Raw genomic sequence first — 56,390 nt, 5'->3', positions numbered from 1 at the left:
CAGTTCGGGCAGCACCAGGCCGACGGCCTTGGCGGCGCCGGTCGAGGTCGGGATCATGGAGAGGGCGGCGGCGCGGGCGCGGTACAGGTCCTTGTGCACCTGGTCCAGCGAGGGCTGGTCGTTGGTGTAGGAATGGATCGTGGTCATGAAGCCCTTGTCGATGCCGATGGCATCGTTCAGGACCTTGGCCACCGGCGCCAGGCAATTGGTGGTGCACGACGCGTTGGAGACGACGACGTGCTCGTCCTTCAACTGGTCATGGTTGACGCCGTAAACCACGGTCAGGTCGGCACCGTCGGCCGGGGCCGAGACCAGGACGCGCTTGGCGCCGGCGGTCAGGTGGGCCGAGGCCTTGTCCTTGGCCGTGAAGATGCCGGTGCATTCCATGGCGATCTCGACGCCGAGATCCTTGTGGGGCAGTTCGGCCGGATTGCGGATCGCAGTGACCTTGATCTTGCTGCCGTTGACGATGATGAAATCGCCCTCGACCGCGACCTGACCGGGGAAACGACCATGGATCGAATCGAAGCGCAGCAGGTGGGCATTGGTCTCGACCGGAGCGAGGTCGTTGATCGCCACCACTTCGATGTCCTTGCGGCCCGACTCTGCGATCGCGCGCAACACATTGCGCCCGATGCGGCCGAAACCGTTGATCGCTACACGAACTGCCATTTGATCCTCCTGATCCGTCCTCAATTACCGATCGCGGCTTTGGCCGCGGCGGCTACCCCCTCGGCCGTGATGCCGAAATGCCTGTAGAGATCCGGCGCCGGCGCGGACGCGCCAAAGCCTGTCATGCCCACGAAGGAAGTCGGTACCCCCAGGATGGGTTCCCAGCCCTGGGCAATGCCTGCCTCAACCCCGACGCGCGGCGCGGTACCCAGTACCGAGGCCCGATAAGCCGCGGATTGCCTGGCGAACAGCTCGAAACAGGGCAGTGAAACCACTCGCGCGCGGATGCCGTCCTGCGCCAACATGTCGCGCGCCGCAACCGCCAGCATCAGTTCCGAGCCGGTGCCGAACAGGGTCACGTCGGCGGGGCCCCCTTGCGCAGGCAGAAGCTCGTAGCCGCCCTTGGCGACCAGGTTCTCGTCGGTGTGGCTGGTGCGCAGGGTCGGCAGGTTCTGGCGCGACAGGGCCAGCAGCGAGGGCTGGGCCTTGGCGTCGAGGGCTGCGGCCCAGGCCTCGGCGGTCTCGACCGTGTCGGCCGGCCGGAACACCAGCAGGTTGGGAATGGCGCGCAGCGAGGCGATGTGCTCGACCGGCTGGTGGGTCGGGCCGTCTTCGCCCAGACCGATCGAGTCATGGGTCATGACGAAGATCGAGCGCACGCCCATCAGGGCGGCCAGGCGGATCGAGGGCCGGCAATAGTCGGCAAAGGCCAGGAAGGTGCCGCTGTAGGGGATGACGCCGCCGTGCAGCGCCATGCCGTTCATGGCCGCGGCCATGCCGTGCTCGCGAATGCCCCAGTAGACATAGCGGCCGTCGTAGGACCCCGGCCTGAAGGCGCCCAGGCCCTTGGTCAGGGTGTTGTTCGAGCCGGTCAGGTCGGCCGAGCCGCCGATGGTGGTCGGCACCACCTTGTTGACGACCTCGAGCGCCACTTCCGACGACTTGCGGGTGGCGACCGAGGGGGCCTCGGCGCTGGTCTTGGCCTTCAGGGCATTGATCTCGGCGGCCAGGGCGGCGGGCACGTCGCCGGCGAAGGCGGCCTCGAAGGCGCTGCGGACATCCGCCGGGGCGGCGGCCAGGCGCCCGGCCCAGTCGGCGGCGCCGGCGGCGCGGACCTTGGCCGCGTCGCGCCAGGCGGCCAGGATGTCGGCGGGGATCTCGAACGGGCCGTAGGGCCAGTTCAGGGCGGCGCGGGCACCCTTGATCTCTTCAGCACCCAGGGGCGCGCCGTGGCTGCCATGGGTGCCGGCCTTGGTCGGCGCGCCGAAGCCGATGGTGGTGCGGCAGGCGATCAGGGTCGGCCGGTCGGCGGTCTTCTTGGCCCGGGCGAGGGCGGCCGAGACGGCGGCGTCGTCGTGGCCGTCGACCGCATCGACGGCCCAGCCGGCGGCCACGAAGCGGCCCGCCATGTCTTCCGAGGTCGAGAGCGAGGTGGCGCCGTCGATGGTGATCTTGTTGTCGTCCCACAGCACGATCAGCCTGTTCAGCTTCAGGTGCCCGGCCAGCGAGATCGCCTCCTGGGAGATGCCTTCCATCAGGCAGCCGTCGCCGGCGATGACATAGGTGTGGTGGTCGGTCAACTCGGCACCGAAGCGGGCGCGCAGGTGGGCCTCCGCCATGGCCATGCCGACGGCATTGGCAATGCCCTGGCCCAGCGGCCCGGTGGTGGTCTCGATGCCGGCGGCGTGGCCGTATTCCGGGTGGCCGGCGGTGCGGCTGCCCAGCTGCCGGAAGCGCTTGATCTGCTCGATATCGATATCGGGATAGCCGGTCAGGTACAGCAGCGCGTAGATCAGCATCGAACCGTGGCCGGCCGACAGCACGAAGCGGTCGCGGTCGGGCCAGGACGGGTTCTGGGGGTCGTAGCGCAGATGCTCGGTGAACAGGGCCGTTGCCGCGTCGGCCATGCCCATGGGCATGCCGGGATGGCCCGATTTCGCCTGCTCGACCGCATCCATGGCAAGCGCCCGGATGGCGTTCGCGAGATCGCGCGGGCCTAAGTTGCGGGCGGTGGCGGTCGGGGTCACGGTCATCGGATACGCCTGCGGCTTGAATGAGCGGCTTTCGCGCCGGGGAGGGGCCGGCGCGGGCGTTGCATTGCAGACGCGTGACCCACTGTCAACCGTGTTGGGCGCAGGGCCGTGTTGCCTCCCGCTTAGGAGCATCGGGCTAGCGTCACGATAAAGTGGCTTGTCGCTGACTCTCACGGGTCATCGTCTGATGGGAATGTTGCTGCGAAGATAGTTGCGAGAAGCTCTTGGAATGAATGAGTGCTGTTCATATGGACCGCCAAGTCCGTTAGGCGGACTTCTTACCAAAACGGCTTTCCGCCTTCTATCTTCCAAGCCAGAAAAGGACCTGGGGTACTAAAGGCTAGGCCTCGCATGAGCTGCTCAACGTCGTCGCGATCAAGGCAGGGAAGGCGCGGCCAAGTGAGAGGGGGAGGGGATAAGGGCCAGATACATGCGGAGTTATAAAGCCCCTCAACATAAAGCAGGGTTTTCTCTATAAACCACGGGTGGTCTAGGACTACGTTAACGTGCAGCAGCACTTTCCCGAGAAGCCAGGTCGCTTGCTGCATATTTGGTGCAGGGTTGCCCTGCATGGCGGGGGTGACTAAGTCGTCGGCGGATACATCCTCTATCCTTGGGTATGGGCCATATTTTTTAAAACGCTCTAAATGAAAAAAATGAGAATGCCGGGCAAATTTCACTTGTTCTGGATGAATATGGTTGGCCAAGTATATCTGATAGTATTTCGGTATTTCACCACTTTCCATTAGAGCAATGCGATCTCCTAGTGGAGTTATTGGGTCAGATCCAGCATCATGCTCAGACACAATGGTTTTTAGTGTGGCCCAGCGCGCGATAATCGCCATCTGCTCTTTATTAATAATGATCGATTCGCCCAGTATCAATTTTGAAAGAAATGGAATGGCATCATCCTCAAATTTCTTCATCCAACCGCCATTGCATTTGCCGCATACAATTCGAAATCGTTTTCTATAAAGATGGCCTTGCTTGCGCGTTGTCTCGTCACTGACTACTGTATGGTCGGGATTTATAACCGCTTTCCTTGAGTAATTATAAGGATTCTCATTCTTCTCAAATAACTTTGACATCCAGTCTGAGTAAAAATGCTCTTTTGTTCCAGCATTGTTTACGTTGCAGAAGATGCATTTTTTTGGCGATTTCGTCGCGAGCTTTTTCATTATACCATTTCCCGCAATATTAGTTTTTGCCATTTACAGCTCCTAAAGCTGTTTTTTCAAAGTTTAAGAGAAATATGATTCTCTCTTCCATGCCCTTTTGAAGCCGTCAAAGGATGAAGGGGGCGGTGGCAGTATCTTTAGCGGTCGCGGTGATGGCCCCGACCATCAGGGAGATGGCCGTGTCCTGCTCAAGCCCGCTTTCCTGCACCAGCGTGCGCCACGTGAAGAAGCTCAGCGCCAGCGGCAGCAGCGCCTTCTGTGCCTCGTTCAGCCCTTCGCCAAACACCACGTGATAGGCGGCGATCGACGGTCCCATGCGCAAGTCGTTCACCTCGCGCACCAGGGCGTGATGCTCGGCATCACGCAGCACGCAGGCGGCAAGGCCGGCATTGCGCGCATACCAGCCGTAGACCGCGCCAAGCCCGGTACGCAGCCGCTCCCCCTGGTCACCGACGGCCCGCCACGGTTCGGCGTCAGGCAGCGGGTCGCGTGCCATGGCCAAGCCCGAACAGGCCATCAGCAGGCTCCGCTCGTCGGGGAAGTGGGCGTAGAATGTATGCCGCTGCACGCCCGCGCGCTCCGCCACCATGCTGACAGTTGTTCGCGCGGGGCCGATGGTACCGTGGAGGTCGACGGCGGCTTCGATGATGCGCCGCCGGGTTTGGGCCTGCTGCTCGGCCCGGCGTTTCAGCGTGTAGCTGCGTGTCATGCTTCTTTCGATACACAGTGGTGTGCGACCAATATTGACATTGATCCGCTTTTTCGATACACGCTACTGTATCATGAAATATGGCCGGCTGTCGACCGTGCCCGCATGGAGGCCAGCATGGAAACCAGGACCAACGAGATCGCCGACGGCATCTACCGGCTCTCGACCTTCGTGGACGGCATCTCGCCGATCGGCTTCACCTTCAACCAGTTCCTGGTGCTGGGGGACGAGCCGCTGCTGTTCCACACCGGGCTGCGCCGGATGTTTCCGTCGGTGCGGGCGGCGGTCGGTCGCCTGATGGCGCCGGAACGGCTGCGCTGGATCACCTTCGGCCATTACGAGGCCGACGAGTGCGGTGCCATGAACGAATGGCTTGCCGCCGCCCCGCAGGCCGAGGTGGCCCACGGCCAGACCGCCTGCATGGTCTCGCTGAACGACACGGCCGACCGCGCGCCCCGGGCTTTGAGCGACGGCGAGGTCATCGACCTGGGCGGCAAGCGCATCCGCTACCTCGACACGCCGCACATCCCGCACGGCTGGGAGGCGGGCCTCCTTTATGAGGAGACGACGGGTACCCTGCTGTGCGGCGACCTCTTTGCGCAATTCGGCGACGCACCCGCCCTCATCGAAGGCGACATCGTCGGCCCGGCGATCTCGGCTGAGGATGCGGGCGGGCCTTCCAGCCTGCATCCCAGCATGGGCCCGACGATCCGCCGGCTGGCGGCCCTTGCCCCGCGCACCCTGGCCCTGATGCACGGCCCCTCCTTCGCCGGCGACGGCGCGGCCGCCCTGCGCGATCTGGCCGACAGCTACGACGGGCGGGTGCGCGCGGCGTTCGCCGCGGCGGGGATCCACGGCTGTGACAAGCGGGGACCGCTCCAGTGCGCCCCCGCGGTGGATCCCCGCCTTCGCGGGGATGACGCATCGATGTTTCCGCTTGTCGCAGAACTGATCTACTCGCAGCAGCTCGCCTTCGCTGCCTCGTCATAGCGGTCGTGGTGTTTCACCCAGTCGGAGAGGTTGAAGGCCGGGCCGGTCTCGTTGCGGCCCTTGGGTGTCATGTCGAGTAACATGTAGGTGCCCAGGATCGTCTCGTCGCCCCGGCCATAGGCCGAATAGGTGTGGAAGATCTCGCCCGCCGCATTGCGGGCGAAGACGCTGGTGCCGGGCATTTCCTCGCTGTCCACCGGGCGCTGCTCGTAATTGTAGAGGGCGGTGCCGCCGGCGAGCTGATCCTGGGTGAAGGAGACGTGGTAGTCGTAGTTGAAGTCGCTCAAATAGGACGAGACCCACTTGAAGCGCCAGCCCATGCGCTGCTGGAAGGCCTCGATCTCGGCCAGGGGCGCGTGGGAGACCGCGACGAAGCTGACGTCGTGATGCTCCAGATGCACCAGGGTGCCGTCGATATGGTCGGCCCGAAGGAGCAGCCGACACAACCCTCCTTCCAGCCCGGCCCGAACATGAAGTGCAGGACGATCAACTGGCTGCGCCCGGCGAACAGCTCGGCCAGGGTTTCCCGGCCGCCAGGGCCGTCGAACGTATAGATCTTGTCGACCTTGACCCAGGGCAGGTCCCGCCGCTCCCGGGCCAGTGCGTCGCGCGCCCGGGTCAGGGCCTTTTCATTGGCCAGGTGCACCTTGCGTGCGGCCAGCCATGCCTCGCGGGAGACCACCTTGTGCGCTTCCATGTCCGCCTCCTCTTGAAGGTTCGGGCGGCGGCGCTGCCCGCTCGTCTCGGCCCGCGCGCCGCAATGCTAATGACCATTATACGGCGTATGGTCACCCGCCAGCGATAGCCTAGGGGAGCGAAGGCATGCATCTGTCACTCTTGAGCCGTTATGCCGTGTTTGCGGCCTGCATGCTGTTCACCTTGGGCTCGCTGCCCTTCGTGGGCGCGGCCGCCTGGCTGTGGCCCCTGACCCTGGCGGCCGGCCTGCTGACCCTGCTGGGCCTCTACAACCTGACCCAGACGCGCCACGCGGTGCTGCGCAACTATCCCGTCATCGGCAATATCCGCTACCTGGTCGAGGGGATCCGCCCCGAGATCCGCCAGTACCTGCTGGAAAGCGACCGCGAGCGGGTGCCCTTCTCGCGCGACCAGCGGGCGCTGGTCTATCGCCGGGCCAAGAACGTGGGCGGGGACAAGCCCTTCGGCACGCTGGTCGAAGTCTATGAGAGCGGCTACGAATTCATCGGCCATTCCACCCGGCCGGTGCCCGTGCCCGACCCCAAGACCTTTCGCGTGCGCATCGGCGGGCCGCAGTGCACGCAGCCCTATTCCGCCTCGATCATGAACATCTCGGCCATGAGCTTTGGTTCGCTCAGCGCCAATGCCATCCGGGCACTGAACAAGGGGCGAAGCTCGGCAATTTCTATCACGACACGGGCGAGGGCAGCGTCAGCCCCCATCACCGCGAGATGGGCGGCGACCTGGTCTGGGAGCTGGGCAGCGGCTATTTCGGCTGCCGGACGCAGGATGGCCGTTTCGATCCGGGCAAGTTCGCCGCGGTCGCGGCCGAGCCGCAGATCAAGATGATCGAGATCAAGATGAGCCAGGGCGCCAAGCCCGGCCACGGCGGCATTCTGCCGGCCCGCAAGATCACGCCCGAGATCGCGGCGACCCGTGGCGTGCCCATGGGAAAAGACTGCATTTCGCCCTCCGGCCACGGCGCCTTTTCGACCCCGGTCGAGATGATGCAGTTCATCGCCCGCCTGCGCGAATTGTCGGGCGGCAAGCCGGTGGGGTTCAAGCTGTGCCTGGGGCACCCCTGGGAGTTCATGGGGATCGTCAAGGCGATGCTGGAAACCGGTAACCTGCCGGATTTCATCGTCGTCGACGGCAAGGAAGGCGGCACCGGCGCGGCACCGGTGGAGTTCACCGATCACATGGGCGTGCCCCTGCGCGAAGGCCTGCTGTTCGTCCACAACACGCTGACCGGCGCCGGCCTGCGCGACAAGATCCGCCTGGGCGCCAGCGGCAAGGTGATCAGCGCCTTCGACATCGCCCGCATCCTGGCGCTGGGGGCCGACTGGGTGAACGCCGCCCGTGGCTTCATGTTCGCCCTGGGCTGCATCCAGTCGCAAAGCTGTCACACCAACAAATGCCCGACCGGTGTCGCGACCCAGGACAACCTGCGCCAGCGTGCCCTGGTGGTGCCCGACAAGGCGGAGCGGGTCTACAATTACCAGCGCAATACCCTGCACGCTTTGGCCGAGATGCTGGCGGCGGCGGGTGTCGACCATCCCTCGCGCTTGGGCCCGCATCACTTGGTCCGGCGCATCAGCGCGACCGAGACCCGGCTGTTTTCCAAGCTGCACTATTTCATGAAGCCGGGCGCCCTGGTCGGCGGCGGCGAGGTGGCCGAGTTCTATGCTGAGAACTGGCGCATGGCCCGGGCGGACTCGTTCGACGCCCTGCCGCTGTAGGTGAAAAGCCCTCTCCGCCGCTTGCGGGGAGAGGGAGGGGACCCGGCGCGTGAGCGACGGGGAGGGTGAGGTGGTCGCGGGGCGAGAACGCGCCTTACGTCGACCACCCTCCTCACCCAACCCTCTCCTCCTCGGAGGAGAGGGCTTTTGAGCGGTGCTTACTTCAGCAGTTCGGCGACGCCGTCGCGCTCGCCGATCAGCTCGTCCAGGGTGATCTTCAGGCGCTCCTTCGAGAAGTCGTCCATCTCGATGCCCTTGACCCGGGTGTACTTGCCACCGGCACAGGTCACCGGCACGCCGAAGATGATGCCTTCCGGCACGCCATGGTCGCCGTCCGAGGGCACGCCCATCGAGACCCAGCCGCCGTCGGTGCCCAGCACCCAGTCACGGACATGGTCGATCGCCGCATTGGCGGCGGAAGCCGCCGAGGAGAGGCCGCGGGCCTCGATGATCGCCGCACCGCGCTTGCCGACCGTGGGCAGGAAGGTCTCGCGGTTCCAGGTCTCGTCGTTGATCTTGGCCTTGACCGAGGCGCCGTCGGTGGTGGTGGCGCGGTAGTCCGGGTACATAGTGGGGGAGTGGTTGCCCCACACGGCCAGCTTCTCGAGCGAGGCAACCGGCACGCCGGCCTTGGCGGCGAGCTGGGACAGGGCGCGGTTGTGGTCCAGGCGCAGCATGGCGGTGAAGTTCTCGGCCGGCAGGTCGGGCGCCGACTTCATGGCGATATAGGCATTGGTATTGGCCGGGTTGCCGACCACCAGGACCTTGACGTCGCGGCTGGCCACCTTGTTCAGGGCGGCACCCTGGACCTTGAAGATGGCGGCGTTGGCGCTGAGCAGGTCGGCGCGCTCCATGCCCTTGCTGCGCGGGCGGGCACCCACCAGGATCGCGATTTCGGCGTCCTTGAAGGCCACTTCCGGGTCGTCGGTGATGACCACGCCGGCCAGCAGCGGGAAGGCGCAATCGTCGATTTCCATCACCACGCCGGTCACCGCCTGCAGCGCTGGGGTGATTTCCAGGAGTTGCAGGATGATCGGCTGGTCCTTGCCCAGCAGGTCGCCGTTTGCGATGCGGAACAAAAGCGAGTAGGCGATCTGGCCGGCGGCGCCGGTCACTGCTACGCGGATGGGGGACTTGGCCATAAGGGGTCTCCGAGGATGAACGGGGTCCGTCCCCGCCTGAGGGGATGGTCGGGGCGCACCTTAGCAGCCAAAACGCGGGCTGCAATTGCTTCGAGACCGGCAGGCAGCCGGCGTGCGCAGAGCGGCAATACGGGTCGCTTGCTGCGTTGCATTATCTCCCGCAGCGCGACATGCTGTCGCCCGAGGAGTATGAGGGCGTAATCAGGCATCCGGCATGGCCATCTTGCGCAGGGCCAACGGGGTCGGACGCTTCAGAACCTGGCGAAAACGGAAAGCCGAAATATGAGCAAAAAGGTCTATCCCGACGCGGTGACCGCCCTGGCGGGGCTGTTGCGCGACGACATGGTCATCATGGCCGGCGGCTTCGGCCTGTGCGGCATTCCCGAAAACCTGATCGCCGGCATCCGCCTGGCCGGGGTCAAGGGCCTGACCTTCATCTCGAACAATGCCGGCGTCGACGGCTTCGGCCTGGGCGTCCTGCTCGAGACCAAGGCGATCGCCAAGATGATCAGCTCCTACGTCGGCGAGAACAAGCTGTTCGCCCAGCAGTACCTGTCGGGCGAGCTCGAGCTCGAATTCAACCCGCAGGGCACCCTGGCCGAGCGGATCCGGGCCGGCGGCGCCGGCATCCCGGCCTTCTTCACCAAGACGGGCGTCGGCACCCTGGTGGCCGAGGGCAAGGAAATCCGCGAATTCGGCGGCGAGCCCTATGTCATGGAAACCGGCCTGGTGGCCGACCTTTCGATCGTCAAGGCCCATACCGGCGATACCGAGGGCAACCTCGTCTACCGCAAGACCGCGCGCAACTTCAACCCGATGATGGCGAGCGCCGGCAAGATCACCCTGGCCGAGGTCGAGCACCTGGTCGAGCCGGGCAGCCTCGATCCCGACCAGATCCACACGCCGGGCATCTTCGTCCAGCGAATCATCGAGGGAAAGAACTACGAAAAGCGCATCGAGCAGCGCACCACCCGCAAGCGGGCTTGAAGGCAAGGAACCGGATCATGGCTTGGACCCGTGAACAGATGGCCGCGCGCGCGGCCAAGGAACTGCAGGACGGTTTCTACGTGAACCTCGGCATCGGCATCCCGACGCTGGTGGCCAACTACATCCCCGACGGCATGCAGGTCACGCTCCAGAGCGAGAACGGCATGCTGGGCATGGGGCCGTTCCCCTTCGAGGGCGAGGAAGACGCCGACCTGATCAATGCCGGCAAGCAGACGATCACCGAACTGCCGCAGTCGAGCTTCTTCTCCTCGGCCGACAGCTTCGGCATGATTCGCGGCGGCCATATCGACCTCTCGGTCCTGGGCGCCATGCAGGTGGCCGAGAACGGCGACCTCGCCAACTGGATGATCCCGGGCAAGATGGTCAAGGGCATGGGCGGCGCCATGGACCTGGTGGCCGGCGTGCGCAAGGTCGTGGTGGTGATGGAGCATGTCGCCGGCGGCGCCTCGAAGCTCCTGCACCGCTGCACCCTGCCGCTGACCGGGGCCAAGGTCGTCGACCTGGTGATCACCGATCTCGGCGTCTTCGCTGTCGACAAGGTTGGTGGTAGTGGCCTGACCCTGATCGAACTCGCCGACGGTGTCGGCCTCGACGAGATCAAGACCAACACCGAAGCGACCTTTACCGTCGCCCTGTGACGCCGCCGCTGCTGCGCCGCGGTGCGGCGTAGCAGCGCACAGGCGCGCCGACTGCCGCGATACACGTGGCAACGGGTGGATTTGCAACCAAAGGGGTTATAAGCGATTCCGGCGAGACTCGGACCCTGCTGCATCGCGTCGAAGAACGGCAAGTCAACGAAAATTTGGTGTTCTTGCCCGCCCTTCCGCCGGGAATCCCGTCATTATTCGATTGGATATCCCCCGGATTGAAATAGACTTCTGTAATTGCCTGTGAAATGGCGGTGATTGCGAACAAGTGGTCGCATCATGATCTTGCGGGGGCTAATCTCCCCCGCAGTACCGGTTCGCTGGGTGGATCTTGCCGGGAGGGCTGGCTCGCTGGGGGGCGCCCGGGGCTCTCGGGGGAGGGGTTGAGAGTGCAACGAGGTTGCTCGCGTCTGTCATCTCTGGCAGGTCTTTTGGCGCTTGCGCTTGGCGTAACCGCCTGCGTTCAGAAAATGCCCAACGGCTACGCCCGTCCGGGCGCCGCCGCCAGTACCGGTGCCGCCACCAGCACCGCGGCGGAAATCGCTGCCAGCCTGAACGCCGGCCAGCCTGGTACCCGCTACGCCCTGAAGGACGGCACCCAGCTCGAGATCGTCGATGCCTGGAACTCCGCCTTGAGGATGCCGTGCAAGCGCTACCGCGTCATCGCCGCCGACGCCAAGAGCAGCCTCTACTATCTCGGCTGCCAGTCCGCCACCGGGTGGCAGACGATTCGGGACGTGACCATGGCGGCGCCGCAGGGCTGAGCCATGAACCGCGTCTTGACCGTTCAGGGCCGGGTTCTATGGGCGCTGATGCTGCGGGAAATGGCGACCCGCTTCGGGTCGCTGCGCACCGGCTATGTCTTCGCCCTGGTCGAGCCGGCGTCCCAGGTCATCATCCTCTATGTCGTGCACCTGGCGATCGTCACGCCCACCCCGCACTTCATCCCGATGTTCATCTTCTTCATCACCGGCGTTCTGCCCTGGTCGACCTTTTCCGGCACGGTGCGCCGGGTCCAGGGCGCAGTCGCGGCCAACCAGGCCCTGTTGATGTATCCCCAGGTCTCGGGCCTGGACGTGGTGCTGGGCCGGGCGATCGTCGAGATCGCCACCATGACAGCGGTCCTGGCCATTATGGCCGGGCTGGCCCTGGTGATCGAGGGGGCACGCTGCCGCAAGACCCGCTGCTGGCCATCGTCGTGTTCTGGTCGGCCTGGCTGCTGGGCACCTCCCTGGGGCTGATCCTGACGGTCCTCGACTATTTCCTGCCGACCTTGTCGCGCCTCTTGAACTTCGTCCTGGCCTTCGGTTTCTTCGTCTCGGGCGTGTTCTTTACCGCCGACCAGATCCCCTCGAACGCACTGCCCTACCTGCTGTGGAATCCGATGCTGCACATCAACGAGATGATGCGCAGCGCCTGGTTCTCGGTCTACGACAGCCAGGTCGCCGATCCGGCCTTCGTCGCTGTCACCATCACGGCGATGCTGATGCTGGGCCTGGCGGGCGAGCGGTTGATGCGGAGGTTCGCCCCGGAATGAGCATCCGCGCCATCAACGTCACCAAGCGCTACCGCAAGGGCGGCCGGCCGTTTGCCGTGATCGACCAGTTGAGCTTCGAGCTGGCGCGTGGCCGGCGGCTGGCCCTGCTCGGCCCCAACGGTGCCGGCAAGTCGACCCTGCTGCGCCTGATCGCCGGCGCGGAGGATCCCGACAGCGGTGTCATCGAGCGCGACATGACCGTGTCCTGGCCGCTGGGCTTTTCCGGCTTCTTCGCCGGCGGCCTGTCGGGCCTGGCCAATATCCGCTTCTGCGCGCGGATCTATGGCATCGAGCCCGACCAGATCACCGGCTTCGTGGCGGAATTCTCGGAACTGGGCAGCGACCTGCTGGAACCGGTGAAGAACTACTCGATGGGCATGCGGGCGAGGCTGGCCTTCGCCCTGTCGATGGCGATCGATTTCGAATGCCTGCTGATCGACGAGGTGCTGGCGGTGGGCGACGTGGGCTTCCAGCAGCGCTGCCAGGCGGCACTGGCCGAGCGTCGCGCCAATACCAGCCTGGTGCTGGTCACCCACAATGTGATCGCCGCCCGCCAGCTTTGCGACTGCGCCCTGATCCTCAGCAAGAACGGGATCCACGCCTATGACGACGTCGACGACGGCATTGCCGCCTACCGCCAGATGATGGGTCAGGCGACGACCCCGGCGGCGCCTCCGGCCGCCCCGCCCCGCCCGTCCGACGTGCCCGGGGCCGTGCGCCCCATCGCCATGCCGCCCGCTCTCTCTCCCCGGCCGCGCTTGCCCCGCCTGCCAAACCGACGCAGGTGCCGTGATGCTGTCCAAACTGTTCAGGCTGCGCACCTACATCACGGTCATCGCCGTGCTGGCCGGCATCTACTGCTTCCTGATCGCCGAGCCGCTGTATGTTTCGGACGCGGTGTTCGGCGTGCGCGGGCGTGGCCCCGGCAACGACGGCGCCGCCTCCACGACCAATGTCCTGTCCGGCATCGTTGGGGCCTCGTCGATTTCGGAAACCGCCGCGGTGGTCGAATACATCCGCTCGTTCGACATGCTCCGGTCCCTGGACGAGCGCCATCACCTGCGCGAGTTGTATAGCAGCGGCGGGCTGGACCCGTTGACGCGGCTGTGGCCTTGGTCGGGCGACGAGGATTTCCTCGACCTCTATCGCGGCAAGTATCTCAATGGCGGCATGGTCGAGGTCGTGCTGCGCCGGGAAGACGCGATCATCACCGTCCACGTCCGCTCGTTCGACCCCGAGAGTGCCCGGGCCATCGCGCAGTCGATCCTGGAGCTGACCGAGGCCTTCGTGAACAACATGAGCGCGCGCATTCGCACCGAGACGGTGGCGGACACCGAGCGGGCGGTGAACGAGGCCAGGGCATCGGTCAAGGAGCTGCGGCTGAAGCTGACCAGCTTCCGCGACATCTCCGGCGAACTCGATCCGAAGGCGACGGGGGCCAGCAAGCTGGAAGCGATCGCCGCGCTGCAGCAGCAGGCGGCCGAACTGCGCACCGAACTGGCGGCCAAGCTGCTGGTCTCCCGCGAGACGACGCCCGAAATCAAGGGGCTGAAGGCGAGGCTCACCTCGATCGAGAACGAGATCGAGGCGGCCAAGGCCACCCTAACCGGAGGCGAGCGGGAAAACCTGGCGGCCACCCTGGAAAGCTACGAAGCCCTGGTGATCGACCGCGAATATGCCGAGGAGCGGCTGAAAGCGGCGACCTCCCTGCTCGACCGCGCCCGCGCCCTGGCGCAGGAGCGCGACCGTTTCGTGATCCGCATCGTGACGCCGCGCCTGCCCGACCAGGCGACCGAGCCTTACCGCGTGATCAACTTCTTCACCATCATGCTCGTCGCGCTGACGGCCTATGGCATCGTTGCCCTGGCCGTGGCCGGTGTCCGCGACCATCGGGGGATTTAGGCCATGCCACGCTCTTATCGGGCCTTGCTGGGCTCCATGCTCGTGCTGCTGGTGCTGGGCCTCGAGGCCGCAGGGCCGGCCGGTGCCGAAACCAGCGACGAAGTGCAGCGCCTGCGCACCTATCGGGCGCTGGTGGTCAGCCAGACCCGGCCGACGGTGCGCCGGCCGGTCGCGCCGGTCGCCGCCACCCCGGCGCCTTCGGCCGCCGAAGAGGCGGCGCCGCCGGCCGCCGACGGCATGATGGACCCGCCGCTGCGCCAGGGCTTCACCGCGCCGATCGGCACGGTGCCCAGCGACCGGACGCCGATTCCCTTCGGTAGCAACCTGTTCACCGGTGCCTTCGCGCCCATCGTCGGGGCGCAGTCGGGCGACTATGTCATCGGCATCGGCGACCGGGTGACCGTGCGCCTGTTCGGCGGCGTGACCGTCGACGAGATCCAGACCGTCGATCCCAGCGGCAATATTTTCGTGCCTACGGTCGGCCCGGTCAACGTGAACGGGCTGACCGCCGATGCGCTGCAGACCCGGGTCGAAACCGCGGTGCGCGCGCTCTATACCGATTCCGTCGAGGTCTATGCGGCGGTCGAGGAACCGGGCTCGATGGGCGTCTTCGTGGCCGGCTCGGTCCGGCGGCCTGGCCGCTATGCCGGGACGCAGAACGACAGCCTGTTCTATTTCCTCGATCGGGCCGGCGGCATCGACCTGCGCCGCGGCAGTTTCCGGGCGATTCGGGTCCTGCGCGGCTCGCAGGTGCTGGGGGTCGTGGACATCTACACCTTCATGACCACGGGCGAGGTGCCGACCTTCGAGTTCCACGAAGGCGATTCGATCTTCGTCGAGCCGATCGGCGTCACCGTCGCGGCCATCGGCTCGGTGCGCAGCGCCTATCAGTTCGAATTCAAGCAGCCCAGGGTGGTGGGGGCCGATCTCATGACCTTCGCCCAGCCCGATCCCTTCGCCACCCATGTGGTGGTGCGCGGGGTGCGCAGCGGCGCGCCCTATTCCGACTATCTGGACGTGGCGAAATTCCGCACGGCGACCTTGCGCAGCGGGGATATCGTCGAATTCCGCAGCGACCGGCAGACCGACATGATCGCGGTGACGCTGGACGCCCATATCAATGCCCGCAAGACCTATATCCTGCCCCGGGATGCCACCTTGCGCGAACTGCTGGCCGCGGTTGCGGTCGACAATTCCCTGCTCGACCTCGACTCGGTGCATCTGCGGCGCATCGGCGTGGCCGCGCGCCAGAAGGACGCGCTCGACGAATCCCTGGCCAGGCTGGAGCGCACCGTGCTGACGACGCCGTCGCAAACCTCCGAGGAGGCGTTCCTGCGGGTCCAGGAAGCCCAGCTCGTCACCGCCTTCATCGAGCGTGCGCGCAAGGTGGTGCCCGACGGCCGGGTGGTGGTCATGAACGACGGCAAGCTCAGCGACCTGCGCCTGGAGGACGGCGACATCGTGGTGATCCCCGAGAAGTCGGACGTGATCATCGTCGGCGGCGAGGTACAGGCCCCCGGCGCCTTCAGTTTTACCCCCGGTTTACGCGTTCGTGATTATATTGAGCGGGCAGGCGGCCCATTCGAGACCGCCGATACCTCCGATTTCATCCTGCGCGGCCGCGACGGCAGCGCCCGGACGGTCGGCGGCGGCGAAGTGGTTCGCAATGGCGACGAGATCCTGGTGCTGCCGACGGTGGAGACCAAGTATCTGCAGTTCGCCAAGGACATTACCACCATCCTGTTCCAGGCCGCGCTGACCGCGGCCGCCGTGGTTTCGCTTTAACACGAGGTCGAGTGAGGCGCGTGCAGGCCAAGGGTCGGAGTGCATTCGGTATGGCAAGATGGGGCCGGCGCCGCGCCGGCCGGTCGACGGAGCGCCCGGCATGAGCCCGGGCACCGATCTGCTGACGGCGGCCAAGCCGCCGCGCTCGACCCTTGTCGATTTTCTGCGGCGCAAGGCCCGTGCCTGGGCGCCGGCGCTGTCCTATCGCATCCTGCGCCAGGCCGAACTTGAAACCGACAGCGACGGCCGCCTGGTCTCGACCGGGGTCGACCCGCAGATCTTCATCCAACTGACCGAACGCGAGCAGGTGCCGCGCTGGCTGCGCATTCGCTTCCGGGTCCAGCAGGTCAGCACGCCGCTCAATCCCATGCTCTATGCCTTTGCCAGCGGCGAAGGCAACCGCTGGGTCGAGTATCGCCTGCCGTCGATCGAGAATGGCGTGCTGGACGAGATCGTCCTGGTGCCGCCGGGCATGAACATGCTGCGCCTCGACCCGACCAACGGGCCGGCGGTGTTCCGCCTGACCGACCTGGTGCTGCACGAGGTCGGGCGCAGCGAACTGCTGGTCGAGGCCTGGAGCACCGATCGCCGCGCCGTGCTGCGGGCGCTGGGCTACCGGATGCTGCGCCGGCGCAATCGCAGCCGCAAATTCCTGATGCGCGCCTTCGATGCCCGCCGCTCGGGCCGCGGCTACGAGGAGTGGCTGTCGCTGTTCGATCGGGCCGGCAGCGCGCCGTTCCTGCCCGTGCGCCAGGCCGCCGACGCCGCCGTGGCCAAGACCGGGCCGCTGATCAGCATCGTCATGCCGGTGTTCAACCCGCCCGAACGCTTCCTGCGCGAGGCGATCCGGTCGGTCCTGGCCCAGACCCACGAGAACTGGGAACTGGTGTTGAGCGACGATGCCTCGACCGAGCGGTCGGTGGCGCGGGTCATGGCCTGGGCCGCGCACCTCGACCCGCGCATCCGGGTCATCCGGTCGGAAACCCAGGGCGGCATTTCCACCGCGACCAATCTGGCGATGGTGGCGGTCAAGGGCGACTATGTCGCCTTCATGGATCACGACGACCTGCTGCCGCCCGGCAGCCTGGCCGCGGTGGCGGCCGAAATCGCGGCCCACCCGCAGGTGCGCCTGATCTATTCCGACGAGGACAAGGTCGACGACCTGGGCAACCGCTACGACCCGTTCTTCAAGCCGGAATTCGATCCCGATATCCTGCTGGGCCAGAACATGCTGAATCACCTGTGCGTGATTCACCGCCAGACCCTGGTTGAGGCCGGGCCCCTGCGCTCGACCCTGGACGGCAGCCAGGATCACGACCTGCTGCTGCGGGTGATGCGGCGGATCGACCGTTCGGCCGTGCGCCACATCCCTGAAATCCTCTATCACTGGCGGCGCTCGCGCAAACCCCGTTCGTTCTCGCAGCAGCAGCAGCACCAGGTGGTGCGGGCGCGCATGGCCGCGGTGCGCGAGCATCTGGCGGCGACGATCCCCGGCGCCAAGGCCGATCTGGCCATGGCCGGCTATGTCCGGATCATCTGGCCGCTGCCGGACCCGGCGCCCCGGGTCTCGATCATCATCCCGACGCGCGACCGCGTGGCCCTGTTGCGCCCCTGCGTCGAAAGCATCCTGGCCAAGACCGCCTATCCCGATTTCGAGGTGATCATCGTCGACAATGCCTCGACCGATCCCGAAACCCTGAGTTTCCTGGCTTCGGTCTCGGCCGACGACCGGGTCCGGGTGCTGCGCCATCCCGGGCCGTTCAACTTCTCGGAGATCAACAATATCGCGGCGCGCCAGGCGACGGGCGAGTTGCTGTGCTTCGTCAACAACGACATCGAGGTGACCGAGGGCGACTGGCTGCGCGAGATGGCCAGCCACGGCGTGCGGCCCGACGTGGGCGCGGTCGGGGCCAAGCTGCTCTATCCCGACGGCCATATCCAGCACGCCGGGGTCGTGGTCGGGCTGGGCGGCGTCGCCGGCCATGCCTTCAAGAGCCTGGTGCGCAACCATCCGGGTTATTTCGGCCGGCTGTGCGTAACCCATGAGGTGGGCGCGGTCACCGCCGCCTGCATGCTGACCAAGGCGTCGTCGTTCTGGCAGGTGGGCGGCTTCGACGCCGAAAACCTGGCCGTCGCCTTCAACGACGTCGACTACTGCCTGAAGCTGCGCGAGGCCGGCCAGCGCATCATCATGACGCCCTTCGCCTGCCTGATCCACGCCGAGTCGGCGTCGCGCGGGCCCGATACCGAGGGGCCGGCCCTGCTGCGTTTCCAGAGCGAGATCGCTTACATGAAAGACCGCTGGGCCGATACCCTGCCGGCCGATCCGTTCTACAGTCCCAATCTGTCCCTGGTAGGCCATGGCTACACCCTGGCCTTCCCGCCGCGTCGAGGAGTACGCCCGTGAGCCCAGCCGTTCGCGATAAAATAGCGCCGCCAGAAAGCGCAGCCGTGATCGAGGCCCAGCCTGCCGATGATATCCCAGAGGTGCCGTCGAAGCAGTTCATCGCCGAGCTGCGGCGGCAGATCGACCCGACCTGGTACATCGACTACTACGGCGTTCTGGCCGACGACAAGTTGTCGCCGCTCGATGTCGCGGTCAATCACTACCTGACCTTGGGGGCCGCCTTCTCGTTCTCGCCGTCGCGGGCCTTCGACGAGGTCGGCTACCGCCAGTTCAACCCCGATGTCGACAAGGAGATCGAGGCCGGCCGGGTGTTTTCCGGCTTCGAGCACTTCAGCAACTTCGGCAAGAAGGAAGGCCGCCGGCCGGCCCCGGTCAGGGAGGTCAGCCGCTGGCGCGCCGCCCATCCGATGTATTCGGACATGGCCCGGGCGGTGCGCGCCTTCTTCGATCCCAAGTGGTACGTGAAGACCTACCCCGACGTCGCCGCGATGCTGGAGCAGGGGACCATCCCCACGCCCTTCATGCACTACCTGACCGACGGCATCGCCCAGGACTGTTCGCCCAATTCCTGGTTCGACGAGGCCTGGTATCTGATTCGTTACGCCGATATCGGCGAAGCCAAGAAGCGCGGCACCGTGCCCTCCGGCTTCTTCCACTACCTGTCGAGCGGCCGGGCCGAGGGGCGCTTCGGCAAGGCCGACACGCTGCGCGAGATCGAGGAGAAATATCCCGGCCTGACCCGCCCCGTGGGCGTCGAGCGGCTGCATGATTTCGAGGCGAAGATCGCGCCGATCAACGTGGCGGTCTCGCGCCAGGGCGATCTGCGCCTCAACGTGCTGTTGCCCACGCTGGACAAGAACATCATGTTCGGCGGCTATATCGCGCTCTTGAACTTCCTGGTGGCGATGCGCGAGCGCGGCTGGCCGATCCGTATCCTGATCCTCGAGGACGCGCGCCTCAGCATCGATCTGTCGCGCCTGCAGTTCGCCAAGGACAAGCGCATTTCGGACCTGCTCACCAATGCCGAGTTCGTCAACCTGACGGGCTCCAGCCGCGTCCTCGACGTGACGCCGGGCGACCGCTTCCTGGCCTATTCCATGTGGATGGCCCACCATGCCCACCGCCTGGCGGAGCATACCGGGCGGCGCTTCGCCTTCTTCATCCAGGAATACGAGCCGATCTTCCACGCCTACGACAGTTGGCGGGCCCTGGGCGCGTCGGCCTATCTCAAGCCGCATTTCGCCATCTTCAATTCGAGCCTGCTGCGCTCGTTCTTCAAGACCCGCCGCTACGGCGTCTATGCCGACGCGGCGGATCACGGCGATGCCTCGTCCATCGCCTTCGAGCACACGCTGTCGGTCAGCGGCACGCCCAGCCTGGCCGAGCTCGACCATGACGGCGAGAAACGCCTGCTGTTCTACGCCCGGCCCGAGGCCCACGCCGCCCGCAACCTGTTCGAGATCGGCATCATCGCCCTGCGCCGGGCGATCGAGGCCGGCACCTTCGGCCAGGAATGGCGCTTCGACGGCGTCGGCACCCTGGGGCTCGATACCGAAATCGACTTGGGCAGCGGGCGGGCCATGCATGTTCGGCCCAAGCTGGAACTGGGCGACTACTGCGCCGCCCTGCGCCGCTACGACCTGGGGCTCAGCCTGATGTACGCGCCGCACCCCAGCGTCGTGCCGTTCGAAATGGCGGCCTCGGGCATGGTGGTGGTGACCAACACCTTCGACAACCGGGACAAGGACACGCTGGTGGCGATCTCGCCCAACATCGTGCCCAGCGCCCTGTCGATCGAGGACCTGACCTCGGCCCTGAAGGTCGCGCAGCGGCAGACCGCCGATCTGCCGGCCCGCATCGCGGGCTCGAACGGCAATTGGGTCAACGACTGGAAGAACAGCTTTTCGGAAGCGTTTCTCGACAGCGTCGAGAGGGAACTGCGGTAATGTTCATTTCGATTCACATCCCCAAGACGGCCGGCACGTCCTTGGGTTATCTGTTCGATTACGGTTCCGGCCGTCGTATCATGTACGATTACAAGGACGACTATTCCAACGCCCTGATGGACGATCCGGTCTATTGGCGCCGCCACAAGCCCTTCATCGAGCGGCAGTTCGATTTCATCCACGGCCATTTCTTCTACGAGAAGTATGCCGAGGTGTTTCCCGATGCCCTGTACGTGAGCTGCCTGCGCCATCCGGTCGACCGCATCATCTCGCAGTACAACCACATGCTGGGCGAGAAGAATCATAACGACTGGATGTACCGGGCGATGATCGAGAACAAGATGGACCCGGTCGACTTCGCCCAGGTCGATACCGTGCACAATGCCCAGGCCCTGCACCTGCGCGGCCGCGCCATCGAGGATTACGATTTCATCTTCATCTCGGAATGGCTGGAGAAGTCGTTCAACGCCTTCAAGGTGCGTTATCACTTCCGCCGCGCCGACCCCTACATGCCGGGGACCGAGGCGAACGGCAAGATCCCGAAGATGAATACCCGCAAGGTCGGCTTCGAGATAACCCAGGCGATGAAGGAGAAGATCTTTGCCATCGCGCGCGAGGATGTCGAAATCTACCGCCGGGGCAGCCAGTATTGCGAACGGCTGATTCACGAGATCCTGGTAAGGGCATAGGCGACCGCGTGGGCGAGGGGGCCGGTCCGAGCATTGGCGAGTGACGAAGATGGCGAAGATAGTTTTTGAAACCAAGAAGGTTGCGGCGGCGGTCCCGCAGCGTCTCCCGGCGTGGTTGCCCGAGGCCGTGGCGAACGATCCCTACAACGGCCTCAACCCGCCGCTGATCGATTTCGACCGCAAGATGGTCCTGTCATGGTCGGCAAAATCCGCTTGCACCCATGTCCTGATCTGGTTCCTGGTCAAGAACGGCCTGCTGCACGCAGCGAACTATTACAACCCCTGGCCCCATGAGTTCCGCCAGGATGTGATCGCAAAATCGAAGGTGTTCCTGGGCGCCCGCAACGACGCGATCGCCAACCCGCAGAAATATTCCTTCATCCGCTTCATGCGCGACCCCGTCGCCCGGCTGTCATCGGCGCTGCGGCACATGCTGCGCGCCCGCTACAATGAGGGCGAGCTGTCGATCGCCCTGGGGCGAAAATTTTCCGTGGAGACCGGGCTGACCGTTCGGGAGTTCATCAGTTACATGCAGCAGGTGAACCTGAAGAACACCAATCCCCACCACGCGAGCCAGGTCAACAAGGTCGACTATATGAATGGCTACGGCCGGAAGATCTTCGTCAAGCTCGATGAACCGGGCCGCGGCATCGGCGAGAAGATCAACGTCATCGAGGCCGAGTTGAAGCAGCTCGTCACCGATTTCTCCAAGATCACGAAGCTCGACTGGGTGAAGCAGACCCACTACCAGGACGATTCCAGCGAAGGCACGCAGGAGATCACCCTGGATACGGTGCTCGCCCACCAGGACGGGTTGCGCTGGCCCAGCACGAAGTTGACCGAATTCATGCGGTCGCGGCCGGAGATGCTGGAACTCCTCGCCGAGGACATCCACCTCTACCAGAACCCGGACGAGTTCGGCTTCACCATGGTCGTCTGATCGGTAGCGGACGGGCCGCTCTAGTCGAGCGTCTTACGATAGAGAATGGACCCGTCGCTCGTATTGCGTATGACAAGTTCCGCGCCCGAAGATGGCGCTTGGCTGGTATCAATGGCGAGGTCAAAGCCGTACTGGCCACCGCCACCAAAGGTCTTTTCGAGATCCTGTCGGGGTCTGTCGGCGCACACGCTGCCGACTATCGTTCCACTGAGTTCGACCGCCAACGAGACAGGGGCGCCGTTGGCCCGTCGCGCCCAGCCTGCGACCCTGTCTCGGCGCGCAACGTCGACGTGGATGATGGTGCTGTGCTGCTTTGGGTCCTGCGCCGCAACATACTTAGGCTCGTCTGGCTGGATAACCGCCAGCAAAGCGGACATTGCCTCGTCTGAGCAAGGAGTTTCGACGAAATCCAAGAGGGACTTGGAAATATCAATAGGGGATAAAAGAGCTTTTTCATAGGAGAATAGAAGAGCAGGTCTCTTGCACGACCCTATAAAATCTACGATCGTCTTTTGAAGGAAAATATTAGAACGCAGACTCGCCAGCAAATTTGCGTCTACAGAAATTTTATTTCGATTGGCGATTGACAGCATGTCTCTGAAAACAACAACAAACCGGATGTTCTCGACACTCGACAACAAACTCCAATGATTTCTGTAAGGAGCCTTGAATCCCCATTTCGTGTAGGTTGCGTGGCGCTTCGCCACCAAATCGCGAAATTTCCGAGTGTCCGGTGTTTCCTCTTTCAGCAATTTGGCGAAGTCGGGATCTTCGGCGGTTACCGGCATGTTCACTCCCATAAACACGCCAGCTTCCTGCAGGAGCTTTGCAGTCATGGTCGTGCCGCCACGGGGAAGGCCCAATACACAATAGACGGCCGCCTCACCGGGGCGCATCGCCTCCGGATTCAGGACGGCAATGCCGGTATTCCTGCTACCGGAAGCTTCTTCTTCCGCTGGCGCCCTTTGCCCGGTTTCCTTTAGCGTCGCAGTGCTTCGCTGCCCCGGTCGACCAAAAGGCAAAGAGGCAACCCGCGGCAGGAGCAGCTTCTTGCGCCAGCGATTGCCATCGTCGGCTGTGCTATCCTCTTCCGACTTCAAGAATCCGGCGGCATTCATCGGCGTGGCGGGCAGCGTATCCGCCTGCTTCAGGCGCCTGGCAAATTCCTGGCAAGCGAAGTCGTAAACCATCTGGTCGATGCCCAGGTAAGGCCGAATAATCGCCTCAAGTTCGGTCCGGCGCGCTTTGGTCAGTTTCTGCGGCGTTACCGTCAGCTTCTTGGATTTGCCGAAATGCCAACCCATAGTGCGCGTCATGAGTGCGATTGAATCGTCAAACCTTTCAGCAATCCCAATCGCGGCCATGTCGCGGATGGTTCGCATCGCACTGACCGCAACATCCTGTCGGCTCAATGGCTTGCGGATGAACGGGTAGATCAGTGCCAGATATCGGCTCATGGCGTTCAAGCCAAATCGGCCACCACCCCGCGCAAGCGTGGCAACTATCTCTTCTTCGGTCGATGAGGCAAAGCGTTCGACGTGACGCTTTAGGTGCAGCACTTCTGAAAGGGTGCGGTCGATCGGATCTCGCAGGAATGTAACAAATTGGGCGTAAGGGAACCGCGGCTGCAATTCAGCAAAGCGATAGTGTCCGGCGACGAGGCGTAGTGCGGCTCGTCGCGACGGCGTTAGGGCATCGTATACTTTAAAGGCAGGGTAGCCTTTGCGGTTGTTCAGTATCTCTTCGTCATTGGGAAAGATTTCCGCGCCATCGTAAGGATCGCTCAGAATCCTTCGGAACGTGGTACCGGCCGTCTTTGGTATGTGGACGAAGCAGACCAAACTGGCGGATTCCAGCCTGGTCGCATTCGCGTTGCTCGATTCGGTTTCAGTCAGTGCCATAGACGGTAGTTATATACCTCGTTCGCCTACTTGGCGCGCATCACCGCGAGATCCTGGTAGCCGAAGGCGCATTCGTGGATGTCCAGGATCTCGAAGTGCTTGCCCCAGAATTCCCGGACATTGTCCGGGGTCTGCTTGGTGTTGGTGTAGTAGCTGGGATCGTCGATCTTGCCGACCAGGTCGTTGCTGGGCAGCGAGTCGTCGAACTCGCTGGCCTGCCAGCGCTCGAGCCAGTCCTTCTTGAGGAAGCGCGAGGCGAACGACGCCGAGCCCTTGCCGGCGAAGGTCAGCATGACGATACAGCCCGGCGCCGCGATACGCTTGAGTTCCTTCAGCCAGGCTTCCTGCACCTCGTGCTTGAGGTGGGTCATGACCGAGATCGCATAGATCATGCCGAAATGCTTCTTGGGCAGGTCGGTTGGCGGCATCAGGGGCACATGGCTGCCGTTGACGCCGGGCAGATGCTTGCGCATCCAGGCGACGTTCTCGCGGTCGATGTCGACGCCCCAGGCCTCGCGCACCGTACCCTGCTGCTGGAAGTTGCGGATCACCCGGCCATGGCCGCAGCCCCAGTCCAGCACCGCCGAATCCTTGAGCTTGGCGCCGTAGTATTCGGCGATCGCGGTCAGGCGCTTGAAGTCGGTGTAACCGCCGATGCCCACGCGCGAGATATTGTCGAAGGTATGCACCCGGGTCAACTTGTCGCCGGTCGGGAAATTCTGGAACACGCTCAGGTCCTTGGGGATCCAGATCTTGTTGAGCTGCTGCGCCACCCGCTCGGGGCTCAGGCCGGGCGATTCCAGGGTGAACTCGAAATCCGGGCCGACGGCCGTGGTGGCGACCAGGTCGATGGCGATCTGGAAGCCGCACCAGGCGGCGTTGGGCCAGTACCAGTACCAGTCGCGCACGGCCGGCTTCACGATCGGATGCTTGACGGTGAAGGCGACGCCCGGCTGGCCGGTGATCTTGAAGGCGAAGGGGTCGCCGCCCGGCGGCAGGTGCATGCCGCCGATGGTGAGCAGGGGGCCGCTGAGGTTGAAGCCCTCGACCGAGAACAGCGGCACCTTGTGCATCGCCAGGACATCGGTGGACTTCAGGCCGCCGGCGGTCACCACGGGCTTGCGCTGGATCGTCACCGGCTTGCCCAGCGGCATGCGGCTTTCCGCCTCGACCACCACGACCTCGGCGTCTTCGGGGCGGCGATCGCGGGCAGGGCGATGTAGAAGCCGTGGTTGCCGTCGCCGATCTTGTTCTTCAGCAGCTCGGGGCGGTTGAAGCCGGCGGTCGCCCGGATCAGGCGCTTGCCGTTGTAGATGACGTCGACCTGCAGCCGCTTGGCCGGCTCCTTGGGATCGAAGACCCAGCCTGACAGATAGTCGTTGTTTACGCCGTCGACATTCCCGATCATTTTTATGCCCCCAGTTACAAATTACGTGGTCGGTTACGTTAGGTTACTCAAGAGCCGGTTTTGGCGTGTGCCTTTGCCCGTTCGCCCAGGCGCGTCTCGCACAAGGCGAGATAGGATTTGAAGGCCGGCGCCTGCGGGAAGCGCGGCACCGCCGCGGCAAGCAGGTCGCGCGCCGCGGCCCAGTCTTCCTGGGCGATCATGACGCTGGCCAGGTTGCTGACGGTGAAGGACGAACTGGCATCGATCTCGACCGCGAGTTCGGCGTGGCGCCTGGCACCTGCCAGGTCGCCCTGGCCGCGGCGCACCTTGCTCATCAGCAGGTGGGCCTCGATGCGGTCGGGGTCGAGCGTCAGCGCCCGCTCGAAACAGGCCTGGGCGCCGGCGGCATCCTCGCCCTCCAGCAGGGCGCCGCCCAGGGCTTCCCAATATTTGGGCACGCCCGGCTCCAGCGCGGTGCTGCGGCGCAGCAAGGCCAGGGCCGGTTCCATCCGGCCCCTGGCCCGGTCCAGCTCGCCGGCCAGCATCACGGGCATGGCCGCATCCGGCTCCAGCGCGATGGCATGGCGCAGGCATTCGGCCGCGGCGTCGTCATTGCCCAGCGCCCGGAAGATCCGCGCCCGGTGCAGCAGGGCCCGCCCCAGGCCCGGGGCCTTGGGCTCGGCCAGGTCCAGGGCCCGGTCGGACATGTCCTTGGCATCCTTGGCCTTGCCCGCGCGCAGGAAGGCGCGGCTTTGCCGCTGGGCCAACAGGGCGTTGTCGTTGCCCAGTTCAAGATCGGCGAAATGTGCGCGGGCATCCTGCAAATCCGGTTCGATCGGCGGGTTTGCCAGGGCCCGTTCGGTACGTTCGAAAATCACCACGTCGGGCTTCACCTGCTCGATCAGGTCATAATAGATCGTATTGGGGCTGGAGACGTAAATGGTTCGGCCAAAGGATTCTGACAGAAATGGCGCCATAGCGGTGGCAAATGAATCGCGGAAGACAATGGCTGTCGGCCCGCCGGCCGGGTTGACCACAGTGGTCAGCTTGTGGCGCTGTTCGGTCGCCATCTCGCTGATTTCTTTCGCCCGGGGGCGGGTCAGGCTGGCGACCGGGACCTTGCACGAACGCTCCGGTGTCATGATCGCGCCCAGCGCGCCGAAGGTCTTGCGCTGGCGCCAGGTCACGTCCTTGGGCTCGATCAGGCGGGCTGCGGGCAGGTGCCGGCGCACCGCTTCCATCACGGCCCGATAGCCGAGATAGGCGCCCCAGTCGGTCCAGTGGCTGTCGACCTGCTGGAAGGTCTCGCGCTCGGCGCGGCCGTCGATCAGGGCTTGCAGCGGATAGATCACGTCGGTGGCGGCCGCCTTGTCCAGGCGCTCGGACAGGCGGCGCATGGGCGTGGCCTGGGTCAGGCGTATCGCATCCGGCAGCAGGTCGGCATAGACCAGGCAGGCCTCCGGTACGATCAAGGTTACCAGGGCGATGCCGCGCTGGTCGAACCACCGGCGCCGGCGCTCGAAGGCCCGCGCCCAGCGGGCGAATACCCGGTCGGGCACCGTCGTCTCGTCGGTATAGAGCGACATCGCGTCGAAGCCGTCGAATGTCCCCAGGAACAGCCAGCCGCGCTTGCCTTCGAATGCCGTGATCTGGCCGCCTTCGAGGTCGTCGGTCATTTGCGGCGGCCCTTTGACTTTGTCTTCTTCTCGGTGGCACGCAGCGCCTGCGCCGGTCCCTGCGCTGGCGGCGGGACAGCGGCCGCGGCCCGCCGGGCCTCGGCGAGGCGGGCTTCGCACAGGGTCAGGAAGCGCCGGAACAAGTCCACCCCGGGGTACAGGTCGACCGCCTTCTGCAGCACCTCGCGGCCCGCCGCCCAATCGCTCTGCGCCACCAGGATATTGGCCAGGGTCGCCAGGTTGATCTGGTTGTTGGGCTCTATGTCCACGGCCGCCTGGGCGTGGCGGCGCGCCTCTGCCATGTCGCCCTGGCCGCGACGGATGCGGCACAGGTGCAGGCGCGCCGAAACGCGCATGCCGTCGATCGCCAGTTCGGCCTCCAGGGCCGCCGCGGCGCCTTCCTTGTCGCCGGCGCGCTCGAGGCAGGTGGCCACCAGGTCGTGATAGTCGGGCACCGAGGGTTCGGCAGCGGCGGCCCGCCTGGCCAGCACCGCGGCGTCTTCGTTGCGGCCCTGGTGCAGGCGCAGGCGCGCCGCCGCCGCCAGGGGCAGGGCGGCACCGGGTTCCAGGGTTGCGGCGTGGCGCAGGCATTCGAAGGCGGTCGGCAATTGCCCCAGCATCTCCAACAGCCGGGCGCGATGGATCAGGGCGCGGGAATAGGCCATGGCGTCGCGCGGCGGCGTCGCCAGGGCCTCCTCCGAGGCGGCCAGGGCCTCGTTCACCTTGCGCTCACGCAGGAGCGAACGGCTGCGCTTCTGGGCCGCCGCCGCGTCCCGGTCCAGCATCAGGTCGCCGTAGATCGAGCGGAAGTCGTTGTAGTCCGGCTCGGACGGCGGCCAGCCCAGGGCGCGCTCCGCCCGCTCGAAGATCACGACATCGGGCTTTTCGCGCTCGACCAGGTCGTAGAGCACGGCATTGGGGCTGGAAACCAGCCAGATGCGCCGGAACGATTCGGCCAGGAAGGGGGCCATGGCCGTGGCGTAGGAATCGCGGAACATGACCGCGGTGGGCAGGCTGGGGTCGTCCACCTCGGCGACGGTGCAGGCGTCGCGCACCTCGGTCTGGATGATGCGGACATAGCGCGACCGGGGCTTGAGCAGCTTGGCGACGGCGATCTGCTCCGACCGCTCGGGGGTCATGACCACCCCCATCGCGCCAAAGCTGTGGCGCATGCGCCATTCGATCGCCGCCGGCTCGACCAGGCCGGTATTGGGCACATAGCGGCGAATCCGGGCGATCAGCGCGCGATAGGCGAGGTAGGCGCCCCATTCGCTCCAATGGCTGTCGGTGCGCTGGCAGGTCTCGCGCTCGCTCTTGCCGTCGATCAGGCTTTGCAGCGGGTAGACGATGTCGGCGCGGGCCTGCGGGCTCAGCCGGGCGGCGAGGCGCGCGAAGGGCGAGTGGCCGTTCATGCGCACGCCCTCGGGCAGGGTCTCGGGATAGACCAGGCAATTGTCGGGGCGACCAGGCTGACCAGCGGGATGCCCCGCCCGGCAAACCAGGCATGCCGCCGCTCCATGACGTCGGCCTGGCGATTGATCGCGGCCTCGGGCGGCGAATTCTCGTTCGTGTAAAAGCTCATGACGTCGGTCGCGGCAAACGACTTCAGAAACAGCCAGCCATCCTTGCCTTCGATCGCGCTCAGTTGTCCGCCGACGAGTTCTGTAACCGCCATTGCCTCAGTTCTCCGCGAAATGATCGCCCAGCATGGCGATCATTTCACCGACATTGGCCGCCTGGGCCGCCACCGATTCCGGCACGCTGCCGCCCAGCCGCTTACCGATGCGGATCATCAAAACCGTGTGCGACAGCGAATCCCAGCCGTCCACCTCGTCGGCAATGGTCGTGTCGGCGATATCGCCCGTCTCGATATCGAAGGTGCTGGCGATCGTCTCGATCACGATGCGCCTGATGTCCTCGCGGTTCATCCCGTTCCCCTGCGCTACTTTTTTCCCGGTTGCGCCGGTGCCCGATGAGTATCGCGCAGCAGCTTGCCCAGATTTTCCTTGCGGCTGATCTTGCCACTGGTCGTTTTCACCAGCCAGCCTGGCTCAACCAGATGCACCTTGGATATGACCAAATTGAAGCGCCGCACGATTGCCTGCCGCAGGGCGTTGCGCAAGGCCTTGTCCTCGGCCGCGACCGCGGGGTCGCGCTCGGCCACCAGCTCGACTTCCTCGCTGCCGACCTCCTCGTCCCAGACCCCCAGGGCGACGCAGCGCCCCGGCTTGACCCCCGGCACCGTGCCCGCCACCGATTCGATGTCGTGGGCGTGGTAGTTGCGGCCGTGGTGGATGATGATGTCTTTCAGCCGGCCGATGACGTAGATCTCGCCCTCGATCACGCTGCCGATGTCACCGGTGCGGTACCAGCCGTCGTCGAAGGCCTGCGCCGTGACGTCGGGGGCCTTGAGATAGCCCGCGAACACGCAATCGCCGCGCAACTGGATCTCGCCGATCGCCTCGCCGCCGCCGATGCGCACGACGATGCCGTCGATCGGCGGCCCGTTCGAAAGCAGCGGCATCGCCCCTGCCGCGCCCTCGGCCACGGGTTCGATGCGATTGGCCGCCGCCGCCCCGGCATCGATCCACAGCGTGTGCGGCCGGCGGCCCAGGGGGGTCTGGCTGACGGCGAACACCGTCTCGGCCATGGCATAGCAGACCTGGAGCTGTTCCGCGCGGATGCCGTGGCCGGCGAAGGTCGCGGCGAACAGGTCGAAGGTCGCCTGCTTGCACGGCTCGGAACAATTGATCAGGGCCGCGACATGGTCGAGGGCATAGGTCTCGTTGCCCAGCTTGGTGCGGACCAGATGGTTGAAGGCGAAATTGGGCAGCCAGGCGTGGGTGCAGCGCTGGCGGTCCATCAGTTCGAGCAGCAGGTGCGGGCTCATCACCCATTCGAAGGCGTCGAGGCAGGCCACCGTGGCGCCGTAATGCACCGGCATCAGGAACGCCGTCATCAGGCCCATGTCATGGTACAGCGGCAGCCACGAGGCGATGCGGGTACCTTCGCCGGCCCGATCACCTTGGCATAGCTGGCGACCTGCCGGGCCACCAGGGCATGGCTCAGCGCCACCCCTTGCGCAGGCCGGTGGTGCCCGACGAGAACTGCACCAGGACGGTATCGTCGGGCGACGACGCGGGCAGGCCGGCGGCGATCTCGGCCAGCGGACGGCTGTCCTGCGGCAGCGTCGGCGGCGTGATCAGCAGGGCCGTGGCGGGCGGCAGGGCGGCGGCGAGGTCGTCGCGGTTCTCAGGGTAGGTGAGGACGGCGCGCCCGCCCATCTGCTGGAACAGGGTGCGGTGGGTCTGCCAGTAGAGGACCGGGTCCTGCTTGGGGGTGGGGAAGGCCAGGAACGACGGCACCGCGCCCATCATCATCGCGCCCAGATAGGCGGCGTAGAGATCGGCCCCGTGTTTCAGGCACATGAAAACCAGGTCGCCGCGCGCGAGGCCGGCCTGGGCAAAGATCCCGGCATAGCCGGCGGCATGGCGCAGCAGCGTCGCATAGCTGATGTCGGTCGTCTGGTGGCCGGCCACGATGTGAAAGGCCGTGGCCTCGCCCCTGGTCAGGGCATGATGGGCAAGGCGCTCGGCGATGGTCGCCACCGCCGGCAACGGTTCGTTGCGCGAGCGCGATTCCGCCGCCATGCCGCCTAGACCATCCCCGGCTGGCGGGCGTCGGCCGCCAGCAGGCTGCGCAGGTAGAGGCCATAGCTGGACTTGCCCGAACCGGCCGCGAGGACTTCCATCTTGGCGTCGTCGATCCAGCCCTGGCGCCAGGCGATTTCCTCCAGGCAGGCGATCTGCAGGTCCTGCCGGCTCTGGATGACGCGGACGAATTCGCCGGCATCGAGCAGGGCGTCGTGGGTGCCGGTGTCGAACCAGCAGAAGCCGCGCCCCATGCACTGCACGTCGAGCTTGCCCTGCTCGAGATAGGCGGCGTTCACCGCGGTGATTTCCAGCTCGCCCCGGGCCGACGGCTTGATCGAGCGGGCGATCTCGACCACCGCCTCGTCATAGAAGTAGAGCCCGGTGACCGCCCAGCTCGAGCGCGGCGCGATCGGCTTTTCCTCGATCGAGAGAGCATGGCCGGCGGCGTCGAACTCGACCACGCCGAAGCGTTCGGGATCATGGACCTTGTAGGCGAAGACCGTGGCGCCGTCCCGCCGCCGGTCGGCCGCGGCCAGTTGTTCGGTCAGGCCGTGGCCGTAAAAGATATTGTCGCCCAGCACCAGGGCGCTGGGCCGTCCGGCGACGAAATCGGCGCCGATGATGAAGGCCTGGGCCAAGCCGTCGGGCGAGGGCTGGATTTCATACTGGATCTCGACGCCCCACTGGCTGCCGTCGCCCAGCAGGCCGCGGAACTGGGCCGCATCCTGCGGGGTGGTGATGATCAGGATCTCGCGAATGCCCGCCAGCATCAGCACGCTGAGCGGGTAGTAGATCATCGGCTTGTCGTATACTGGGAGCAATTGCTTGGATACGGCCCGGGTCACGGGATGCAAGCGCGTACCGGCGCCGCCGGCCAGAACGATACCGCGCCGCCTGTTGGCAAGTGACGTCATAGGCCTTCACCCTCAACTCTCGACACCGGCACCGCCGGCCCATCCTGCCCCGCACCCGACGGAAAGTCGGTATGAAACGCCAAGCGTTCTACAAGTTTCCTGCTGCCGTCAGCCAGAGATTGGCGATAAGCGGCGTCGCTGGCAAGACTTTCGATCGCCCCGACCCAGGTTTCCACCCGGTCGCCGGCGAGGAGCCCGTTCGTGCCATGGGTGATTACATCGCTGTAGGGCGCCCGATCGGCATAGACGCCGGCGGCGCCGCACCGGGTGATATCGAAGATCTTGGTATGGGCGCGGACCTCGTTGAGCGCCGAGGGCAGCAGCGGCGCCAGGCCGATGGCATAGCGCACCGACTGCGTGTGCGCGGCATAGGCCGGCCAGGACATCGGGTGAAGGATCCGGCAGCGCGGCAGGTCCCTGAAGCGCCGGTTGACCTCGAGATCGCCGATCAGTTCGATCATCAGATCGTCGCGCCGGGCCTGGAGTGCTGCCAGCACCGGGTGCAGGAAGTCGAACTCGGCCCGGTGCGCGGCCGTGCCGTGATAGAACACGGTCAGCAGCGGCGTGCCCGGCGCCAGGGCGCGTGGCGGCACGACGATCGGCCGGGCGGCGGCAAGGCGCTGCGCCAGGGCCGGGGTGGAAACCCAGACCCGATCGATCAACTGGGCCAATTTGGGCGCCGCTCGGACAAATTGCCGCGCCAGCCGCAGCGCATATTCAGGCGGCAGGCCGGGGTCGTCGAGGCAGGCACCGATGTCGTCGTCCAGGAACAAGGCAACGCCGGCAAGGCGTGCCCGGTGTTCGATCAGCCGATCGAGCCAGAGCGTGGAAATCACGCGGCACAGGACCACCAGGCAGCCGTCGGGAATGTCGACAGGATTGTCATCAGTGACGATGGTGACGGGCAACTCGCCCACCGCTGGCGATTGCGCGCGTGCCTGGAAATAGTACGCAACCGATGGTGTTTCCCGCTCGGCCAGCACCAGTAACGCCGCGGGTGCCTTGGGCGGATAGGCGACGGCCGGCACGGGCGGCCAGCAACGCGCGAACTGGTGACGCAGAAGGAGCTGTCGTGGAATGTATCTCATCGAGTGGTGATGCACGCTGCTACTGAATGGCCGGCGCTCCAGGGGACAGGCGATTGCCCTGATGTCGCAGACTGCATGACTGGCGTATTCCCCGAAGACTCTTCCCGCACCAAACGCTACGGCAACGAACTTTGCGACCATACGGCGAGGCTCGACAAGGCGGAATCGATGTCGCCGAAGCAGCCGGGGCATTGTGCATGCAGTTTGGCTAAAAATTGATTAATAATTGCTTAGTTATTAGGGTTCATCTTCTACGAGTTTGGGGTTAAATTCACCTCATGATGGCGCATCTTTAAACGAAATCGTCGTGGAAATCGCAATGAGCACAGATAACTCTCTGATCGTTGATGTGCTCGTGGAAGCTGCGTAGATGATTCGTGACAGCTCGAGGCTTGCCGTGATGACGACGCAACCAGGCGTCTCGGCACCGCTGTCCGGGCCGATAGGCGTCTATTCCAGCGGCATTCTGGCCATTCCCCATCTTGCTTGCCTGCTTGGTGCCTGGGGCCCCTGGTCGATCTGGACCGGCGCCCGCGGGCGCCGGTGGCGGCGATCGCCGGCTGGGGCTATCGCCCGCCGGCCCAGCGGGCGATGACCGAGGCGGTGCGCCGCGGCGTGCCCTATCTGTCGCTCGAAGACGGCTTCCTGCGCTCGGCCGGGCAGGTGGGGATCAAGGCCGATCCGCCGCTGTCGCTGGTGATCGATCCCGTCGGCGTCTATTACGATGCGTCGAAGCCCTCGACGGTCGAACTGGCGATCGCCCGCGCAGCGGCCGGCCACCCGCGCCTGGACGAGGCGCTGCAACTCATCCGCCTGATGGATGAGGCCAACCTGGGCAAATACAATCTGGCCCGCGACTGGGGCGGCGATCTGTCGCTGCTGCGCCGGCCGGGTTTTGGCGTCGGGGTCGTCGGCCTGGGCGCACAGCGGCCGCTGGTGCTGGTGGTCGACCAGTCCGAAGGCGACGCCTCGATCGCCGCCGGCGGCGCGGACGCCGCGACCTTCGAACGCATGCTGGATGCCGCGATCAGCGAGAACCCGGATGCCGAAGTGGTGGTGCGCATCCATCCCGACGTGGTCGCCGGGCTGCGCCGCGGCCACCTGATCGAGGCCGCGCGGCGCCGGCACCTGCGCATTTTCGACCAGCCCGCCAGCTTCTCCTCGCTGGCCCGCCATGCCCGCCGGGTCTATGTCGCGACTAGCCAGGCCGGGCTGGAGGCGCTGATCGTCGGCACCCCGACGACCTGCTTCGGCACCCCGTTCTATGCCGGCTGGGGCCTGACCGACGATCGCCGGCCCTGCCCGCGCCGGGTCGCCCGGCCCAGCCTGGGGGCCCTGGTGGCCGCCGCCTATCTCGACTGCTGTTCCTATGTCGATCCGCGCAACGGCCAGGCCTGTTCGGCCCTCGACCTGGCCCGGCTGATCGCCGCCCAGCGCGTGCGCGACGACCGTTTCGTCGGCCAGACCCAGGTCGTCGGGGTGCCGCGGGCCCGCCGCGCCATGGTCGCCGCCACCCTGGGCTCGCGTCACGGGCGCTTGAACTTTGCCTGCAGCGTCCGCAGTGCCCTGGCCCGGCAGCGCAAGCTGGGCGGTCGCATCGCCGTGTGGTCACGGGTCGAACCGGCCGGGCTCGCTTCCTCGGCGGCGATCCAGGGTAGCGAGATCTGGCGCCTAGACGAGGCGCCCGGCCTGGCCGGCACCCTGCTGGGCGGCCTGGTCGGCCGCGGCGCCCTGGTGGCCGATCCGATCGGGATCCATTACACCTCGCTGGCACCCAGCGGCTTTGAAGCGCTGCTCGAACGCGGCCAGATCCCCGACCCCCTGGTTTCCCAGGCGGCGGCGGTGCGGCGGCTGTTCGCCAAATGGTGGCAGGCGCGCCACGGCGTCGGGCGCGACAGCGCCGGGCCGCGCCGGGTGGTCGTCCTGGGCCAGCGCGCCGACAGCCCCACCGTGGTCGAAAGTTCGCCCATGCTGACCGGCGACGAGGCCCTGCTGGCGGCAGTGCGGGCGCAGCACCCGACGGCACAGATCCTCTATCGTCCCGATCCCGAGGGCGGCGGTGCGGCGCTGCGCCCGGGCGAGCAGGTGATCCACAGCTTCGATCCCCTGCTGCTGGGCGGGCCGGTCGACGAGGTGCACACGATCAGCGCCGATGCCGGCTTCGATGCCCTGCTGGCCGGCCTGACGGTGGTAACTTACGGCATTCCCTTCTATGCCGGCTGGGGCCTGACCCAGGACCGGGTGAATGTGGCCTGGCGCTTCCGGCGGCCCTCGCTTGATGAATTGACGGCAGTCGCCCTGTTCCTTTATCCAACCCACGTCGAGCCGCGAACGGGGCTGCCGCTCGATCCGATGGCGGTTGCCGCCATGGCGGTGCGAAGCATCGCCGATCTGATCCAGGAACCGGTCGCCCCGGAGGCGGCAGTGGTCCACCATCTGGCCACGCTTGGGGGCATGAATGTCGAAAGTGTTGTTGCTCAAGACAAGGCGCTTCGGCGACAGCCGGGGCTGGTTCGCCGAGACGTACAACGCGGCTAGGTTCTCGGGGCTGGGCATCGCCGAGAGCTTCGTCCAGGACAATCATTCCTTCTCGGCCGCCCAGGGCACCCTGCGCGGCCTGCACTTCCAGACCCCGCCCCACGCCCAGGCCAAACTGGTGCGCTGCACCCGCGGCCGCATCCTGGATGTGGCCGTCGACGTCCGCCGCGGCTCGCCGACCTATGGCAAATGGGTGGGCGCCGAACTCTCGGCCGAGAACGGCGACCAGCTCTTCGTGCCGGTCGGCTTCGCCCATGCCTTCCTGACCCTGACGCCCGATTGCGAGGTGGTCTACAAGGTCAGCGGCCTCTATGCCCCGGCCAACGACGGCGGCATCCGCTGGAACGATCCCACCATCGCCATCGACTGGCCGCTGCCGCCAGGCGGCGCCACCCTCTCGGACAAGGACGCGGCCCTGCCGCTGCTGGCCGATTTCGACAGCCCCTTCGCCTATGACGGCGTGCCCCTTGCCCTGGAGACAGCATGAAGATCCTGGTTACCGGCGGCGCCGGCTTCATCGGCTCAGGCCTCGTGCGCCACATCATCGCCGAGCGGGCCCATGATCAGGTGCTCAACCTCGACAAGCTGACCTATGCCGGCACCTTGACCTCGCTGCACGGCGTCGAGGGCAATCCGCGCTATCGCTTCGTCCAGGGCGACATCGGCGACCGCGCACTGCTCGCCGGCCTGCTGGCCCAGTTCGCCCCCGACGTGGTCATCCACCTGGCGGCGGAAAGCCATGTCGACCGCTCGATCGAAGGCCCCGGCGCCTTCGTCGAGACCAATGTGGTCGGCACCTACAGCCTGCTCGAGGCGACCCTGGCCTATTGGCGGACGCTGGATGCCGAGCGCAAGGCCGCCTTCCGCTTCCACCACGTCTCGACCGACGAGGTCTTCGGCTCCCTGGGCGAGACCGGCTTCTTCACCGAGGAAACCCCCTATTCGCCGCGCTCGCCCTATTCGGCCTCCAAGGCCGCGTCGGACCACCTGGTGATGGCCTGGCACCACACCTACGGCCTGCCGGTGGTGCTCACCAACTGCTCGAACAATTACGGCCCCCACCAGTTCCCCGAGAAGCTGATCCCCCTGATGATCATCAAGGGCCTGGCGGGCGAGAAGCTGCCCGTTTACGGCAAGGGCGACAATGTCCGCGACTGGCTCTATGTCGATGACCATGTCCGCGCCCTGTGCACCGTGTTCGACAAGGGCCGGGTGGGCGAGACCTACAATGTCGGCGGCAATGCCGAACGCACCAACCTGACCGTGGTGGAGACGATCTGCGCCGCCCTGGACGGGCTGCGCCCGCGCGCCGACGGCAAGCCTCATGCCGCGCAGATCGGCTTCGTCACCGACCGGCCGGGCCACGACCAGCGCTATGCCATCGACGCCGCCAAGATCCGCCGCGAACTGGGCTGGGAACCGCGCGAGAGCTTCGAGACCGGCATGGCCGCGACCGTCGCCTGGTACCTGGAGAACGAACCCTGGTGGCGCGCCATCGAGGCCTCGCGCTATGGCGGCGAGCGCTTAGGCCTCGCCCGGCGGGCATGATGGAGATCCTGGTCACCGGGGGCGCCGGCCAGGTCGGCCTCGCCCTGCAGCGCCTGGCCTGGCCGGCCGGCGTCACCCTCCAGGCGCCGACGCGGGCCGAACTCGACCTCAGCGATACCGCCGCCATCGCCGATTACCTCGCCGCCCGGCCCTGGGCCGCGGTGATCAATGCCGCCGCCTATACCGCCGTCGACAAGGCGGAAGACGACGTGGTCGCCGCCTTCGCCCTGAACGCCATGGCCCCCGCCGCCCTGGCCGATGCCACCCGCAAAGCCGGCGTGCCGCTGGTTCATGTCTCGACCGACTATGTCTTCGACGGCAGCAAGGCCGGTCCTTACGAGGTCGAAGACCCGGTCTGCCCGATCGGCGTCTACGGCGCCAGCAAGGAAGCGGGCGAACAGGCCGTGCGCACGGTGAACCCGCGCCACGCCATCGTCCGCACCGCCTGGGTGGTCAGCCCCGACCGGGCCAATTTCGTGAAGACCATGCTGCGGCTGGGGGCAGACCGGCCGGAATTGCGCGTGGTCGCCGACCAGCGCGGTTGCCCGACCAGTGCCGCCGACCTGGCCCAGGCCCTGGCCGCCATCGCCCTGCGCATGGCCCGGGAGCCGGACGCCCCGACCGGCACCTTCCACGGCGTCAACGCCGGCGAGGCGACCTGGTGCGAGCTGGCCAACCATGTCTTCGACGTCGCCGCGCGCCACGGCCGGCCGCGCCCCAAGGTGACACCGATCGAGACCCGGGACTATCCCACCCCGGCCCGCCGCCCGGCCAATTCCCGCCTGGCGACCCACCACCTGGCGCAGGCCTATGGCATCACCCTGCGGCCCTGGCAGGATGCCGTTGCGGAAATCGTGGGAAAGCTGGTTGCCTGAATTGTCGCAAAGGCGACAATCTCGCGCGGGCGCAGGCTGACATACTGCCGCCCGGCCAAGGGGAGAGCAAACCATGGATTTTCAGGGCAAGGTCGCCTGGGTGACCGGCGCGTCATCGGGCATTGGCGAGGCGCTGGCCAAGGGCCTGTCGGCCCGGGGCGCCGCGGTGGTCCTGTCGGGCCGCCGGCAGGACGCGCTGGAGGCGGTGGCGGGCAAGCTGGCCGGCCCCAGCCTGGTCGTGCCCTTCGAGGCGACCGACTACGACGCGTTGGCCCCCGCCCTGGCCAGGGTGCTGGGCTTCAAGGGCCAGGTCGACCTGCTGATCAACAATGCCGGCATCAGCCAGCGCAGCCTGGCGCTCGATACCGATTTTGCAGTCTATCGCCGCCTGATGGAGGTGGACTTCTTCGCCCCCGTGCGCCTGACCCAGCTCGTCCTGCCGCACATGGTGGAACGCCAGGCGGGCCAGATCGCCATCGTCAGCTCGGTCGCCGGCAAGGTGGGCGCCCCCTGCGCACCGGCTACAGCGCCGCCAAGCATGCTTGCGTGGGCTATTTCGATGCCCTGCGGGCCGAGGTCGAGGCCGCCTATGGCATCGGCGTCAGCGTGATCCTGCCCGGCTCGGTGCGCACCGGCATCGCCGCCAATGCCCTGTCGGCCGACGGCAGCGCGCGCGGCCATTCGGACGCGAATATCGACGCCGGGATCGACCCCGACGTGGCGGCCGGAACCATCATCGATGGCCTCGCGGCCCGCGCCCATGAGATCGTGGTGGCCGAGGGTATGGAATTGATGGCGTTGCAACTGCGCGCCCAGGATCCCGAAACCCTGTTCGGCTTCACCGCCGCCGAAGGCGCCAGGCTGGCCGCCGCCCGTGCGCAAGGCCTGGGGCCGGAGCCGACCAAGGTGAATGCGTAAGAAAAGCCCTCTCCTCCTCGGAGGAGAGGGTTGGGTGAGGAGGGTGGTCGGCGTGGAACGCAATCTGTCCCACCGACCACCTCACCCTCCCGCCGCTTTGCGTCGGGCCCCTCCCTCTCCCCCGCACGCGGCGGAGAGGGGTCTCAGCGTATCAGCTTCTCCAGCGCCGACAGCCGGTCGGCTTCGGCGGCGGGTTTGTCCCAGCGGATGCGGTTGATGCGGGGGAAACGCATGGCGACGCCGGACTTGTGGCGGCTGGAACGGGCCAGGCCCTCGAAAGCGATCTCCAGCACCAGGGCCTGTTCGACCTCGCGCACCGGGCCGAAACGCTGGCGTGTGTGGTTACGCACCCAGCGGTCGAGCTGGGCCAGTTCCTCGTCGGTGAAGCCGAAATAGGCCTTGCCCACGGGGACCAGCACGTCGTCCGTGTCGCGCCACACCCCGAAGGTGAAATCGGAATAGAAGGACGAGCGTTTGCCGTGGCCGCGCTGGGCATACATCATCACCGCATCGACCAGGTGGGGATCGCGCTTCCACTTCCACCACGGGCCCTTGGGCCGACCGGCCAGATAGGCGCTGTCGCGGCGCTTCAGCATGACACCCTCGACGGCGGTGCCCGCGGTGGTCGCGCGGATCTCGGCCAGGTCGTCCCACGAGGTGAAAGGCAGCAGGGGCGAGATGTCGATGCCGCTGCCCACGCTGCGCCCCTCCAATCGCGCGATGAGCCGTTCGCGCCGGGCGTCGAACGGCAGGGCGCGCAGATCTTCCGCCCCGTCGAATAGCAGGTCGTAGGCGCGCAGATGGGCGGGGCGCCTTGTGATCATGGCCGCCGTCGGCGCCTTGCGGTTCAGGCGCTGCTGCAACTCGGCGAAGGCGGCGATCTCCCCGCCCGGCGTCAGGACCAGTAATTCGCCGTCGATCACGCCGTCGATGTCGAGCCGCGCCAGCAGGTCGGGAAAGGCCGGGCCGACATCCTCGCCGGTGCGGGAATAGAGCCGGCGGGTGGCGCCGTCGACCACCGCCTGGACCCGGATGCCGTCCCATTTCCACTCCGCCCGGAACTCCGCCGGGTCGAGATTGTCGAGGTCGCCGTCGTCCAGCGGGTGGGACAGCATCACCGGCCGGAACGGCGCCGCGGCCAATGCCGCCGGCCGTGTCCCGCGGCCTTCGACCCAGGCGAACAGGTCGCGGTAGGGCGGGGTCAGCGAGGGCCAGACTTCCTCGATCTGCGTCGCATCGATGGTCCCTAAGCCGGCGACCGCGACCCGGGCCAGGCGGGCCGAGACGCCGACGCGCAGGGCACCGGTCATCAGCTTCAGCAAGGCCCAGCGCCCGGTCGCATCCAGCCGGTCGAGCAGGCCGGCGACCAGGGCGGGGACCTGGGCCTTGGGCGTGTTGCGCAGGTCGGCGACCACGGCGCTCAAGCTGGGCGCCGCGCCGTGGTCCGCCGTGGCGGGCCAGATCAGGGCCACCGTCTCGGCGAGGTCGCCGACGAAATCATAGGACAGGGCGAACAGGGTGGGGTCGGTCCGCGCCGCCGCCAGGGCGCGGATCAGCCCGGCCTTGGCATGGGGAAAATCGAGGTCGCCGGTCAGCGCGGCCAAGGCAAAGCCGCGGTCGGGATCGGGCGTTTCACGCAGATAGGCCTCGATCAGCCGCAATTTGCCATTGCGCTGCGGCTGATAGGACAGGGTGTCCAGGAGGGCGGCGAAGCGGTTCATTCGGCGTCGTCGTCGTAACCGACCAGGTCCAGGGCGCGGGCGCTGATGCCCTGTGTCCCGGCCCAATGCACCAGCGCTTCCTCCCGGCCGTGGGTGACCCAGACTTGCTCAGGGCGAAGTTCGCTCAAGGTTCCGGTCAGCTCGTCCCAGTCGGCATGATCGGAAATCACCAGCGGCAGTTCGACGCCGCGCTGGCGCGCCCGGGCCCGCACCCCCATCCAGCCCGAGGCGAGGCAGGTGACGGGATCGGGCAGCCGGCGTGACCAGCGATCGGCCAGGGCGCTGGGCGGGCACAGCACGATCTCGCCTTTCAAGGTGTCCTTCGATTTCTCGGGCAGGGGCAACAGGGGGCCCAGCGGCACGCCCAGGCGCTCGTAGAGTTCGCACAGGGCGAACAGGGCGCCGTGCAGATAGATCGGCCGAGCCCAGCCGGCCCGGCGCAGCAGGGCGATCACCCGCTGGGCCTTGCCCAGGGCATAGGCGCCGACCAGGTGGCAGCGCTCGGGGAACAGGGCCACGGAGTGCAGCAGGCGGGCGATCTCCGAGTCGGCCGGCGGGTGGCGGAACACCGGCAGGGCAAAGGTCGCCTCGGTCACGAAGACATCGCAGGCGACGGGCTCGAACGGGGCGCAGGTGGGATCGGGCCGGCGCTTGTAGTCGCCCGAGACGACAATGCGCCCGCCGTCCCCCTCGATCAGCACCTGGGCCGAGCCCAGGACATGGCCGGCCGGGTGGAGCGAGACCGTGGCCGCCCCGATCTGCTGGGTCTCGCCGTAAGCCAGGGTCTCGACCTTGCCGATCGTCTCGGCGCCATAGCGTGCGACCATGATCGCCGCGGTCTCCACGGTCGCCAGCACGGCCCCGTGGCCGGGCCTGGCATGGTCGCCGTGGCCATGGGTGATCACCGCCCGCGCCACCGGCCGGGGCGGGTCGATGTAGAAATCGCCGGCCGGGCAATAGAGGCCGCGATCGGTTGGATGGAGCAGTTTCTCGGGCGCGCTCATGGCCTCAATGTGGGCTTTTGAGCGCTGAGGTCAAAGGGCGGGAACGAGCCCGCCGGAAAGGACCGCCACCGTCACGGCCGCGAGCCAGCACCCCATCGCGACGCGCCAGGCCGCCGGCGCACCCTTGAGCTCCATGAAATAAGCCATGATCAGCAGGATTTTCAGGGAGGCGAAAACCAGGATGACCGCCGCGGCCCAGGCCACGCCGTACTCGTTCTCGTAGAGCCAGCCGGAGAGGCCGGTCACCGCCACCAGGATCAGCCAGACCGCGGTGATGGGGCCAAGGACAATGGCTTTCATCGCCAGTCCGCCAAATAGAGCAGCGGGAAAAGCATGACCCACAGCAGATCGACCATGTGCCAGTAGGTGGCGGCGGTTTCGATACCCTTGCTCCGCCCGGCGCCATAGCCGCCGCGCCTGACCTTGAGGAGAACGATAAAAAGAACGGCGATGCCGGCAATGACGTGAAAGAAATGGATGAAGGTGATGATGAAATAATACATGAAGAAATCGTTGGTGACGGGTGAAATCCCATCTGCAAACTTCACTGCATATTCGGCGGATTTGATGCCGGTGAACATCACCCCGGTCAGGATCGCCACCGCGACGAAGCGCGACGCCCAAACCTGGGCGCCTTCCCGCACGGCATGGACCGCCAGGGCCATGGCCCAGGAACTGGTCAGCAACACGATCGTGTTGGCCAGCCCCAGCGGGGCGTCGAGCATGGCCCGCGACCGGGAGAAGACCGCGGGCTGGGCCGCTTGCTCCACGACGAAGGTCAGGAACAGCAGAGCGAAGACGCACAGGTCGACAAGCACGAACACCCAGATCCCCGGCTCCCCCGGGAGCCGGTAGGCTACGGGCTCGGCCGAAGGGAACGGCTGCGTGCTCAGGCCAGGGCCTCCTTCTCGAGCGCGGCGATGGCCTTGAAGGCGAAATAGCAGGTGCAGATGATCCAGGCGAAGTAGCCGCCGAGGCCGACATAGTAGGTCAGCAGGCCGTGCCAGGCGAAAGGCCCCTGATGAAAGAACGGGGTGAACAGTGCCAGGACCAGGGTTACGGCCATGGCAAAGGAGAACCAGCACATCCAGCGGGGAAACAGCGGTTGCGCGCGCCGGTCGATCAGGAAGGCAGAGCCGACGGCCACGAACTGGGTTACGGTCACCGCCGCGGTCGCATTGAACCAGAACCAGGCATAGTCGGTGATGGTCTTGATATCCTGCGGGGTCTTGAGCTCGGTATCGAAGGCGGCGCTCAGCCAGCCGGCGACGGAACCGAAGGTCACCAGGGTGGTGCCGAACCCGCCCAGCAACTCGATGCTCGAGAGCACGCCGTCCTGGCCCTCGGCCCTCGCCATGATGCGCGACAGCACCGAGCTCCAGACATAGTAGAGTGGCGCGAAGACCAGGATGAGGGCCATGCCCACCCGAATGCGCATATTGTTGTCGGTGAAGAATGAATAGACTTCCTCCGCATTCCAGTACTCGCGCGGTGGCGGCAGGAAACCGGCGATGGCGGCCCATGAGACCAGCGTGCCGACGAGATAGATGGGGCCGGCCCAGGCGCAAATTCGCCACACTGAGAAGTTGGTCCCAGGGGGAGTCGAATGGCTTGTCATTGCTGCCTTCTTCTGTCTGCGATTGCCGTGGCAGTCTGCGGCGCAGCGAAAGGTGTCGTGCCAAACTTTGGATGGGCACCGGTTGAGGCGCGGTGGACTTGATGGCCCTCGGAGCAGCGCCGCTTTCCCTAGCCTGCCGCCGGTCTTCGCCGACTGGTTCGCCATGCGCGGCTGGGCGCCCCGGCCGCATCAATTGGCCATGGTGGCGGCGGCCCGGGCGGGCAAGTCCAGCCTGCTGGTGGCGCCCACCGGCGGCGGCAAGACCCTGGCGGGATTCCTGCCCAGCCTGATCGACCTTGCGGCCACGGGCGGCGGCAAGGGCCTGCACACGCTCTATGTCTCGCCCTTGAAGGCCTTGAACGTCGACGTCGCCCGCAACCTGCTGACCCCGGTCGAGGAGATGGGCCTGAAGCTGGGCATCGAGACGCGTAGCGGCGATACGCCGGCAGGCAAGCGCCAGCGCCAGCGGGTGAAGCCGCCCGACATCCTGCTGACCACGCCGGAACAGGTCGCCCTGTTGCTGGCGGTGCCCGAGGCGCCGATCCTGTTCCGGGACCTCAAGCGCATCGTGATCGACGAGGCCCACGCGGTCTGGGCCTCCAAGCGCGGCGACCTGCTGGCCCTGGGGCTGGAGCGGCTGTCGGCCCTGGCGCCCCAGGCCGCCCGGGTCGGCCTGTCGGCGACGGTGGCGGACAGAAAACGCCTGCTGGCCTGGGTGACCGGCGGGGCGCATGTAGGTGCTGCGACGATCATCGAAGGCGTGGCCGGGGCCAGCCCCCAGGTCGAGATCCTGGAGAGCGGCGAGCACATCCCCTGGTCCGGCCATTCGGCCCGCCATGCCTTTGCCGAGATCCTGCGCCTGATCGAGGGGGCGAAGACCGCCCTGGTCTTCGTCAACACCCGCGCCCAGGCGGAATTCATCTTCCAGGGCCTCTGGTCGCTCAACGAAAAAACCCTGCCCATCGCCCTGCACCACGGCAGTCTGGCACCCGAACAGCGCCGCAAGGTCGAGGCGGCGATGGTCGCGGGCCGCCTGAAGGGCGTGGTCTGCACCTCGACCCTGGACTTGGGGATCGACTGGGGCGCCGTCGACCTGGTGATCCAGGTGGGGGCGCCCAAGGGGGCCTCGCGCATGATCCAGCGCATCGGCCGGGCCAATCACCGGCTGGACGAGTCGAGTCGCGCGGTGATGGTGCCGGCCAACCGCTTCGAGGTGCTGGAATGCGAGGCAGCGCTGGAGGCCATCGCCGAAGGCGCGCTCGATCCCGAGCCGGTGCGCGTCGGTAGTCTCGACGTGCTGGCCCAGCATGTCCTGGGCGTCGCCGTGGGCGGCGGCTTCAGCGCCGACGGTCTCTACGACGAGATACGCCGGGCATTACCCTACGCGACCCTGGACCGGGCGACCTTCGACCAGGTGGTCGATTATGTGGCGACCGGCGGCTATGCCCTCAAGCGTTACGAACGCTATCGCCGGCTGCGCCTGGCCGACGGGGTGTGGCGCATCGCCCATCCCAGGATCGCCCAGCAATACCGCCTGAACGTGGGTACCATCGTCGAGGCGCCGATGCTGAAGGTGCGCTTCGGCCGCGGCCGGGTGCTGGGCGAGATCGAGGAATGGTTCATCGAGCAGTTGAGCCCGGGCGACAGCTTCATTTTCGCCGGGCAGATCCTGGCCTTCGTCGGCCTGCGCGAGAACGATGCCCTGGTGCGCAAATCCACCGCGACCGAGCCGCAGATCCCCTCCTACGAGGGCGGCAAATTCCCGCTTTCGACCTTCCTGGCGGCCAAGGTGCGGCGTCTGCTGGCCAGGCCGCGAAGCTGGCACAAGCTGCCGGCGCCGGTGCGCGAATGGCTGCGGCTGCAAAAGGCGCGCTCGGTCATGCCGCCCGAGGACAGCCTGCTGGTCGAGACCTTCCCACGCGGCGGCAAGCACTACATGGTGGCCTATTGCTTCGAGGGCCGGCTGGCGCACCAGACCTTGGGCATGCTGCTGACAAGGCGGATGGAGCGGGCCGGCCTGGGGCCGCTGGGCTTCGTCGCCAATGATTATTCGCTGGCGGTGTGGTCGCTCAAGGATGCAGGCGAGGCCGACCTCGACGCGCTGTTCGACCAGGATATGCTGGGCGATGATCTCGATGCATGGCTGGCCGAGTCGAATCTGATGAAACGCACCTTCCGGAACAATGCGGTGATCGCCGGCCTGATCGAGCGGCGCCATCCCGGCGAGACCAAGAGCGGGCGCCAGGTGACCTTTTCCTCCGACCTGATCTATGACGTGCTGCGACGCTACGAGCCCGATCACATCCTGCTGAAGGCCACCTGGGCCGATGCCGCCACCGGCCTGCTCGACGTGCGCCGCCTGTCCGACATGCTGGAACGGGTGAAGGGGCACATCGTGCACCAGGCGCTGACCCGGATCTCGCCGCTGGCCGTGCCGGTGATGCTGGAAATCGGCAAGGAGCCGGTCTACGGCGCCGCCACCGACCTGATCCTGGCGGAAGCTGCCGAGGACCTGGTGCGCGAGGCGATGCGATGAGCGGGGGACCGGCATCGTGCGTCCTTCGAGACGCCACGCTGCGCGCGGCTCCTCAGGATGAGGAAAGCCCCTTTGCCACAAAGATTTTCCTCATCCTGAGGAGGCCCGCAGGGCCGTCTCGAAGGACGCACAATGCTGCTGCGGGGTCCCATGGGCACGGTTGAAATCCGTCTGGGCAACAGCCTTGCCGTGCTCGACCGCTCGGGCGCGGTGCTGCTGGGCGACTGCCTGGTGGTGGCCGACCTGCACCTGGAAAAGGGCACGAGCTTTGCCGCCCGCGGCGTGCTGCTGCCGCCCCACGATACGCTGGCGACCCTGGATGCCCTGACGCAGGTGGTGCAGCGCCTTGGGCCGCGCCGGCTGGTCTCGCTGGGCGACGGCTTCCACGATGTCGGCGGGGCGGGGCGGCTGGGCGAGGAGGCGCGGGACCGCATCGGTGATCTGGCGCGGCAATGCGAACTGGTCTGGCTGCTGGGCAACCACGATCCGCTGCCACCCGTCGGCCTGCCCGGGGCGGTGGTCACCGACCTGGATTTGCACGGCCTGTCCCTGGTGCACGAACCGCCGGCGGGGCGCGGCGGCTGGGTCGCCGGCCACCTGCACCCCAAGGCGCGGCTGGACGGGCGCGGCCGGCGCATCGCCGCCCGCTGTTTCGTGACCGATGGCGACCGCCTGATCCTGCCCGCCTTCGGCGCCTATACGGGCGGCCTCGACGTCTTCCATCCCGCGATCGACAGCCTGTTTCCGCTGGGCTTCGACGCGCATCTGATCGGCCCCGGCGCCATCCACCGCATCGCCCGTGAACGCCTGGTGCGGCGGGTGGGATAGTGCTATCCCCCGGGCCGCCACCGCCATTATCCTCGGGGCCGGCCCGCTCGAAGGCCGCCCGGGGAGAGAACACGATGACATCCGTAGCGCGTCTTCTGGCCGCCTTGGGCCTGGCGGTGACCTGCGCCGGCCCCGCCCTGGCCGGGCCCGACGATCAGCCCAAGAGCCCCGCGCTGGACGCCGCGGCGGTCAAGGCCAAGCTCGTGGGTAACACGCTCGTGGGCAATTTCGGCGTCTACTGGTCGGTGCTGGAGGCCCATGCCGATCCCGGCGGCGCCTTGAAACTGCACATCTTCACCAAGGGGGCGATCGAGAACGACGATCGGCGCGAAACCGGCAAATGGTGGCTCGACGGGGCCAAGATCTGCATCAAGACCGTGAACATCGATTTCGGCTCGTCCGATTGCTTCGCCGTCCATGACGATGCCGGCACCGTCCGCCTCGTCTATACCGCCTGCACCGCGGTTTCCTCGAACAATTGCAAGACCGGCCGCGTCGGCTTCGAGGGCAAGATCGTGACGGGTGACGCGGTGAAGTGACCGCTGCTGCCACACTGCTGACAGAATGCTGTCAGCAGGCCCCGGCTACCAAGGGCGGACCAACGCGATTTAGGAGATTGCCATGGCCCTCAAGGGAAGCTGCCACTGCAAGGCGACGCAATTCGAGGTGAGCGAAGCGCCGTCCGGCGTTACCCGCTGCACCTGTTCCTTCTGTGCCAAGCACGGCGGCCTGTGGGCCTATTACAAGCCCGCGGATTTCCGCCTGGCCACGGCGCCCGACCGGGTCTCGACCTATCAATGGGGCTCGTACACGATCAGGCATCACTATTGCGCGATCTGCGGCTGCTACACCTTCGGCGAATCGCCCGACTGGTCGACCGGCCAGCCCGACTTCGACAATCCCAAGATCGGCGTCAACGCCCGCCTGTTCGACGATTTCGACCTCGATGCGGTTCCGGTCACGGTGATCGACGGCAAGAACCTCTGGTAGGCGCGCCTTCCCGCAAAATGTCGCATGGATGAAAACGGCGGTTGACTTGGGAGCGGCTTTGCATAACTTCGCCGGCGGGCCACGTCCCCCCACCGGGACGCTGCTTATCTGGAAGGATAAGTCCAACATGAAGCCGACTGCACGCCCTCGTAACCCGCTGTTTTCGTCCGGCCCCTGCGCCAAGCGCCCCGGCTGGACCCCCTCAGCCCTCCATGATGCCCTGATCGGTCGCTCCCACCGCTCCAAGCCTGGCAAGGCCAAGCTGCTCAAGGCCATCGAGGACACCCGCAAGATCCTGAAGGTGCCCGCCGACTACAAGATCGGCATCGTGCCGGCGTCCGATACGGGTGCGGTCGAAATGGCCCTGTGGTCGATGCTCGGCGCTCGCGGCGTCGATCTCGTCGCCTGGGAAAGCTTCGGCTCGGGCTGGGTCAATGACGCCGTCAAGCAGCTCAAGCTGAAGGACACCCGCGTCCTCGAGGCGGCCTACGGCCAGATCCCCGATCTGTTCCAGGTCGACAAGACCCGCGACCTGGTCTTCACCTGGAACGGCACCACCTCGGGTGTGCGTGCGCCGCACGCCGAATGGATCGCCGACGACCGCGAAGGCGTCACCATCTGCGATGCGACCTCGGCCGCCTTCGCCATGGAACTGCCCTGGGACAAGCTCGACGTCACCACCTTCTCCTGGCAGAAGGTGCTGGGCGGCGAGGCGGCCCACGGCATGATCATCCTGTCGCCCCGCGCCGTCACCAGGCTCGAGACCTATACCCCGCCTTGGCCCCTGCCGAAGATCTTCCGCATGGCCTCGGGCGGCAAGCTGGCCGAGGGCATCTTCAAGGGCGAGACCATCAACACGCCCTCGATGCTGTGCGTCGAGGACTACCTCGATGCCTTGGCCTGGGCCGAGTCGGTCGGCGGCCTCGACGGCCTGATCGCCCGGTCGCAGGGCAATCTCGGCCTGATCGAAGCCTGGGTCGAGAAATCGGACTGGGCCGGCTTCCTGGCGGAAGACAAGGCGATCCGCTCCTGCACCAGCGTCTGCCTCAAGGTCGTCGATCCCTGGGTCGACAGCCTGGACGAGGCCGGCAAGGCCGACGTCGCCAAGAAGCTGGCGGACCTGCTGGAGAAAGAGGGCGCCGCCTTCGATATCGGTGCCTATCGCGATGCCCCCCGGGCCTGCGCGTGTGGGCCGGTGCCACGGTGGAAGCCGCGGATATCGAGGCGCTGCTGCCCTGGCTCGACTGGGCCTATGCCCAGGTCAAGGCCCAGGTCTCCGCTGCCGCCGCCTGAACGGTCGACGCGTCGTCATTTCCTTATCCATGCGCTTGCAGGCGAGCCCGCTTGCGACCAGAGGTGTAATATGCCCAAGGTTCTGATTTCGGACGAACTCAGCCCCCGTGCCGCCCAGATCTTCCGCGACCGCGGTGTCGAGGTCGACGAGAAGCCCGGCCTGAAGAAGGACGAGCTGATCGCCATCATCGGCCAGTACGACGGCCTTGCCATCCGCTCGGCCACCAAGGTGACGGCCGAGGTGCTGGCCGCCGCCACCAACCTCAAGGTGGTCGGCCGCGCCGGCATCGGCGTCGACAATGTCGACATTCCCGCCGCCACCGCGCGCGGCGTCGTGGTGATGAACACCCCCTTCGGCAATTCGATCACCACCGCCGAACACGCGATCGCCATGATGTTCGCGGTCGCCCGCGACATTCCCGCGGCGACCGCCTCGACCCACGCCGGCAAGTGGGAAAAGAACCGCTTCATGGGCGTCGAGCTCTATGCCAAGACGCTGGGCCTGATCGGGGCCGGCAACATCGGCTCGATCGTCGCCGACCGGGCGCAAGGGTTGAAGATGCACGTCGTCGCCTACGACCCGTTCCTGACCCCGGACCGGGCGCGGGAGATCGGCGTCGAGAAGGTGGAACTGGACGAGCTCTTCGCCCGCGCCGACTTCATCACCCTGCACACGCCGCTGACCGACGGCACCCGCAACATCATCAACGCCGCCTCGATCGCCAAGATGAGGGACGGCGTGCGCATCATCAACTGCGCCCGCGGCGGCCTGATCGTCGAGGAAGACCTGAAGGCGGCGCTCGATTCGGGCAAGGTCGGGGGGGCGGCACTCGACGTCTTCGCGGTCGAGCCGGCCAAGGAGAACATCCTGTTCGGCCACGAGAAGGTGGTGGCGACGCCGCACCTGGGCGCCTCGACCACGGAAGCGCAGGAGAATGTGGCGCTCCAGGTGGCCGAGCAGATGTCGGCCTACCTGGTCGACGGCGCGGTTTCCAACGCCTTGAACATGCCCTCGGTGACGGCGGAAGAAGCCCCCGCCTGCGCCCCTACATGAAGCTGGCCGAACAGCTCGGCGGCTTCGCCGGCCAGCTTTCGGCCGAGGGCGGCCTGCGTGCGGTGACCATCGAATACGAGGGCGCCGTGGCCCGCCTGAACACCCGGCCGCTGACCGCGATCGCCCTCAAGGGCCTGCTGGGTCCCCTGATGGACTCGGTGAACATGGTCAACGCGCCGGTGGTGGCCAAGGAGCGCAACATCGCCGTCTCGGAAGTGAAGCACGAGCGCGAATGCGACTATCAGACCCTGATGCGCATCACCGTCGACATGGACGGCAAGGTGCGCGACGTGGCCGGCACCCTGTTCGCCGATGCCCACCCGCGCATCGTCTCGATCAAGGGCATCACGGTCGAGGCGGAAGTGGCGCCGCACATGCTCTACGTCACCAACGAGGACAAGCCGGGCTTCATCGGGGCCTTGGGCACCATCCTGGGCGAATCGGGCATCAACATCGCCACCTTCAACCTAGGGAGACGCATCGCCGGTGAAGAGGCGATCTGCCTGGTCGCCGTCGACGGCCCGATCCCGGATGCCGTGGTCGAAAAGGTGCGCGGCATTTCCCAGGTGAAACAGGCCCAGGCGCTCGATTTCTGAGGTCGAAAGACACCTTTCTTTTTAGTCATCCCCGCGCAGGCGGGGATCCACTGCCATGGCGATACGGGTCCGTCCCAGTGTTCCCCAACCGTGGATCCCCGCCTGCGCGGGGATGACGATTCAGAGACCTACCGCTCGGCGATCGCGCGGTGGTGGCGGATCACTTCGCCGATGATGAAGTTCAGGAATTTCTCGGCGAATTCGGGGTCGAGCCTGGCGTTTTCGGCCAGCGTTCGCAGGCGCTTGATCTGTTGGGCTTCGCGTGCGGGGTCGGCCGGCGGCAGCTTGTAGCGGGCCTTGAGCGCCCCCACCGCCTGGGTGCATTTGAAACGCTCGGCCAGCATATGCACCAGGGCGGCGTCGATGTTGTCGATACTGTCGCGCAGGCGCTGCAATTCCGGGATCGCGATGGTCTCGATCTCGCCATTGCTGCGCTGCTCGGTCGCGTCCGCGTTCATCGCCCCTCCCTGACACGTTCGATCCGCACACGCTCTCCGAAACCGGCGGCGATGGCAAACGCCGATTGACGTGGGGGCAGCCTTGCTTGATTGCAAATGAGAACCGGAATAAGGTTCGCCGGATTTTCTTGGGGAGCAACATCGTTGCGGAACGAGGCGGACACGGTGCGGCCGGCGGCGCCAAAGCGCCGGACGGCAGAACGGGCGGTAGCCCGGCGCACCACGGCGGTAACCGACGACAAGGGGCTGGCCGACGATCCCCTGCGGGAAGGCCGGCGGCGCCTGGGCGTCGTGCTCAAGCCGGCGGCCCAGGCGCGCAGCCGCAACAAGCTGGAGCGGCTGCTCGAAGTCGGCCAGATGCTGATGGTCGAGGTCGGCTTCGACCGCATGCGCGTGGTCGACATCGCCGAACGCGCCGGCTGCTCCACCGGCGCGTTCTATCAGCGCTTTGCCGACAAGGAAGCCCTGCTCGAAGCCCTGGCCCAGCGCTTCGTCGAGCGGGCGCTCGGCATCATGGACGAATTGCTGTTGCCCGAGCGCTTCGAGGGCCAGCCCTTTGCCGTGGTCATTCGCCGTGTCGTCATCGCCATGGTGCGGCTGGTCTCGACCGACGCGGTCCTGGTGCGCGAGGTGGTGCGGGCCTCGCTACGCGATATCGGCTCCTGGGCCTATTTCAGCACGTTGCGCGACCATTTCATGGAGCGCCTGTTCACGGTCGCCAAGGACTATCCGGCGGTGGCCGACCGGGCCTACAGCGCCGGCCCGCTCGACCTGGGGGTGCAACTGGTGCTCTCGGCCCTGCTCAGCCGGTCGCTGGCCGACCCGCGCATCCTGGCCATCGCCGACGACGACCTCGCCGCGGAACTGGCGACCGCCGTCATCCGCTATCTCGCCATCGAGGATGCGGCCTGGGATCCCGCCGACTCACCGGTGATCTAGGGCCACCCCGCGCAGGAAGATGGCCACGCCGGCGGTGATCCAGCGGTCGATTTCCGCCGGGTCGGCCGCCTCGCCGCTGACCAGGCTGGCCCGGCTCAGGTCGGCGAAGACCATCGAGATCAGCATGGCCGCGGCGATCTGGGGATCGTCGATCGCCAGGTAGCCGGCATCGACCTGGCGCTTGAGCCAGCGGGCGACGGCCTTGATGACCTGCTCATGGCCCTCGCGGTAATAGGCCGCGATCATGTCGGGCACGCGCATGACCTCGGTCACCGCCAGGCGCTCGGCGGCGACACCGTTGGCCGACAGGCCGTATTGCGACAATTCCAGCAGCATGCGCACCAGGGTAGGCTCGACCCCGTCGGGCCCGGTCACCTCATAGGCGTCCAGGCCCGGGAGCATGACTTCCATGTAGCTGGTGATGACCGCGGTCAGGATCTCGGTCTTGGTCTCGAAGAAGCGATAGATCGTCTTGGTCGAGACGCCCGCCAGCTTGGCGATCGCGCCCACGTTGGCGGCGCTGAAGCCCTCGGTCATGAACACCGTGGTGGCGGCGCCCAGGATCGCCCCGCGCACCTCGCCTTCCTCGCGTCGCGTCTTTCTGGCACCTGCCAATCGAACCGTTCCTTCCAGCATCTCTAAGAATCTCCTTGACGGGAGGATCGCCGCGAAGATGATCAGGACCAAGGAAAACAGAAATTTTCCATTTCCCCAAGCCCGAATATGGGCGGCCGGGTGAGGGAGGGACAATGAGCGGAGATATCGACGAGCGCATTCTGTCGGGCCAGAGCTGGACCGAGTTCTGCCGCACGATCGAACAGGCCGGCAATATCCTGATGCGCGAGCAGGCGCCGGCCACGGTGTTCGACCGGGGCGAGGGCATCCGCTATCTCAGCCGGCTGACCCGGGCCTTCCTGGAATCGAGCATCGAATATTCCAACCCGGACTTTCCGGCCCTGCGCCAGTTGGCGCACGAGACGGTGAAGATCGGCGCCGACAACCCGGACAATGTCTATCTCTCGGCCACCGTGGCGGGGGACCGGGATTACCGGATCCGCGGCCAGCGGGGCTCGATCTTCTATTTCTCGATCGGCTCCAAGGCCAACCGCTATGCCATCGACGGCACCATGGCCTCGACCGGCGAGTTGAAGGGCGAGGACCTGATCCTGGGGGCCGACGGTGCGGTCGAGATCATCGCCAGCGCCACGCCAAAGCCCGGCAACTGGCTGCCGCTGGCGGCGGATTCGACCCTGCTGGTGGTGCGCCAGTCCTACCTCGACCGCGCGACCGAGAAGCCGGGCAGCTACACGATCGAGTGCATCGGCGCGCCCAAGGCGCCCCCGCCGCTCGATGCCGCGGCCCTCGACGAGGCGCTGCGCAAGGCGGCCATGGGGGTGATGGGCACCGCCTTCATCTTCGCCCAGTGGACCGAGCTGTTCATGACCAGGCCCAACGAACTGCCCGACTGGGGACAGGAGATGTTCCAGAAGGCGGGCGGCGATCCCGAGATCTTCTACCTGCACGGCTATTGGCAACTGGCCCCCGACGAGGCCTGGGTGATCGAGACCCGCGTGCCCGACTGCCCCTATTGGAATTTCCAGATCAACAACTGGTGGCTCGAATCCCTCGACTACCGTTTCCACAAGATCTGGGTGAACAAGCATACCGCCAGGCTGAACCCGGACGGCAGCGTAACCTTGGTGATTGCGGCGCGTGATCCCGGCTTCGGCAACTGGATCGACACCGCCGGCCACGACCGCGGCGCCGCCCTGCTGCGCTGGGTGGGGGCCAGCGAGCACCCGTTGCCGACGGCCAAGGTGGTGAAAATCCCCTAGCCGTCATTCCGGCGAAGGCCGGAATCCATGGCGGGGGCAGGCGTAACGCAAAGCTGTCGGGCTGGTCTGAAGTCCAAGCCCGGCACGAAAATGGATCCCGGCCTTCGCCGGGATGACGACATAAGAGGAAGTGCAATATGACCGGACACATGTCGGTCGAGGATCTGATGGACAAGGCGCGGGCCGAGACGGGCTTGAGCGATTTCGGCGACGGCTGGTTCAAGGTGCCGCTCGCCGCGCTGGTCAATTCCCTGAATGCCGAGGGTGATCTCAGCGAGATGGGCGGCTTCATCCAGGAGGCGAGCTACGTCAAATACCTGACCGAACGCCTGCGCAAGATCCAACTGTTCAAGGATCATCCCGAAATCGCCGGCGAGAAGGTCGAACTGCTGGCCGAGATCGTCGGCCTGCCGCGCACGGGCACCACGATCCTGCACCGCCTGCTCGCCTGCTCGCCCAGCCTGACCTCGACGTTCTCGTGGGAACTGCTGAACCCGCTGCCCTTCCCGGGCGAGGAACCGGGCAATCCCACGCCGCGCCAGGAAGCGGCCGAGCAGATGGCCGCGATCTACCTGGCGACCATGCCCGAGATCGCGGCGATCCATCCGCTGGACCCTCGCGGTTACGAGGAGGATGTCATGCTGCTGGACCGGTCGTTCATCTCGACCGGCTTCACCACCATGCTGAAGGTGCCGTCCTATGACGCCTTCCTGGTCGATTTCGACCAGACGCCGGCCTACCGCGAGCTGAAAGACTGGCTGAAACTGCTGCAGTGGCAGGAGCCGTCGCGCCGGGGCAAGAAATGGATCCTGAAATCGCCCCATCACCTGACCGCCCTGCCGGCGCTGTTCGCCGTCTTCCCGGAATGCCGGGTGGTGATGACCCACCGCACCCCGGCCCAGACCGTGCCCTCCTATGCCAGCATGGCCGTGGCCCTGACCAAGCCCAACACCGACAAGCTCGAACCCCTGGCCATCGGCCCGTTCTGGGCCCGGCGCTTCAAGCGCTCCCTGGGCGAGGTGCTGGCCCTGCGCGCGGCCCAGCCCGATCGTTTCATCGATGCCCGCTACGAGGATGTGCAACGCGATCCCGTGGGCGAGGCGCGCCGGGTCTATGCCGCCTTGGGGTTGCCGTTCGGCGCGGTCGAGGAACAGGCGATGGCAGTCTGGCTCGAGGAAAATGCCCGCGACCGGCATCCGGCCCACCACTACACGGCCGAGGAATTCGGCCTGACCAAGGCCGAACTAGACCGCGACTTCGCCTTCTATACCCAGGCCTGTCTGGCCTAACGACAACGAGGAGGAACAGTTCATGTTGCTGAAGGACAAGGTCATCGTCATCACCGGCATCGGCCCCGGCATGGGCGCCAAGATGGCGGTCGAAGGCGCGCGGGTCGGGGCCAAGGTGGTCATGGTCTCGCGCTCGGACTTCGTGATGAAGGACGTGCTGGCGCAGATTGCGGCGGAAGGCGGCGAGGCGATCGCGGTGCAGGCCGACGTTGCCAAGCAGGACGACTGCAACCGTGCCGCCGCCGCCGCGGTGGAAGCCTTCGGCAAGATCGACGGCCTGATCAACTCCGCCTACTACCACCCGCCCATGGTGCCGCTGCTGGACAATGACGCGGACGACCTGCGCACCGCCTATGACGTGATCGTGCTGGGCGCGCTCAACATGGTCCGCGCGGTATTGCCCTCGTTCCAGGCGGCGGGCAAGGGCGCCGTGGTCAACATCGGCACCATGGCCAACCGCAAGCCGCTGATCGGCGAGGGCGGCTATGTCCTGGCCAAGGCGGCGCTCGCCTCGCTGACCCGCCAGCTCGCGCACGAGCTGGGGCCGCAGAACATCCGGGTGAACACCACCATCATGGGCTGGCTGGGCGGGCCGGCGGTGGAGATGTTCCTGGAATGGAAGGCGATGAGCAGCGGCCGCACCAAGGACGAGGTGGTGGCCGAGACCGTGGGCCGCATCGCACTGGGCAAGATCCCGCCCGACGAGGAATGCGGCAAGGCTGCGCTCATGCTGCTGTCCGATTTTGCCTCCCAAGTCACCGGCGCCTCGCTCGACGTGAACGGCGGCGAGTTCATGGCACCTTAGTTTGTTGTTTGCGTCATCCCGGACGAAGCGCAGCGCAGATCCGGGATCTCGACCAGGACGAAGCACCCAAGCCAACGCCCACAAGATCCCGGATAATCGCTTCGCGCTTTCCGGGATGACGATGAAGACGGAGATGACCCATGGCCTTGCGTCTTGAAGACATGGAGCTGATCAAGCAGCTCAAATACAAGTACTGCCGGGCGATCGACACCTGCGATCTCGACCTGCTCGCCTCCCTGCTGACGCCGGATGCCGAGGTCGACTACCAGGGCGGCATCTATCGCTTCCACTATGTCGGCCGGGACAATGTGCTGACCGCGATCAAGGAAGCCTTCAGCCCGCAACTGGTCAGCAGCCACACCGTCCATCACCCGATCATCGAGGTGCATGACGACGACACGGCGGACGGCCACTGGACCCTGATCGACTGGACCCTGAGCCTCGCCTTCAACAACACGGTGGTCGAAGGCTCGTCCTTCTACGTCGACAAATACGTGAAGCAGAACGGCAAGTGGCTGATCAAAAAGGCCACCTACACCCGCCTGTTCGAGCGCGTCCACCAGATCGCCGACTCCAACCTGACCGCCCATGTCCTGGGCGCCAAGGCGGCGGCGGAGTAGCTGGACGGCAAGAGGCCGCCCGGTTGGGGGCGGCCTCTCGTCAGGCGGTGGCAATGGGGCGGATCAGAAGGCGATGCGGCCGCGCAGGGTCACCGATTCGTGATCGAAGTCGTCGTTGCCCACCAGGGTTTCATAGTCGACGCCGACCGCTGCCCCCGGCATGAACGGGAAGACAAGGCCGCCGCCGACCCGGCCATAGTCGCGATCGGGGTCGTTGGTGGTGGTGGTGACGGTGGCGACGCCGATCTGCTGCTGGATGACGAAGGAGTCGTCCAGATACTCATGG

General features: G+C 66.2%; 54 protein-coding genes and 3 pseudogenes (2 of these 57 only partly in view). 32 read left to right on the top strand and 25 right to left on the bottom strand.

The annotated features are described in order from the left end of the window. From gap to D3874_RS22985, 4 genes are all read right to left on the bottom strand, one after another. Window positions 1-672 carry the 5' portion of a type I glyceraldehyde-3-phosphate dehydrogenase gene (gap, locus tag D3874_RS22995; protein ID WP_119781438.1) on the bottom strand. 336 nt of this gene lie to the left of the window's left edge, so 672 of the gene's 1,008 nt are visible here — the first part of the coding sequence; it begins with the start codon at window positions 670-672; its stop codon lies off the left edge, out of view. A 20-nt stretch (window positions 673-692) separates the two neighbouring features. Beyond that, window positions 693-2,705: a transketolase gene (gene tkt / locus D3874_RS22990; protein WP_119781436.1), complete on the bottom strand. Its 2,013-nt coding sequence runs from the start codon at window positions 2,703-2,705 to the stop codon at window positions 693-695. Window positions 2,706-2,983: 278 nt separating this feature from the next. Next, complete coding sequence (locus D3874_RS28170) at window positions 2,984-3,916, bottom strand: hypothetical protein (RefSeq protein WP_147385817.1); 933 nt, start codon at window positions 3,914-3,916, stop codon at window positions 2,984-2,986. Between the two features lie 73 nt (window positions 3,917-3,989). After that, on the bottom strand, window positions 3,990-4,592 hold the full coding sequence (locus tag D3874_RS22985; protein WP_119781433.1) for a TetR/AcrR family transcriptional regulator: 603 nt from the start codon (window positions 4,590-4,592) through the stop codon (window positions 3,990-3,992). Between the two features lie 117 nt (window positions 4,593-4,709). Between D3874_RS22985 and D3874_RS22980 the strand changes: the two genes are divergently transcribed. Further along, complete coding sequence (locus D3874_RS22980; RefSeq protein ID WP_199699226.1) at window positions 4,710-5,582, top strand: oxygen-binding di-iron domain-containing protein; 873 nt, start codon at window positions 4,710-4,712, stop codon at window positions 5,580-5,582. On the opposite strand, the pseudogene D3874_RS22975 reads toward D3874_RS22980, so the two are convergent. Beyond that, window positions 5,546-6,279: pseudogene (locus D3874_RS22975) on the bottom strand (DUF899 domain-containing protein). The gene D3874_RS22980 and the pseudogene D3874_RS22975 sit on opposite strands and share 37 nt — an antisense overlap. A 125-nt stretch (window positions 6,280-6,404) precedes the next feature. On the opposite strand from D3874_RS22975, the gene D3874_RS30805 reads away from it, so the two are divergent. Together D3874_RS30805 and D3874_RS30800 are read left to right on the top strand one after the other, a co-directional pair. Continuing rightward, window positions 6,405-7,127, top strand: a complete 723-nt coding sequence (locus D3874_RS30805; RefSeq protein WP_233560106.1) for a hypothetical protein — start codon at window positions 6,405-6,407, stop codon at window positions 7,125-7,127. Then, on the top strand, window positions 7,010-8,017 hold the full coding sequence (locus D3874_RS30800; protein ID WP_233560104.1) for an FMN-binding glutamate synthase family protein: 1,008 nt from the start codon (window positions 7,010-7,012) through the stop codon (window positions 8,015-8,017). Before D3874_RS30805 ends, D3874_RS30800 begins: the two co-directional genes overlap by 118 nt. A gap of 158 nt (window positions 8,018-8,175) precedes the next feature. On the opposite strand, the gene D3874_RS22965 is transcribed toward D3874_RS30800, so the two are convergent. Then, window positions 8,176-9,159: a malate dehydrogenase gene (locus tag D3874_RS22965; protein ID WP_119781430.1), complete on the bottom strand. Its 984-nt coding sequence runs from the start codon at window positions 9,157-9,159 to the stop codon at window positions 8,176-8,178. A 282-nt stretch (window positions 9,160-9,441) separates the two neighbouring features. On the opposite strand from D3874_RS22965, the gene D3874_RS22960 reads away from it, so the two are divergent. The 12 genes from D3874_RS22960 to D3874_RS22910 all read left to right on the top strand — a co-directional run bounded on the left by D3874_RS22960 (window position 9,442) and on the right by D3874_RS22910 (window position 22,020). After that, entirely contained in the window at window positions 9,442-10,146 is a 705-nt protein-coding gene (locus D3874_RS22960) for a CoA transferase subunit A (RefSeq protein WP_119781427.1), read from the top strand. 17 nt (window positions 10,147-10,163) lie between these two features. Beyond that, window positions 10,164-10,805 carry a 3-oxoacid CoA-transferase subunit B gene (locus D3874_RS22955; RefSeq protein WP_119781424.1) on the top strand — a complete coding sequence of 214 codons (642 nt, stop codon included), beginning with the start codon at window positions 10,164-10,166 and terminating at the stop codon, window positions 10,803-10,805. 479 nt (window positions 10,806-11,284) lie between these two features. Then, window positions 11,285-11,578: a hypothetical protein gene (locus tag D3874_RS22950; RefSeq protein WP_119781421.1), complete on the top strand. Its 294-nt coding sequence runs from the start codon at window positions 11,285-11,287 to the stop codon at window positions 11,576-11,578. Window positions 11,579-11,581: 3 nt separating this feature from the next. Continuing rightward, window positions 11,582-12,055 (top strand): ABC transporter permease, encoded by a 474-nt coding sequence (locus D3874_RS22945; protein ID WP_119781418.1) that lies wholly within the window; start codon window positions 11,582-11,584, stop codon window positions 12,053-12,055. Next, window positions 12,013-12,351 carry an ABC-2 transporter permease gene (locus D3874_RS22940; protein WP_119781415.1) on the top strand — a complete coding sequence of 113 codons (339 nt, stop codon included), beginning with the start codon at window positions 12,013-12,015 and terminating at the stop codon, window positions 12,349-12,351. Before D3874_RS22945 ends, D3874_RS22940 begins: the two co-directional genes overlap by 43 nt. Further along, window positions 12,348-13,427, top strand: coding sequence for an ABC transporter ATP-binding protein (locus D3874_RS22935; RefSeq protein WP_119781412.1), 1,080 nt, complete (start codon window positions 12,348-12,350; stop codon window positions 13,425-13,427). The genes D3874_RS22940 and D3874_RS22935 overlap by 4 nt, the downstream gene beginning before the upstream one ends. Further along, window positions 13,354-14,253 carry a hypothetical protein gene (locus tag D3874_RS28820; RefSeq protein WP_119781409.1) on the top strand — a complete coding sequence of 300 codons (900 nt, stop codon included), beginning with the start codon at window positions 13,354-13,356 and terminating at the stop codon, window positions 14,251-14,253. Before D3874_RS22935 ends, D3874_RS28820 begins: the two co-directional genes overlap by 74 nt. Before the next feature lie 3 nt (window positions 14,254-14,256). Then, window positions 14,257-16,038, top strand: a complete 1,782-nt coding sequence (locus D3874_RS22925; RefSeq protein ID WP_119781406.1) for a polysaccharide biosynthesis/export family protein — start codon at window positions 14,257-14,259, stop codon at window positions 16,036-16,038. Window positions 16,039-16,138: 100 nt separating this feature from the next. Further along, a complete protein-coding gene (locus tag D3874_RS22920; protein WP_158596181.1) occupies window positions 16,139-18,445 on the top strand; it encodes a glycosyltransferase family 2 protein in 2,307 nt (768 codons plus the stop codon). A 44-nt stretch (window positions 18,446-18,489) separates the two neighbouring features. Further along, window positions 18,490-20,391 carry a rhamnosyltransferase WsaF family glycosyltransferase gene (locus tag D3874_RS28815; protein ID WP_158596180.1) on the top strand — a complete coding sequence of 634 codons (1,902 nt, stop codon included), beginning with the start codon at window positions 18,490-18,492 and terminating at the stop codon, window positions 20,389-20,391. Beyond that, entirely contained in the window at window positions 20,391-21,080 is a 690-nt protein-coding gene (locus D3874_RS28810; protein WP_158596179.1) for a sulfotransferase family 2 domain-containing protein, read from the top strand. Before D3874_RS28815 ends, D3874_RS28810 begins: the two co-directional genes overlap by 1 nt. 49 nt (window positions 21,081-21,129) lie before the next feature. Next, window positions 21,130-22,020, top strand: a complete 891-nt coding sequence (locus D3874_RS22910; protein ID WP_119781400.1) for a sulfotransferase family 2 domain-containing protein — start codon at window positions 21,130-21,132, stop codon at window positions 22,018-22,020. A gap of 20 nt (window positions 22,021-22,040) precedes the next feature. On the opposite strand, the gene D3874_RS22905 is transcribed toward D3874_RS22910, so the two are convergent. The 11 genes from D3874_RS22905 to D3874_RS22855 are packed head-to-tail and all read right to left on the bottom strand — an operon-like array spanning window position 22,041 to window position 32,579. Then, on the bottom strand, window positions 22,041-23,921 hold the full coding sequence (locus tag D3874_RS22905; RefSeq protein ID WP_119781398.1) for a sulfotransferase family protein: 1,881 nt from the start codon (window positions 23,919-23,921) through the stop codon (window positions 22,041-22,043). A gap of 26 nt (window positions 23,922-23,947) precedes the next feature. Then, window positions 23,948-25,096 carry a class I SAM-dependent methyltransferase gene (locus tag D3874_RS22900; protein ID WP_119781395.1) on the bottom strand — a complete coding sequence of 383 codons (1,149 nt, stop codon included), beginning with the start codon at window positions 25,094-25,096 and terminating at the stop codon, window positions 23,948-23,950. Continuing rightward, window positions 25,054-25,329, bottom strand: a complete 276-nt coding sequence (locus tag D3874_RS22895; protein WP_119781392.1) for a hypothetical protein — start codon at window positions 25,327-25,329, stop codon at window positions 25,054-25,056. The genes D3874_RS22900 and D3874_RS22895 overlap by 43 nt, the downstream gene beginning before the upstream one ends. A 47-nt stretch (window positions 25,330-25,376) precedes the next feature. Further along, window positions 25,377-26,984, bottom strand: a complete 1,608-nt coding sequence (locus tag D3874_RS31380) for an alginate O-acetyltransferase AlgX-related protein (RefSeq protein WP_119781389.1) — start codon at window positions 26,982-26,984, stop codon at window positions 25,377-25,379. Continuing rightward, a complete protein-coding gene (locus tag D3874_RS29650; RefSeq protein ID WP_147385815.1) occupies window positions 26,981-28,396 on the bottom strand; it encodes a tetratricopeptide repeat protein in 1,416 nt (471 codons plus the stop codon). The genes D3874_RS31380 and D3874_RS29650 overlap by 4 nt, the downstream gene beginning before the upstream one ends. Beyond that, window positions 28,393-28,659, bottom strand: a complete 267-nt coding sequence (locus tag D3874_RS30785; protein WP_119781383.1) for a hypothetical protein — start codon at window positions 28,657-28,659, stop codon at window positions 28,393-28,395. The genes D3874_RS29650 and D3874_RS30785 overlap by 4 nt, the downstream gene beginning before the upstream one ends. A 4-nt stretch (window positions 28,660-28,663) precedes the next feature. After that, the gene (locus tag D3874_RS22875; RefSeq protein WP_119781380.1) at window positions 28,664-28,912 is read right to left on the bottom strand and encodes an acyl carrier protein; all 249 of its coding nucleotides are present in this window, start codon (window positions 28,910-28,912) and stop codon (window positions 28,664-28,666) included. A 14-nt stretch (window positions 28,913-28,926) separates the two neighbouring features. Then, window positions 28,927-30,108 (bottom strand): AMP-binding protein, encoded by a 1,182-nt coding sequence (locus D3874_RS22870; protein ID WP_199699325.1) that lies wholly within the window; start codon window positions 30,106-30,108, stop codon window positions 28,927-28,929. Then, the gene (locus tag D3874_RS31375) at window positions 30,050-30,634 is read right to left on the bottom strand and encodes an AMP-binding protein (RefSeq protein WP_119781374.1); all 585 of its coding nucleotides are present in this window, start codon (window positions 30,632-30,634) and stop codon (window positions 30,050-30,052) included. The genes D3874_RS22870 and D3874_RS31375 overlap by 59 nt, the downstream gene beginning before the upstream one ends. A 5-nt stretch (window positions 30,635-30,639) precedes the next feature. Beyond that, complete coding sequence (gene rfbA, locus D3874_RS22860; RefSeq protein WP_119781371.1) at window positions 30,640-31,551, bottom strand: glucose-1-phosphate thymidylyltransferase RfbA; 912 nt, start codon at window positions 31,549-31,551, stop codon at window positions 30,640-30,642. After that, window positions 31,548-32,579, bottom strand: a complete 1,032-nt coding sequence (locus D3874_RS22855) for a glycosyltransferase family protein (protein WP_119781368.1) — start codon at window positions 32,577-32,579, stop codon at window positions 31,548-31,550. The genes rfbA and D3874_RS22855 overlap by 4 nt, the downstream gene beginning before the upstream one ends. Window positions 32,580-33,125: 546 nt before the next feature. On the opposite strand from D3874_RS22855, the gene D3874_RS22850 reads away from it, so the two are divergent. The 5 genes and pseudogenes from D3874_RS22850 (at window position 33,126) to D3874_RS32200 (ending at window position 38,518) form a co-directional block, all read left to right on the top strand. Further along, window positions 33,126-35,177 (top strand): capsular polysaccharide export protein, LipB/KpsS family, encoded by a 2,052-nt coding sequence (locus tag D3874_RS22850; protein ID WP_119781365.1) that lies wholly within the window; start codon window positions 33,126-33,128, stop codon window positions 35,175-35,177. Next, on the top strand, window positions 35,098-35,664 hold the full coding sequence (rfbC, locus tag D3874_RS22845; protein ID WP_119781362.1) for a dTDP-4-dehydrorhamnose 3,5-epimerase: 567 nt from the start codon (window positions 35,098-35,100) through the stop codon (window positions 35,662-35,664). The genes D3874_RS22850 and rfbC overlap by 80 nt, the downstream gene beginning before the upstream one ends. Beyond that, window positions 35,661-36,725: a dTDP-glucose 4,6-dehydratase gene (gene rfbB / locus D3874_RS22840; RefSeq protein ID WP_119781359.1), complete on the top strand. Its 1,065-nt coding sequence runs from the start codon at window positions 35,661-35,663 to the stop codon at window positions 36,723-36,725. The genes rfbC and rfbB overlap by 4 nt, the downstream gene beginning before the upstream one ends. Next, window positions 36,722-37,600, top strand: a complete 879-nt coding sequence (gene rfbD / locus D3874_RS22835) for a dTDP-4-dehydrorhamnose reductase (protein ID WP_199699225.1) — start codon at window positions 36,722-36,724, stop codon at window positions 37,598-37,600. The genes rfbB and rfbD overlap by 4 nt, the downstream gene beginning before the upstream one ends. 73 nt (window positions 37,601-37,673) lie before the next feature. Then, window positions 37,674-38,518, top strand: a pseudogene (locus tag D3874_RS32200) (SDR family NAD(P)-dependent oxidoreductase). A 143-nt stretch (window positions 38,519-38,661) separates the two neighbouring features. Here the strand turns inward: D3874_RS32200 and D3874_RS22825 are convergent. The 5 genes from D3874_RS22825 to D3874_RS28795 form a co-directional block, all read right to left on the bottom strand. Next, window positions 38,662-40,239 carry a cisplatin damage response ATP-dependent DNA ligase gene (locus tag D3874_RS22825; protein WP_119781353.1) on the bottom strand — a complete coding sequence of 526 codons (1,578 nt, stop codon included), beginning with the start codon at window positions 40,237-40,239 and terminating at the stop codon, window positions 38,662-38,664. Then, window positions 40,236-41,243 carry a ligase-associated DNA damage response exonuclease gene (locus D3874_RS22820; RefSeq protein ID WP_119781350.1) on the bottom strand — a complete coding sequence of 336 codons (1,008 nt, stop codon included), beginning with the start codon at window positions 41,241-41,243 and terminating at the stop codon, window positions 40,236-40,238. Before D3874_RS22820 ends, D3874_RS22825 begins: the two co-directional genes overlap by 4 nt. A gap of 30 nt (window positions 41,244-41,273) precedes the next feature. Further along, on the bottom strand, window positions 41,274-41,543 hold the full coding sequence (locus D3874_RS22815) for a cytochrome C oxidase subunit IV family protein (RefSeq protein WP_119781347.1): 270 nt from the start codon (window positions 41,541-41,543) through the stop codon (window positions 41,274-41,276). Beyond that, window positions 41,540-42,067, bottom strand: coding sequence for a cytochrome c oxidase subunit 3 (locus tag D3874_RS28800; RefSeq protein WP_158596178.1), 528 nt, complete (start codon window positions 42,065-42,067; stop codon window positions 41,540-41,542). The genes D3874_RS22815 and D3874_RS28800 overlap by 4 nt, the downstream gene beginning before the upstream one ends. A 65-nt stretch (window positions 42,068-42,132) precedes the next feature. Continuing rightward, window positions 42,133-42,822: a hypothetical protein gene (locus D3874_RS28795; protein ID WP_158596177.1), complete on the bottom strand. Its 690-nt coding sequence runs from the start codon at window positions 42,820-42,822 to the stop codon at window positions 42,133-42,135. 106 nt (window positions 42,823-42,928) lie between these two features. Between D3874_RS28795 and D3874_RS22805 the strand changes: the two genes are divergently transcribed. The 7 genes and pseudogenes from D3874_RS22805 (at window position 42,929) to D3874_RS32545 (ending at window position 50,158) form a co-directional block, all read left to right on the top strand. Next, entirely contained in the window at window positions 42,929-45,397 is a 2,469-nt protein-coding gene (locus D3874_RS22805; RefSeq protein ID WP_338016765.1) for a ligase-associated DNA damage response DEXH box helicase, read from the top strand. 132 nt (window positions 45,398-45,529) lie between these two features. Further along, window positions 45,530-46,225 carry a ligase-associated DNA damage response endonuclease PdeM gene (gene pdeM, locus D3874_RS22800; RefSeq protein WP_119781341.1) on the top strand — a complete coding sequence of 232 codons (696 nt, stop codon included), beginning with the start codon at window positions 45,530-45,532 and terminating at the stop codon, window positions 46,223-46,225. Between the two features lie 74 nt (window positions 46,226-46,299). After that, window positions 46,300-46,764, top strand: a complete 465-nt coding sequence (locus D3874_RS22795) for a hypothetical protein (protein ID WP_147385812.1) — start codon at window positions 46,300-46,302, stop codon at window positions 46,762-46,764. 82 nt (window positions 46,765-46,846) lie between these two features. Then, window positions 46,847-47,215, top strand: coding sequence for a GFA family protein (locus tag D3874_RS22790; protein ID WP_119781335.1), 369 nt, complete (start codon window positions 46,847-46,849; stop codon window positions 47,213-47,215). Window positions 47,216-47,342: 127 nt separating this feature from the next. After that, window positions 47,343-48,508: pseudogene (locus D3874_RS22785) on the top strand (phosphoserine transaminase). After that, entirely contained in the window at window positions 48,468-49,562 is a 1,095-nt protein-coding gene (gene serA / locus D3874_RS32550) for a phosphoglycerate dehydrogenase (protein ID WP_456306431.1), read from the top strand. Before D3874_RS22785 ends, serA begins: the two are co-directional and overlap by 41 nt. Next, window positions 49,559-50,158 carry an ACT domain-containing protein gene (locus D3874_RS32545; RefSeq protein ID WP_456306430.1) on the top strand — a complete coding sequence of 200 codons (600 nt, stop codon included), beginning with the start codon at window positions 49,559-49,561 and terminating at the stop codon, window positions 50,156-50,158. The genes serA and D3874_RS32545 overlap by 4 nt, the downstream gene beginning before the upstream one ends. Window positions 50,159-50,286: 128 nt before the next feature. On the opposite strand, the gene D3874_RS22775 is transcribed toward D3874_RS32545, so the two are convergent. Continuing rightward, entirely contained in the window at window positions 50,287-50,616 is a 330-nt protein-coding gene (locus tag D3874_RS22775; protein WP_119781333.1) for a chorismate mutase, read from the bottom strand. Window positions 50,617-50,760: 144 nt separating this feature from the next. Here D3874_RS22775 and D3874_RS22770 point away from each other — a divergent pair, with 144 nt between their 5' ends. Continuing rightward, complete coding sequence (locus tag D3874_RS22770) at window positions 50,761-51,555, top strand: TetR/AcrR family transcriptional regulator (protein ID WP_158596176.1); 795 nt, start codon at window positions 50,761-50,763, stop codon at window positions 51,553-51,555. Here D3874_RS22770 and D3874_RS22765 read toward each other — a convergent pair. Next, complete coding sequence (locus D3874_RS22765; RefSeq protein ID WP_158596175.1) at window positions 51,541-52,170, bottom strand: TetR/AcrR family transcriptional regulator; 630 nt, start codon at window positions 52,168-52,170, stop codon at window positions 51,541-51,543. The two genes, D3874_RS22770 and D3874_RS22765, sit on opposite strands and share 15 nt — an antisense overlap. A 134-nt stretch (window positions 52,171-52,304) precedes the next feature. On the opposite strand from D3874_RS22765, the gene D3874_RS22760 reads away from it, so the two are divergent. The 4 genes from D3874_RS22760 (at window position 52,305) to D3874_RS22745 (ending at window position 56,104) form a co-directional block, all read left to right on the top strand. Further along, a complete protein-coding gene (locus D3874_RS22760) occupies window positions 52,305-53,390 on the top strand; it encodes a DUF1214 domain-containing protein (RefSeq protein WP_119781325.1) in 1,086 nt (361 codons plus the stop codon). Between the two features lie 137 nt (window positions 53,391-53,527). After that, on the top strand, window positions 53,528-54,679 hold the full coding sequence (locus D3874_RS22755; RefSeq protein ID WP_119781323.1) for a sulfotransferase family protein: 1,152 nt from the start codon (window positions 53,528-53,530) through the stop codon (window positions 54,677-54,679). Between the two features lie 22 nt (window positions 54,680-54,701). Beyond that, on the top strand, window positions 54,702-55,484 hold the full coding sequence (locus D3874_RS22750; protein WP_119781320.1) for an SDR family oxidoreductase: 783 nt from the start codon (window positions 54,702-54,704) through the stop codon (window positions 55,482-55,484). 140 nt (window positions 55,485-55,624) lie between these two features. Continuing rightward, the gene (locus tag D3874_RS22745) at window positions 55,625-56,104 is read left to right on the top strand and encodes a nuclear transport factor 2 family protein (RefSeq protein WP_119781317.1); all 480 of its coding nucleotides are present in this window, start codon (window positions 55,625-55,627) and stop codon (window positions 56,102-56,104) included. Window positions 56,105-56,167: 63 nt separating this feature from the next. Here D3874_RS22745 and D3874_RS22740 read toward each other — a convergent pair whose 3' ends face one another. Beyond that, window positions 56,168-56,390 carry the 3' end of an autotransporter outer membrane beta-barrel domain-containing protein gene (locus tag D3874_RS22740; protein ID WP_119781314.1) on the bottom strand. It continues 1,178 nt past the right edge of the window, so 223 of the gene's 1,401 nt are visible here — the last part of the coding sequence; its start codon lies beyond the right edge, outside the window; its stop codon occupies window positions 56,168-56,170.

Source organism: Oleomonas cavernae (genome assembly GCF_003590945.1).
GTDB lineage: Bacteria > Pseudomonadota > Alphaproteobacteria > Zavarziniales > Zavarziniaceae > Zavarzinia > Zavarzinia cavernae.
The sequence above is the reverse complement of the archived record's forward strand: the minus strand, read 5'-3'. Positions and strand labels throughout refer to the sequence as shown.

Coding starts and splice junctions, on each gene's coding strand:
- tkt (WP_119781436.1), bottom strand. CDS start 2,705: ATGACCGTGACCCCGACCGCCACCGCCCGCAACTTAGGCCCGCGCGAT.
- D3874_RS28170 (WP_147385817.1), bottom strand. CDS start 3,916: ATGGCAAAAACTAATATTGCGGGAAATGGTATAATGAAAAAGCTCGCG.
- D3874_RS22985 (WP_119781433.1), bottom strand. CDS start 4,592: ATGACACGCAGCTACACGCTGAAACGCCGGGCCGAGCAGCAGGCCCAA.
- D3874_RS22980 (WP_199699226.1), top strand. CDS start 4,710: ATGGAAACCAGGACCAACGAGATCGCCGACGGCATCTACCGGCTCTCG.
- D3874_RS30805 (WP_233560106.1), top strand. CDS start 6,405: ATGCATCTGTCACTCTTGAGCCGTTATGCCGTGTTTGCGGCCTGCATG.
- D3874_RS30800 (WP_233560104.1), top strand. CDS start 7,010: ATGGGCGGCGACCTGGTCTGGGAGCTGGGCAGCGGCTATTTCGGCTGC.
- D3874_RS22965 (WP_119781430.1), bottom strand. CDS start 9,159: ATGGCCAAGTCCCCCATCCGCGTAGCAGTGACCGGCGCCGCCGGCCAG.
- D3874_RS22960 (WP_119781427.1), top strand. CDS start 9,442: ATGAGCAAAAAGGTCTATCCCGACGCGGTGACCGCCCTGGCGGGGCTG.
- D3874_RS22955 (WP_119781424.1), top strand. CDS start 10,164: ATGGCTTGGACCCGTGAACAGATGGCCGCGCGCGCGGCCAAGGAACTG.
- D3874_RS22950 (WP_119781421.1), top strand. CDS start 11,285: ATGCCCAACGGCTACGCCCGTCCGGGCGCCGCCGCCAGTACCGGTGCC.
- D3874_RS22945 (WP_119781418.1), top strand. CDS start 11,582: ATGAACCGCGTCTTGACCGTTCAGGGCCGGGTTCTATGGGCGCTGATG.
- D3874_RS22935 (WP_119781412.1), top strand. CDS start 12,348: ATGAGCATCCGCGCCATCAACGTCACCAAGCGCTACCGCAAGGGCGGC.
- D3874_RS22925 (WP_119781406.1), top strand. CDS start 14,257: ATGCCACGCTCTTATCGGGCCTTGCTGGGCTCCATGCTCGTGCTGCTG.
- D3874_RS22920 (WP_158596181.1), top strand. CDS start 16,139: ATGAGCCCGGGCACCGATCTGCTGACGGCGGCCAAGCCGCCGCGCTCG.
- D3874_RS28810 (WP_158596179.1), top strand. CDS start 20,391: ATGTTCATTTCGATTCACATCCCCAAGACGGCCGGCACGTCCTTGGGT.
- D3874_RS22910 (WP_119781400.1), top strand. CDS start 21,130: ATGGCGAAGATAGTTTTTGAAACCAAGAAGGTTGCGGCGGCGGTCCCG.
- D3874_RS22905 (WP_119781398.1), bottom strand. CDS start 23,921: ATGGCACTGACTGAAACCGAATCGAGCAACGCGAATGCGACCAGGCTG.
- D3874_RS22895 (WP_119781392.1), bottom strand. CDS start 25,329: ATGATCGGGAATGTCGACGGCGTAAACAACGACTATCTGTCAGGCTGG.
- D3874_RS31380 (WP_119781389.1), bottom strand. CDS start 26,984: ATGACCGACGACCTCGAAGGCGGCCAGATCACGGCATTCGAAGGCAAG.
- D3874_RS29650 (WP_147385815.1), bottom strand. CDS start 28,396: ATGAACGGCCACTCGCCCTTCGCGCGCCTCGCCGCCCGGCTGAGCCCG.
- D3874_RS30785 (WP_119781383.1), bottom strand. CDS start 28,659: ATGGCGGTTACAGAACTCGTCGGCGGACAACTGAGCGCGATCGAAGGC.
- D3874_RS22875 (WP_119781380.1), bottom strand. CDS start 28,912: ATGAACCGCGAGGACATCAGGCGCATCGTGATCGAGACGATCGCCAGC.
- D3874_RS31375 (WP_119781374.1), bottom strand. CDS start 30,634: ATGGCGGCGGAATCGCGCTCGCGCAACGAACCGTTGCCGGCGGTGGCG.
- rfbA (WP_119781371.1), bottom strand. CDS start 31,551: ATGACGTCACTTGCCAACAGGCGGCGCGGTATCGTTCTGGCCGGCGGC.
- rfbC (WP_119781362.1), top strand. CDS start 35,098: ATGTCGAAAGTGTTGTTGCTCAAGACAAGGCGCTTCGGCGACAGCCGG.
- rfbB (WP_119781359.1), top strand. CDS start 35,661: ATGAAGATCCTGGTTACCGGCGGCGCCGGCTTCATCGGCTCAGGCCTC.
- rfbD (WP_199699225.1), top strand. CDS start 36,722: ATGATGGAGATCCTGGTCACCGGGGGCGCCGGCCAGGTCGGCCTCGCC.
- D3874_RS22825 (WP_119781353.1), bottom strand. CDS start 40,239: ATGAACCGCTTCGCCGCCCTCCTGGACACCCTGTCCTATCAGCCGCAG.
- D3874_RS22820 (WP_119781350.1), bottom strand. CDS start 41,243: ATGAGCGCGCCCGAGAAACTGCTCCATCCAACCGATCGCGGCCTCTAT.
- D3874_RS22815 (WP_119781347.1), bottom strand. CDS start 41,543: ATGAAAGCCATTGTCCTTGGCCCCATCACCGCGGTCTGGCTGATCCTG.
- pdeM (WP_119781341.1), top strand. CDS start 45,530: ATGCTGCTGCGGGGTCCCATGGGCACGGTTGAAATCCGTCTGGGCAAC.
- D3874_RS22795 (WP_147385812.1), top strand. CDS start 46,300: ATGACATCCGTAGCGCGTCTTCTGGCCGCCTTGGGCCTGGCGGTGACC.
- D3874_RS22790 (WP_119781335.1), top strand. CDS start 46,847: ATGGCCCTCAAGGGAAGCTGCCACTGCAAGGCGACGCAATTCGAGGTG.
- serA (WP_456306431.1), top strand. CDS start 48,468: ATGCCCAGGTCAAGGCCCAGGTCTCCGCTGCCGCCGCCTGAACGGTCG.
- D3874_RS32545 (WP_456306430.1), top strand. CDS start 49,559: ATGAAGCTGGCCGAACAGCTCGGCGGCTTCGCCGGCCAGCTTTCGGCC.
- D3874_RS22775 (WP_119781333.1), bottom strand. CDS start 50,616: ATGAACGCGGACGCGACCGAGCAGCGCAGCAATGGCGAGATCGAGACC.
- D3874_RS22760 (WP_119781325.1), top strand. CDS start 52,305: ATGAGCGGAGATATCGACGAGCGCATTCTGTCGGGCCAGAGCTGGACC.
- D3874_RS22755 (WP_119781323.1), top strand. CDS start 53,528: ATGACCGGACACATGTCGGTCGAGGATCTGATGGACAAGGCGCGGGCC.
- D3874_RS22750 (WP_119781320.1), top strand. CDS start 54,702: ATGTTGCTGAAGGACAAGGTCATCGTCATCACCGGCATCGGCCCCGGC.
- D3874_RS22745 (WP_119781317.1), top strand. CDS start 55,625: ATGGCCTTGCGTCTTGAAGACATGGAGCTGATCAAGCAGCTCAAATAC.